Below are 57,671 nucleotides of genomic sequence, written 5' to 3' on the forward strand. Positions count from 1 at the left end.
TTAGTACCTGTTCTGCTGGCCGGAGTTCTCCCGGCACTGCCCGCCTCGGCCGCTCCCGGCACACCGTCCACACCGGGCTGGAGCGTCTCCGGCGACGTCATCCGGTGGACCACGCCCACGGCGATGCCGGTGCGCGAGGCCGGCGTGGAGTTCTGGGAGGGCGACCGGTTCCTCGGTCACGCCAGAGAGTCCGCGAACCTGCGCACCTACACGTTGCAGGCCGAGCTGAAGGACCCCGCCGCGCTCCAGGTGCGGTCCGCCGGCAAGAGACTCGACGTCTTCGAGCCGCCGGTGGCGAGCCTGTCCGCGCCGCAGTTGCCCGCGGTGCAGCCCGACGGCGGCGTCGATCCCGGCAAGCCCGGGCAGTACGCGACCACGACCGGTGAGTACGCGCTCGACTCGGTCAAGCTGCCCGGTTACGCGGCGCCGATCGAGATGGAGGGCGTCGTCGTCGCGCCGAAGGGTGCGCCGGGCAAGCGCCCGCTCGTGCTCTTCCTGCACGGCAGGCACTTCACGTGCTACAGCAAGACCAACCCGAACAACATCACGCTGAACTGGCCGTGCCCCAGCGGGATGACGGCCGTGCCGAGCCACAAGGGGTACCTGAAGGCGCAGGAGTTGCTGGCGTCGCAGGGATATCTGACGGTCTCGATCTCCGCCAACGGTGTCAACGCGCAGGACGCCGGGACCCCGGACGCGGGTGCGCAGGGCCGGTCGTCGCTGGTGCGGCACCACCTCGCGAAGTGGGCGGACTGGGCCGCCGGGCGTGGTTCGGTGCCCGCCGCGGTGAAGTCGGGACCCGCCGCCGACCTGTCGAAGGTCATGCTGATGGGGCACTCGCGCGGGGGTGAGGGCGTCAACCGCGCCGCCACCGACAGTCTCACGCCGCCCGCCGTCGACACGGGGTTCTCCGGTCCGGTGCGCTGGAACATCCGCGGCACCGTGCTCGTGGGACCGACGATCTTCGGCCACAACCCGGCGCCCGACGTGCCCTCGGTGACGTTCCTGCCCGGTTGCGACGGGGACGTGTCCGACCTGCAGGGGCAGATGTTCGTGGACCAGACCCGCGGCCTGAGCCGCGGTGAGGCGTTCCACAGCGCGCTCTACATGGTCGGCATGAACCACAACTACTTCAACAGCGAGTGGACTCCGGGCCAGGCCGAGGCGCCGGCGTTCGACGACTTCTGGCCGGGCGAGCAGCCCGACCCGCTGTGCACGCCCGGCACGCCCACCCGGTTGACCGCCGACCAGCAGCAGGCGGCGGGTGCCACCTATTACGCCGCGGCCGCGCGGTTGTTCCTCGGCCGGGACGAGTCCGTGCTGCCGTTGCTCGACGGTTCGGGCGTGCGTGCTCCGTCCGCCGACCCGGCCCGTGTGCTCGCGCACGGCGTCGGCGCCGACCGCAAGTCCTTCGTCGTGCCGGACGGTGCGACGGGTGCGTCCGGCAGTGCGCGCGTGTGCCAGGAGACGTCCCGTGACGCGGCCGTCGGTTGTGGTGGCGCGCGTTCGCCGCACTTCGTCGGCTTCCGCGGCGCGGTGTCCCAGCCCGAACGTCTTGCGGTGGCGTTGAAGTGGACCTCGGCTGGACAGGCCGGTGTGGTCACGCCCGCCGCGCCGGTGTCGCTGGCCGGATCGCGTGAGCTCGCGCTGCGCCTCGCGGTTCCGCCGAACGCGGCGGCGTCGAAGTTCGGCGTCGCGGTGACCGACCACAGTGGACGGAAGCACTCGCTCGGCTCGGTGTCGGTGGCCGGTCTGCCCGGCAGCGACCGCACGACCTCGTTGTGGGCGCAGGAAGTCCGCGTGCCGTTGCCGCACGGTCTCGGCAAGGTCGCCTCGCTCGAACTGGTGCCCGAGTCGGCGTCCGGTGAGGCGTGGCTGATCGACGCGCACGGGTGGGACAAGGGTCTCGTCCCGGTGGTGCCGACGCGGCTCGCCCGCGTCGACTCCGTGATCACGGAGGTGCCCGAGGGCGACTCCGGCACGCAGACCCGCAACGTCGTCATCACGGCCACCGGCAACGGCACCCGCGTGTTCCGGCTGTTCTACAACGAACCGGGCAACAAGCCCGTGACGAAGCTGGTGACGCTGAAGCCGGGTGAGCGCCAGGCCGAGGTGCCGGTGACGTGGACCGGCAACACCCGCTGGGGCGGCGACGTGCTGAACCCCGTGCAGGTGCAGGCGATCTCCAACGCGGTGGTCGGTTCCGCGACGGGCGGCCTGTTGGTGCGCAACGACGACCCGATGCCGAAGCTGACCGTGACGCCGGTCGCCGACAGCGTCGCGGAGGGCGGCACGCTGAGGTGGAAGCTGACGCTGTCCGAGCCCGCCGACGCGGCGTTCACGTTCTACGGCACCCCGGCCGCGCCCGCGTCCGGCGCCGAACTGTCCACAACGGACGTGGACCCGGCCTGGCTGCGGTCCAACTCGGGCGAGGAGCCGCTGCCGTCGAGGCCGTTGTCGACGACGGGACTCGGGCTCTACGTGTACATCGACGCCGGCGCGACCTCGTTCGAGTTCGGGGTGCCGACGGTGGCCGACGCGGAGACCGAGGGGGAGGAGCAGGTGCGGCTGAAGTTCGAGGGCTTCAACCCCACCGGCACCGACTTCGAGGTCGTCGGCAAGGTCACTGAGGCGGTGTGACGGTGCGCGGGTGGTCGCTTCGGCGGCCACCCGCGGTCCAACTGTTCAGGAGTCTCAGCTTCTCTTCCGACGGCGACCCGGTGTCGGCGCTGTATATGACCACGGTCTGACCCCCGGCGTCCGGCAGTGCGAGCGTCTGCCAGTTGAGCTTCATGTCCCCGACGGCCTCGTGGAAGAACCGCTTGACGCCGTGCTGGTGCTCGGACAGCCGGTAGTCCGCCCACATGGCCGCGAACTCCTCCGACCGCGTGCTCAGGTCCCCGACGATCTTGGACACCGCCTCGTTGGCGCGTCCGGGCACGATCGACGCGCGCAACGTGGCCACGATGTCGGCGGCGATCTCCGTCCAGTCCCGGTACACGACCCTCGCCCGCGGGTTCAGGAACATCCACGTGGCCAGGTTCCGCTCCTCCACCGGCATGGCCTCGAAGTCGTCCAGCAACGCCTTGCCTGCGTGGTTGATGCCGAGGATCTCCAGATGCGGCCCGTGGATGACGGCGGGCACGTCGATGGCGCGGATCATCGACTGCAACGCGGGCCTGGCCCTGGTCGTGGCCGCCCGCCTGGCCTCCGGCTGCAACAGCGAGGCGAAGTACCGGCTCTCCACGTCGTCGAGCCGCAGCGCCCGTGCGATCGCGTCGACGACCTGCTCGGACACGTTGCGCGCCCGCCCCTGCTCGAGCTTGACGTAGTAGTCGACGCTGACCCCGGCGAGGATCGCGACCTCCGCCCGCCGCAACCCCTTGACCTTGCGCGGGGTCGTGGCCGCGGGCAGTCCCACGTCCTCGGGGCTCAGTGCCGCGCGCCGCGAGGTGAGGAAGTCGCGCAGTTCGCTGGTCATGGGTTCGAGTATGGCTTTCTCGTTCGTGGTCCGGCACTTCGTGGGTGGTACTGCCAGAGCCACGCTGAGGGGTACCAGTTATCCCGTTCTCTTCGGCCTTGCGTTGAGACGTAATGGAAAGCGTCAACAACATCGGTTCTGAGGAGAACACCGTGTCTGTCTGGTTCGTCACCGGCGCTTCCCGCGGCCTGGGTCTGGAAATCGCGAAGGCCGCCCTCGCTTCCGGCGAGTCGGTGGTCGCGACCGCCCGCGACCCGCAGGAGATCGAGAAGGCTCTGCCGGGCCACGCCGAGAAGTTGCTCGCGCTGCCGTTGGACGTCACCTCGGAACGGCAGGCCGACGAGGCGGTGCAGGCCGCCGTGGCCCGTTTCGGCACCATCGACGTCCTCGTGAACAACGCGGGCCGCGGCCTCGTCGGTGCCGTCGAGGAAACGAGCGACGCCGAGGCCCGTGCGGTCTTCGACATCAACGTCTTCGGCCTGATGACCGTCCTGCGCGCCGTCACCCCGATCATGCGCGCCGCCGGCTCCGGCCGAATCCTCAACATCAGCTCGACCGGCGGCGTGGTCGCCTGGGCGGGCTGGGGCGTCTACAGCGCGACGAAGTTCGCGCTGGAGGGCATCACCGAGGCCCTGCGTCTCGAACTGGCCCCGTTGGGCATCCAGGTCACCTCGGTCCAGCCGGGCCCGCTCCGCACCGACTTCCTCGCCTCGACGTCGCTGAGCCACGTCTCGCGCGTGATCGACGACTACGCCGCCACGGGCGGTGCGTCGCGTGAGTGGGCGCAAGCGTCGCACGGGCAGCAGGAAGGCGACCCGGTGAAGGCCGCTCAGGCGATCCTGACCATCGCGGCCGCGGACGAGATGCCGGCCCGGCTGCCTCTGGGCACGTCGACGCTCAGCGACATCCGCACGAAGCTCGCGGCCGTCGGCGCGGACCTGGAGAAGTGGCAGGAGCTGTCCCGCTCAACGGACGTCTAGCTCGTCGACGAGCCCGCGCACGCGCCGTTCGATCTCGTCGCGGATGGGCCGGATCTGCTCGACGCCCTGGCCGGCGGGGTCGTCGAGCGTCCAGTCCAGATACCGCTTGCCGGGGAAGAACGGACAGGCGTCGCCACACCCCATCGTGATGACGACGTCCGACGCCTCGACGGCCGCGGTCGTCAGCACCTTCGGCTCGTTCGCCGAGATGTCGATGCCGATCTCCTTCATGGCCTGCACGACGTGGGGGTTGATCGAGTCGGCGGGCGCCGATCCCGCCGACCGCACCTCGACGCGTTCTCCGGCGAGGTGCGTGAGGAACGCGGCGGCCATCTGGGACCGGCCGGCGTTGTGCACGCAGACGAACAACACGGACGGACGGCTCACGACGTCGGCTCCTTGACCTTGGGCACGAGGGCGGCGACCACGAGACCGAGGCCGCCGCCGAGGACCTGCGCGATGACGAACGGAACCGCCTCCGCGGCCGCCCGGCGTCGCGGGCTCATGCCGTGACGGAGGTGCGCAGAAACCCGGCGAGCCGGTCGAGCGCGGCGGGCAAAGCCCAGTAGTAGACCCACGTCCCGCGCCGTTCGCAGTCGACGAGCCCGGCCTGCCGGAGCAGCTTGAGGTGGTGCGAGATCGTCGGCTGCGACAGCTCGAAGGCAGGCGTCAGCTCGCAGACGCACACCTCCCCGCCCTCGCGAGACGCGATCATCGAGAGCAACCGCAACCGCACCGGGTCCCCCAGCGCCTTGAACACGGCGGCCAGCTCGGCGGCCTGCTCGACGTCCAGCGGGGCAGCGCCGACACCGGCGCAGCACTCTTGATTCGACACTCTTCTATCTTGACGTTCTTCGAATCAAGGCGCAAGGTTGCATCGACATACATCGATACAACGATTTCGGAGGGGTCCTGCGATGAGCGACACCGACCTGCGCGAGACCGTGCGCCGGCGCTACGCCGCAACAGCCGTGCAGGTGACCGACGGCGGCACGGCGTGCTGCACGCCCGTGGAAACCGACGAGAACTTCGGCTCGGCCCTCTACGCCGCCGACGACCGCTCGGCCCTGCCGGCCGAGGCCGTCGCCGCCTCACTGGGCTGCGGCAACCCGACCGCCGTCGCCTCCTTGCGCGAGGGCGACCGCGTGCTCGACCTCGGCTCCGGCGGCGGCATCGACGTCCTGCTGTCCGCCCGCCGAGTGGGCCCCACCGGCAAGGCCTACGGCCTCGACATGACCGAGGAGATGCTGGCTCTGGCACTGGCCAACGCGGCGAAGGCGGGCGCGACCAACGTCGAGTTCCTCAAGGGCACCATCGAGGCGATCCCGTTGCCCGCCGGCACGATCGACGTGGTGATCTCCAACTGCGTGATCAACCTGTCCACCGACAAGCCCGCCGTGTTCGCCGAAACGTTCCGCGTCCTGAGGCCGGGCGGCCGAATCGGCGTCTCCGACGTGGTGTCCGACGACGCCCTCTCCGCTCCCCAGCGGGCCGAGCGCGGCAGTTACGTCGGCTGCATCGCCGGGGCGCTCTCGTTCACCGAGTACCGCGAAGGGCTGGAGGCGGCGGGCTTCACCGACGTCGAGATCACGCAGACCCACGAGGTGGCCGACGGCCTGCACTCCGCGATGGTCCGCGCGACCAAGCCGGCGTAGTCCGCAAGGGCCTTCACCTCGAATCGCGATGTGCGATGCTCCCGACGATCACTTGGGGCACGCGGACGAACCGGGGTGGCGATGGAGCGGCGGTGTGTCGTCCTGCTCGTGGTCACCGCTCTGCTGGTGTACCTCGTGATGCCCGACCCGCCCGCCCCCGCCGCCGGAGCACCGCACAGTCGCAGGCAGTCGCCGAACTCAGCCACGACAGCCCGGGACAGCCGTCGCTCACCTCGGACGGCGTCACCCTGCTCAGCCGCGACTCCGCCGCACCGCAGCCCGCGGTCCACGACCTCCCGCAGGCACCTCACCCCAGGCCGACCGCAACCGGTGCACGCCCGAACAGCCCAGGCGGGCACCGGTCCACGTCGAGCTTCCTCCAGGTCCTCCGGCGCTGATCGGCACACGAACCCGTCCCGCGACGGGTCGCGTCCCGACACCACCGACCTGAAGGAACATCAGTGGACCTCGGCACCATCGGCCAGGCGGTAGGCCTGTTCGCCGTCACCAACGTCGACGACATCGTGATCCTGGCGCTGTTCTTCGCCCAGGGCGCGGGCCACCGCCACACCACCCGCACCATCACCCTCGGCCAGTACCTCGGCTTCGCGGGCATCCTCGGCGCCGCAGTGGCCGCGGCCTTCGGCGCCACCTTCCTGCCGGACCAGGCGATCCCGTACCTGGGCCTGCTGCCCCTCGCGCTCGGCATCAAGGCCGCCATCAGCGCGTGGCGGCACCGCGACGACCCCGACGAGGAACGGACGGCGAGCCCGACGATCCTCGCGGTGGCCGCCGTCACGTTCGCCAACGGCGGAGACAACATCGGCGTCTACGTGCCCGTGTTCGCCACGTCAGGCGTGAGTGACACGGCGGTCTACGTGGTCGTGTTCCTGGTGCTGGTCGCCGTGTGGGTGGCGGCTGGACGGTTCTTCGCCACACGTCCGGCGGTCGCGCGGGTGCTGTCGAAGTGGGGGCACGTGGTGCTGCCGGTGGTGCTGATCGGCATCGGCGTGCTGATCCTGGTCGAGGGCGGCGCATTCGGCCTCTAGCCAGCCGATCGCCCTCCAGGCTCGCGGCGAAGCAGCGATGGGGGATAGGAAGGCCGCCGCCAAGAGCGTGCACCTGTCCGAGGTGACGTTCGAGAACGTCTCCGTGGAGGATGAACCAGAATGGGCGCGGTTCATCGATCCGGCGTACCTGAACGGCGAACACGCGCATACCTTCCGCGACCTCGAACGTGCGGACGAGGCATCCCGTTTTGCTCAGCTATCGATCGCCGAGGCCGAGCGTCAAAACCGCGCAAGACGCGGATCTATGGCTCAAGCGGCTCTTGCTCGTGCCTCTATCAACTCGCACGACCTTGAGGCTGCCGCATCTGCTGGTATGGCTGCCGCGAAACTCGCAGCTACGGTCAAATCCTCACGATCTGTTGAAGCGGTCGCGGATCTTCGTGTTCGCTTGCGCCATCATTCTGCGTCGCCCGCTGTGCGGGACTTCATGGATGTTTCCGGCGCACTTCTTCCTGTCATGGGGTCCCGGCTCTAGCGGCTGGCGATGCGCGTCTGGATTGGCTTGAAAATGCTGTTCCTGGAAATCTGTCAATGGTCTCGGATTTGCAAAATGTCGTCGACTAATCAGAAATATAGAGTGTTACGGAATCTCCCGAACGGATGTTCTTTCCGGCCTTTGGAATTTGCGACACAACCGTGCCAGATGACTCGTCGCCAGGGACGATGATTAAGTCTGACGCCTTGAGGTTAGCGTTGCTGAGTTCCCGGACTGAGTCCGCAGCACTTTTCCCGACAAGGTCGGGTACAGGCACGCCTCCAGGAGGGCCGAATAAAGTTACCGCCATATAGATGAGGCCAATTGCGGTCACCACAAGGACGGGTAATCTCGATGCTTGCCACATATCCAGGCGCGATGTGCTGTTCGTCCGTGATCTTGCCTTGCCGGAGGTCACCGAGAATCCCGCTACTCGGCAATCGAGCCTTACGGGTGTCGCACTGCCATCAATGAGCAAGTGGAACTCAAGCCAATCACCTTCATTCAGCAGTGAACGAGGCGCGACAACTCGTTGTTGATCGACTTGCTCCGGTTGTAGTTCGATTGTTCCGTGATGCGCACCGGAGCCGCCTGTTATCGCTGCGGCTACTATGCTGTCTCCCTCGCCGACATTAATCGAAATAGGTTCGACGAAGTCGTCGGCGCGGGCCTCGATTTTCCCTGAATTGGTTAGCCTGATGACTACGATGCGGGGGCTTCTTAAGGTTTTTTCGCCGAATTGGATGCGCAGGTCCCCCCAGCGATTATAGCGGCTGGTGGCTATAATCCTCTGGTCGACTTTCGTTTCATGTTGTAGCCTTTTCGGCGTCCTGTTCTTCCAGTAGCTGTACACGGCAAAAGCTAGCGCAACAAGACCAATAAAGGGCCCTGTCCAAAGTTGCCAACTCACCCATGCTCCTGTTCTGATAAATTCTTTGCTGATCTTGTGCGGCAAGAGTCGAGGCAGCCTACACGTGTGACCTAAAGGTCAAGGGTGAACCCTGCGAACCGCAGAATATTCCGCTTGGCGTGGACATGAATCAACCGTGTCTGATGGGGCAGGCGAGACTTCCCGATCAAACGTGTGTCGGATGCACCATTTAGTGGGAGGCTTATGGCAAGGCACGACACAGGCAAGGCACGACAGCCGTGTTCAGAGTTTCTCTTCTTCATCAAGGCGGCCCCCTGCGGGGGGCGCTGGTCGTTCGTGCCCTCAACCGTCGTGGAGTTCAGCCCCCGGACGGTGTTGTTCGGCGCCTCCAAGCGGGCCTAGCGGCCCGCGTCGGCGCCGACGAGGCAACTGGGGGCTGTCCACGACGGACGAGGCCACGACCAGCGGCCCCCGCAGGGATCCGCGATTTGAGAAGCGGAGTTGGGACGAGCGCCGGGTGGTCGACTTGGCCGAGCTGGTCTTGGCGCTCGGCTGCCGCGCCTGTGGACAGCCCAACGCCTTGACGGCGTCGACCAGCCCACAGGCTTGCCGACGCGCAGACACCCCAGTTGTCGGACGTGCTGGCTCGCATTTCGTGAGGTGTGAGGTCTACCTGGAGGCTCGAATCTGTTTGGCTCGTTCCAGCAGGGGTTTGGCGTCGGTGGGCTGGCCGAGGTCTTGCAGCACCAGGGCGAGGTTGCTCAGGCGGGTGGCGATGGTCGGGTGGTCGGGGCCGTGAGCGGCTTCGTCGATGGTCAGTGCCCGTTCCAGCAGGGGTTTGGCGTCGGCGGGCCGGCCGAGGTCTCGCAGCACTGCGGCGAGGTTGCTCAGGCGGGTGGCGACGCTCGGGTGGTCGGGGCCGTGAGCGGCTTCGCCGATGGTCAGTGCCCTTTCCAGCAACGGTTTCGCCTGGCTGGTCAGTCCGGTGGTCTGTAGGTAGGTGCCAGCTCGATCGAAGAGCCATGAAGCTGTGTATGGGATCAGATCGGGTGTTGCCGTGTGGTGGTTCAGGGCGGCAAGGACGTGTGGCAGGAGCTGTCGCCATCGAGGCCAGGCACTGGGCTCTCCGTACACCCTGGCCGGTAGGTCTGCTCGGAGCAGGGTGATCGTCCAGGCCAGCGGATGCTGCTCGCTGCCAGCCTCACGCGTGACCAGAGCTGTGTGGGCGCGTACGGAGAGTTGGACCAGACGGTGGACCGTGATGGTGTCCTGATCCCGTTTGACCAGCGAGTAGTCGGTCAGGATGCCTATCACGTGGCTCAGCGCGGCGGCGCTGGTCGCGTCGGTGCCCAGCGGAGCGGGCAGGACGGCGCTATTGGCGGTGAACAGTTCCAGGGGAATCGCTTCAGGGGCGAGGTAGGAACAGATGGCCAGCAGTTGCGCTGCCTGGCGATGGTGTTCGTCGAGTTGCCGGAGACTGAGAGTCCATAGTGTTTGTAACGACCGGTCTGGACTGTGCCGCTGGCTGGCCTGGCCCTTGTCGGCCACGCTGTCTGGACTGGCCCGCAATAACTGCAAGTACTCAGGTGGCGGCATATGGGACTGGGTCAGGTAGGCGGCGGCCTGTTCCAGCCCCAGTGGCAGGTCGCCGAGCAGTTCGGCCAGCTCGTCAGCCTGGATGGCGATCAGGCCTGGTGCCCGCTGCGCCAGCAGTCTGACGGACTCACGGCGGGCCATAGTGTCCAGGTCCAGCACCCCGCCCAGGGCGTCGAATCCCGCGCGCCGGGTCGTGACCAGCACTCGGCCCGTGCTCGACGGCAGGAACGGATGCAGATCAGCGGCTGACTCCGCGTTGTCGAAGACCAGCAACCAGCGCCGTAGACCTCGCAGGTGTGACACCACGATCTGCGTCGCGTCAGCCACGTCCGCAGGCAGGTCCAGCTCCAAGGCAGTGCCCAGGCGACGCAACTGGTCGGGGATCAGCGTGGGGTTCTCCGCGGCGATCCACCACACCACATCCAGGTGAGCGCCATACCGATGGCAGAACTCCAACACCAGCTGTGTCTTGCCGACCCCACCCATCCCCCGTACGGCGTGCACTGCCACCCGCGACCGCGTTTTCAACAGTCGACGCAACTCACGCCGGTCCTCGTCGCGACCGGTGAAGTACGGATTGCGACCCGGCACGTTCGACACCCTGGGTTGCCCCTTGCCACCGTCTCGTGCCGACGACCGCTCATACTTGTCCTGAGGAGCCATGAGCTGGACGATCACGCTGAGCAGCACGAGCAGACCAAAGATCAGCCAGACTCGTGACTGGTCCGTGAACCACGCAGGGATCGCATCAGTGGCGTAGTTGGTGACCAGGCCGATGGCGGCACCCACCAAGATGACCGCCACTATGTTGATCTTCACCTGACGCGACGCCATGCCATGCCATCACTATCGTGCCTACCGGATACTTCGTTCCAGCAGGGCGCCGAACAGGGTCGTGCCCCCCAGCGTTATCCCAGTTCAGATAAACCCGTGGGAAGCGGTTCCGATCAGTCCACAAGAAGTGGAATTCGCGCTCGCTCGCAGCCTTATGCACGACAACAGATCGAACGGCCGCCGAGGGTCGTTCCGCACGTACGGACAAAGACCGCGATCGGCCGGCCCGTCGATAGTTCGCATCGAGAAGGTCGGTCAGTTGTGGCGTCGGCGGAACATGCGCGGAACAGCGTGAGCGAAGCGCGGACTGAGGGTGACAAAGTGGCAGGTCAAGTCCGGTCTTGTGCCCGAGGTTGATGATCCTGCGCAAGGAGCCCTTCACCAAGGTCATGGCGCTGGGGATCGGCCTCATCATCGCCGGAGTCCTTCTCGTCGAACTCGGCAGAGCCCATTGAGTCCCAGCTTTCGTTGGTGGATCCGACTTGAGTCCGTGATGGTTCGGGGCGAGTCGGGACGAGCGCCAGGTGGCCAGCCTGATCGAGCTGGGCACGGCGCTCGGCTGCCGCGCCTGTGGACAGCTCAACGCCTTGGCGGCGTCGACCAGCCCACAGGCTTGCCGATGAGCCATCGTGGGCTCAGTGTGTCTCCGGCTGCTGGATGGGGTCTTGATCAAGCTTCAGTCGCTTCAGGAGTTCGACCACGTTCGATTCGGCCTTGGTCCCGCGGGCTGCTTCGAGGAGGCCCACCGGGGACAGAAGCGCGTAATGGTTGAGGTGGAACAGATGCCGCATCACGTCCTGGGCCGCCGGGCCGTCGACCCGCACGCATTCGCCGTTCGGTAAGCGGTCATCAACGAGTACAGGGCGGCCATCAACATTGCCGATGCCGAACCGAGTCGAGGTGTTGGCGAGCTTGCGGAGAAGGCTCACCTGGGCGTCGAAATGCGCTGCTTGCTGCCACGTCATCGGCACCCGGACACAATCGCACATGTGTTCGAATGAAGGTCAACCTTCGTTCATGCACGAATCGTTTCGGTGGTTCCGCGGAAGAGTGTCCAAAGTGGACTTACTTGGGCCTTCCTGGGGCCGTGAAACAACCCCAAAGGACGAGAAACGACGCTGACCGACGAACAAGGTTTTCGCTGGTCAGCGTCGTCTTCAGGGCTTTGGTCTCAGCCCTGCTTGGTCTCCCAGAAGATCTTGTCGATCTGGGCGATCAGGTCCAGCAGGGCCTGGCCGGAGGCCGGGTCCATGGAGCCCTTGGTGCCCGACGCGCCCGCCGCCTTGGTGGCGCGGTTGAACAGGTCGTGCAGCTCGGGGTACTTCTCGAAGTGCGGCGGCTTGAAGTAGTCCGTCCACAGCACCCACAGGTGGTGCTTGACGAGCTCGCTGCGCTGCTCCTTGATCAGGACGGCGCGCTCCCGGAACTCCGGGTCCTCGTTGGCCTGGTACTTCTCCTGGACCGCCTTGACCGACTCGGCCTCGATGCGGGCCTGCGCCGGGTCGTAGACGCCGCAGGGCAGGTCGCAGTGCGCGGTGGCTTCGACGCGCGGGCGGAGAATGCGCGACACGAGTCGCATCGTTCCTCCCAGAATGAGAAAAGACAGTGGATGCTCCGACAGGTAGGACCCTACTCCGGCTGATCGAAGGGTGATCGTTGAGACCGCGCCTCTCCACCGTGCTCGTCCGGGGGCCGTCGATGGCACCTGCGCTCCGCAACGACGACATCGTGCTGGTCAGGTGGGGTGTGATGCCCAAACCGGGGCAAATCGTGCTGGTGCGGTGGGCGGCCAGGCCCGGGCAGCTGTCGGTGAAGCGTGCCTCCCACGAAGTGGACGGTGGGTGGCACGTGGTGGGAGACAACCCGTTCGCGAGCACCGACTCCGAGCACCTCGGGCCTGCTGAGGTGCTCGGAGTGGTCAAAGCTCGACTATGGCCGAGACCCAGGCTCCGGCCGTGAATCTCACGCCTTGAGCGAGGCGTACAGGGCGAGGCAGTCCTCGTAGCGGGGCAGGACGCCGGACTCGTATGCCTCGGCCAGCGTCGGGGCGGCCGTGTCCTTCTCGGACAGCTGGAACTCCAGTTCGCGCGGCCACGGGAGGTCCAGCGCCGGGTCGAGCGGGGTGAGGCCGTGTTCGCCGGACGGGTTGTAGGGCGTGGAGCAGAGGTAGTTCATCGTCGTGTCGTCCTCCAGCGCGATCATCGCGTGGCCCAGGCCCTCGGCCAGGTACACGGCGTTGCACTTCGTGGAGTTGACCAGGACGGCGTCCCACTGGCCGAACGTGGGGGAGCCGACGCGGATGTCGATGATCACGTCGATGAACGAGCCGCGCGGGCAGAAGACGTACTTCGCCTGCGACGGCGGGACGTCCGCGTAGTGGATGCCGCGGATGGTGCCCGCGCGGGAGACGGAGTGGTTGGTCTGGGCGACCCTCAGGGGGTGCCCGACCGCCTCGACGAAGGCGGCCTCCTGGTACGGCGAGACGAACACGCCGCGGTCGTCGGGAAATGTCCGGGGAGTGAACTCGAACGCGCCGTCAATTTTCAGCGAACTCGCCTGCATGCCGTCACTCTAAGGCGTCAATCTTTCTTGACCGATCGGGTGCTTCCTGCCAGCGGAAACTGACCGGTCGGTTCAGAAAACCGGACGGACGTCTTGCTACATGCCCTCTGACCTGCGGAAAAAGTGTGATCCCCGCCGCAGACAGCGGCGCGGGACCCTGCCACACTTCCGTCACCCGCAGCACTCGGGCCGTTCTCCGACGCAACTCGTCGGAGGGCACGACCGAGTTTCCAGGCCCCGTGTACCCGGCGTGACAACGCTGGGCCGGTGCGCCGTTTGGTGATGAGCCCGACTTAAAAGGGCCACTACGCCGCCCGCACCGCAGGAGGGACGCCGTGACAGCAGTGAACGAAGCCCGTATCGAGAACTCCGATCCGACGCAGTTGACGGACGAGGAGATCTTCAACGCGCACCTGGGCGGGAAGCTCGAGGTCGGCGCGACCGCCTCGCTCGCTGACCCGAAGGCGCTGTCCATCGCGTACACCCCTGGTGTCGCACGAGTGAGCAACGCCATCGCGCGGGACGCCTCCCTGGCCGCGAAGTACACCTGGGCGCACCGCCTGGTCGTCGTCGTCAGCGACGGCACCGCGGTGCTCGGTCTCGGCGACATCGGCCCGAGCGCCTCGCTGCCCGTCATGGAGGGCAAGTCCGCGCTGTTCAAGACCTTCGGCGGCCTCGACTCCATCCCGCTCGTGCTCAACACGACGGACGTGGACGAGATCGTCGAGACGCTCGTGCGGCTGCGCCCGTCGTTCGGCGCGGTCAACCTCGAGGACGTCTCCGCGCCGCGCTGCTTCGAGCTGGAGCAGAAGCTGATCGAGGCGCTCGACTGCCCCGTCATGCACGACGACCAGCACGGCACCGCCGTCGTGTCGCTGGCGGCGCTGAACGGCGCGAACACCGTCCTGAGCAAGAGCATCGGCGACCAGCGGGTGGTCATCTCCGGTGCGGGCGCCGCGGGCATCGCGATCGCCAAGATCCTCATCGCGGCCGGCGCCGGTGACATCACGCTGCTCGACTCGCGCGGCATCGTCCGCACGGGCCGTGCCGGGCTGAACCCGGTCAAGGAAGAGATCGCGGCGGTCACGAACAAGAGCAACCTCGACGGTGGCATCGACGTGGCCCTGCGTGGCGCCGACGTGTTCATCGGCGTGTCGTCCTCCAAGGTCTCCGAGGACCTCATCGCGAGCATGGCGAACGACTCGATCGTGTTCGCGCTGTCGAACCCGGACCCCGAGGTGCACCCGGACGTCGCCGCCCGGCACGCCGCGATCGTGGCCACCGGCCGCAGCGACTTCCCGAACCAGATCAACAACGTGCTCGCGTTCCCCGGCATTTTCCGCGGGGCTCTCGACGCGGGTGCGCGACGGATCACCGAGGGCATGAAACTCGCGGCCGCCGACGCAATTCTGGCCGTCGCGAAAGATGATTTGGGCCCAGATCGAATTGTTCCCTCGGCGCTCGACCCGAGGGTCGGACCCGAGGTCGCAGCGGCTGTGGCCGTGGCGGCGAAGGCCGACGGCGTCGCCTGATCACACGCCTGTATTCGCCATCCATTTGCATCTTCAGGGGAAGCGGAACCACGAACGTGGCTTTTCGTTAACCCGTGCAGGGGTGGGCGATGACGCTCTGAAGCGCTACCGTCCCTCTCCTCGGGTGTTCACCCGAGGAGAGGGTTCGTGTTTGCCGCCGTTCGGGTGCCGTTGTCGTGCCCACCCGAATTGCCGCGGGCGGTGGATGCGGGAGAGGGTGGGTCGGTGCCCAAGTGGGTGGGACGCGCGACGGTGGTGAACGGCCGTGCACGGACGGCTGTCCCGGCGAACGGGAAACCTCCGATGACGCTGGACGGGCTGACCCTGCCCGACGCGCCGTCGTTGCTCGTCGACGCCAAGGGTGTCGTCATGCAGGCGAACCCGGCCGCCGTGGAGCTCGCGGGCGCGCAGGGAGCCGATGACCTCGTCGGGCACCCGCTCGGCGAACTGCTCCTCGGTAACACCTCTGACCTGCGGCTGCTGCGCGCGGACGGCTCCGAACTGCCGGTGCGCGTCGCCCGCCACGCCGTACCGGGAACGGGCCTGCAGGCCGTTCTGCTGATCGACGTCTCCGACCTCGCCACCGCCGCGGACGCGTTGCGCGACGAACAGCGCCGCCTGCGCAAGGTGCAGCGGGTCGCCGAGCTGGGCTCCTGGGAGTTCGATCCCGGCACCGGCCTGACCGTCTGGTCGGACACGCACTACGAACTGCTCGGCCTCGAACGCGGCACCGTCGTGCCCGGCGCGCAGGCCGTCCTCGACGTCGTGCACCCGGACGACTACCACATGGTCGAGACGTACTGGCACGGTCGCGAGATCACCGGCGACCCGATCGACATCGAGTACCGGATCGTCCGCCCCGACGGCCAGCTGCGGTGGATCCGCGGCGTCGCGGAGGCACGGCTGGACGACGCGGGCGCGTTGGACAAGATCACCGGCTACATCCGCGACATCACCGAGGCCAAGCGCGCCGCCACCGAGCTCGCCCAGGAACGGGCGCGGCTGCTGGAGGCGCAGCGCATCGCCCGCATCGGCAGCTGGGCGTACGAGGCGGGCACGCGTGCCGTGCACCGCAGCGAAGTGCTGATGGAGATGTTCGCCGAGCTGGGCATGACCCCGGAGGACGACCTCCTGAGCGGCGTGCACCCGGACGACCGCGAGGCCGTCAAGGAGCTGCGCACCCGGTTGCTGCACGCGAGCGACGGCGAACCGGTCGAGATCGAGGTCCGCAGCGAGGTCGGCGAACGCGTCTACATGTGCCGTGCCCGCGCGGAGTTCGCGTCGTCCGGCAGCATCGAGCGCTACCACGGCACGATCCAGGACGTCACCGAAGCGCGTGCCCTCGAACGCCAGATGCGCGAGGACCGCCGGAGGCTGGCGGACGCCCAGCAGGCCGCGCGCCTCGGCATGTGGGAGTGGAACCCCGGCAGCGGCCAGGTCGTCTGGTCCGACATGCTGCGCGACCTCTACGGCATCCCCGCCGAGGTGGACGGCAGCTACCAGTACTACCTCGACCTCGTGCACCCCGAGGACCGCGCGTGGGTCGACGACCTGTGGCGCCAGCTCTCCGTCGACGAGATCGCCGTCCAGTGCGAGCACCGCGTGGTCCGCCCGTCCGACGGCGCGACCCGCATCTTCCGGTGCCACGGCATGATCGTGCACGACCCGCGCGGCAAGCAGCTCGCCGTCGGCACGGCCCAGGACGTCACCGAGCAGCGCGCCGCCGAGGCGCGCATGAAGCGTTCCTCGCAGCGCTTCACCGACCTCGTGTCCGTGACGCCCGTGGGCATCGGCCTGTTCGACGAGGGCGAGCGCCTGGTCGACGCCAACGACGCGTTGTGCGACCTGCTCGGCATGGAGCTGGAACAGCTGCGCGGCATGACCGCCGAACAGCTCACCCACCCCGAGGACACCTCGCCGGGCCTGCAGTGGGCCGCCGAACGCACGCAGAAGATCCCGCAGCGCATCCTCGTCCGCCCGGACGGCGAGAAGGTCTACTGCGAGCTCCACATCGCCCTGTCCGTGCAGGACGACGGCCGCCGCTTCTGGCTGATCGTGTTCCTGGACATCACCGAACGCCGCCGCGCCGCCGAAGCGTTGCGCCACCAGGCCACGCACGACGAGCTGACCGGCCTCCCGAACCGCGCGCTGGTCAAGGAGATCCTCGGCAAGGCGCTCGACGGACCCGGTCGCTCCAAGGTCGCCGTGCTCTTCTGCGACATCGACAACTTCAAGCGCGTCAACGACTCCCTCGGCCACGACGCGGGCGACGAGCTGCTGGTCGCGCTGGCACGGCGGCTGGAGGGCGGCCTGCCCGACGGCTGCACCGCCGCCCGTCTGTCCGGCGACGAGTACGTGATCATCTCCGAGGACATCGAGACGGTGGGAGGCGTGGACGCGCTGGCCACCCGTGTCGCGTCGTTGCTGCGCACGGCCGTTCCGGTGCACGGGCAGCTGGTCCGCGTGTCGGCGTCGATCGGTGCCGCCGTGCCGAACGGCTCGCGCGCCAACGGTGCCGACCTGCTGCGCTTCGCCGACGCCGCGATGTTCGAGGCGAAGCGAGCAGGTGCCGGCCGGGTGTCGCTGGCCTCCGCCGCGTTGATCGCCTCCGCCGACCGCCAGGTGCACCTGGAAGGCCAGCTGCGCGACGCGTTGCAGCACGACGGTCTGGCGTTGCACTACCAGCCCGTGGTGGGTGTCGACGGCGCGGTGCTGACCGCCGAGGCCCTGGTGCGCTGGCCGCACCCCGACCGCGGGTTGCTGCCGCCGGACGTGTTCCTGCCCGTCGCCGAGCAGGGCGACCTGATGCGCGAGCTGGACCGCTGGGTGCTGCGCACGGCGTTGCGCGAGGCCGCGACCTGGCCCGCGCCCGACGGCCGTCCGGTGTCCGTGGCGGTGAACCTGGCCGGTCTCGTGCCGGGCGATCCGGAGTTCGTGGACATCGTCTCGACGGCGATCATGGAGTCCGGCGTCCCGTGGGAACGCGTGGTGCTGGAACTCGTCGAGAACGCGTTCGTCGACCTGCCCTCGCGCGTCCGCCAGTCGATGGACGAACTGGTGAAGCGCGGCGTGCAGTTCGCCGTCGACGACTTCGGCACCGGCTACTCGTCGCTGGCCCGCCTGAAGGACCTGCCGGCGCAGATCATCAAGGTGGACCGCCGCTTCGTCTCCGGCGTGGGCAACGACTCCTCGGACTTCGCCGTGGCCCGCGCCGTCGTGGACATGGCACGTGCGATGGGCCGCAAGTGCGTGGCGGAGGGCGTGGAGACCGCGACCCAGTTCCACGTGCTGCGGGGCGTGGGCGTGGACGCGTACCAGGGGTGGCTGTTCTCGCGTCCGGTGCCGCCCAAGGAGTTCCGCGCCGTCCTAGCCCTCGGGCCGCTCCACATACCGCGCGCTGGCTGAGATCTCCGGCAGCAACGCCGCGATCCGGTGCTTCGGCAGGTCGATCAACCGCAGTTCCAGGTCCTCCTGCAGCACCGCGGCGTTGTCGATGATCTCGGCTGCCTGCTTCTTCGTCAGCAACCCCTGCGACGCCGTGATCAACGCCTCGCGCCACACGTTGCGCAGCTTGCCGTGCGCCTTCATCAGCACCTCGCGCACGGCCCGCTCGCCCAGCGACAGCGTGCCGGTCAGCACCTGATCGGCGACGACGATCGTCGTCTTGGCATCTGGGTTGTTGCGCAGGAATTTCAACTTGAAGCGCGTGGCGACGAGTTCCTGCAGTTCCTTCTGCCCCGCCTCGGACGACACGGCGGGGTGGTTGTTCGGCACGAGGCACGCCAGCCGGGCGGGCGACGACGCGAGCAACGTGCGCAGCAGCCACGGGCCGGGGTCGGCGGACAGGTCGACCGCCAGTGAGGCCGCGCCCTTGCCGACGGGCTCGGCCCAGCCGGCGGCGCGGGGCTTCGGCGGCGGCGAGGACTCGGGACGCGGTGCCAGGTCGGACAAAGCGGCCAAAGCTTCGGAGGACGGGCCCGACGACTCCACGGACTGCGCGCCGTGCGTGTAGATGCGCGTGCCGCCGGACACCGCGCGGCGGCCGGTGGGGCGGCACACGTAGAGGTCCGCGGCCGAGCCGATGGCCTGGGCGCCGTCGAAGCGGTGGAAGGACGGGAGGATCGCCTCGAAGACGAGGCCGAGCTTCTGGAGTTCCTGCTGCACCTTCAGGCCCAGGGCCGGGGTGCGGTCGGAGAAGCCGTACGCCAGCAGCAGACGCCCGCCGGCGATGTCCTCCAGCGCCTCGATGCCGCGCCCGGCGAACAGGCCCATGCCCTCCGGCGTGTAGGGCGGGTCGCTGAAGACGAGGTCCACCGATTCGACAACGGCCTGGGGGAGCCCGAAACGCATGTCGCAGTGCAACGTCCGGATGTCCAGCCCCCGTGCGGCCGCGCGGGAGTCGATGAACTCCAGCAGGCGCTCGTCGAGGTCCACGACCGTGATGGACACGTGCGGGTTGACGGCCGCGACGGCCAGCGACGTGAGGTCGTGGTCGCCCAGGCACAGCAGGCGCTTGCCCGCCAGGTCGTAGACGTTGTCGAGCCACAGCGCGCGGTTGAGCGCGGTCTCCGCCGTGGCCTGCACGTGGTCCAACGAGGACAAAGGCGCGGGCACGTCCGCGATGTCCACCAGGATCTGGCGCAGCACGTCGGTGTGGTCGCGCACACCGGAAACACCGAACTCCGCGCGGTAGGCGCTGACCAGGCCGGGAGCGATGCGGTAACGATCGCCTGAAGATTCGGCGTCGTCGCCCAGGGCCTTCAGCAGGTCCTGCACGGTGCGGCGGGGCACGGCGGGCAGGCGCACGAGTTCGGCCAGCGGGTGCCAGTCCTCGCTGAGCAGGGACAACACCTCACGGAGTTTGCGGGCGTGCACGCCGCGTTCCGCCACCAACTGCCGAACCTGGTCGATCGTCACAAGCGCTAAACCATACGGCCTGTCACATGGTGGAACGCTGTGCCGGGGTACGCCGAACGAGTTAAGGTCTTTGGGATCTACATCCAGGGCGGTCCGAATCGGGGAGACCGTCACGACCGGAGGGATCCGAAGGGTGATCGAGTTCCGGGCCGTAACCAAGCGGTTCGAGGACGGGACCATCGCTGTCGACGAGCTCGACCTCGCGGTCGAGGCGGGCACCATCACGGTGTTCGTCGGTCCTTCCGGCTGTGGCAAGACGACGTCGCTGCGCATGGTCAACCGCATGATCGACCCCACGTCGGGCACGATCCTGGTGGACGGCAAGGACGTCCTCGGTGTCGATCCGCCCACGCTCCGGCGTGGCATCGGCTACGTGATCCAGCAGGCGGGGCTGTTCCCGCACCGGACCGTGCTGGACAACATCGCGACCGTCCCTCTTCTGTCCGGTTGGGACAAACGCAAGGCGCGCACGCGTGCGGCCGAGCTGCTGGAGATCGTCGGGCTCGACCCGAACTTCGGCAAGCGGTACCCGGCGCAGCTCTCCGGTGGTCAGCAGCAACGCGTCGGTGTCGCCCGCGCGCTCGCGGCCGACCCGCCCGTGCTGCTGATGGACGAACCGTTCAGCGCCGTGGACCCGGTGGTGCGCGAGGACCTGCAGAACGAACTCCTTCGCCTGCAGGCGGAACTCGACAAGACGATCGTGTTCGTCACGCACGACATCGACGAGGCGCTGAAACTCGGCGAACGCGTCGCGGTGTTCCAGAAGGGCGGGCACCTCGCGCAGTACGCGAAGCCGCAGGAGCTGCTCAGCGCGCCCGCCAACGACTTCGTGGCGTCCTTCGTCGGCAGGGACCGCGGCTACCGGACGCTCACCTTCCTCCACGCGGAAGTGCCCGTTCACCCCGTCACGACGGCGAAGATCGGCGACCGGATCACCGTCACGGACTGGACGCTCGTCGTCGACGAGCAGAACCGGCCGAAGGGCTGGCTGTCCGGTGTGGACGGTGAGGTCGAGGTGACCGAACGCGACCTCATCTCCGGCGGCTCGCTCTACGACGGCAGCAGCCTCAGGGGCGCGCTCGACGCGGCGCTCAGCTCGCCGTCCGCGCTCGGCGTGGTCGTCGACGACGCCGGTGCGGTCAGCGGCGTGGTCAAGGCCGACGACGTGATCCAGGCTCTCGCAAAGGCCCGCGCGGCGGGTGAGGTCCCGAAGTGACCTGGATTTTCGAGAACTGGGAAAGGTTCTGGGAAGTCACCGCGGTGCACCTCCGGCTCTCCGTCGTGCCGGTGCTGATCGGGTTCGTGCTCGCCATCCCGCTCGGGTGGTGGGCGAGCCGGTCGCAGACGGCGCGCACGGTGCTCTTCCCGTTCGCCAACATCCTCTTCACGATCCCGTCGATCGCGCTCATCGTGATCACGCCGGTGATCATCGGCGTGAAGATCCTCGACGAGATCAACGTCATCGTGCCGCTGACCGTCTACACGGTCGCGCTGATGATCAGGTCCATCGCGGACGCGCTGTCGGCGGTGCCCGGCAACGTGGTCGCCGCCGCGAACGCGATGGGCTACCGGCCGTTCCGGCGCTTCCTCACCGTCGACTTCCCGCTGGCGCTGCCGGTCACGATCGCGGGCCTGCGGGTCGCGACTGTGTCGAACATCAGCATGGTGAGCGTCGGCGCGCTCGTCGGGCTCGGCGGCTACGGCCAGCTCTTCACCGAGGGCTACCAGACCGACAACAGCCCGAAGGTCTTCGCGGGTCTCATCGGGACGGTCGTGCTGGCGGTCCTCGCGGACGGTCTGCTGTTGCTGGTCGGACGGCTGCTCACGCCGTGGGCACGGGTGGGGAGGTGAGCTGAGGATGGGTGGCTGGCTCTTCGATCCCGCGCACTGGTCCGGTACGACCGGGATTCCGTTGCGGTTGCTGGAACATCTCGGCTACACGCTGCTGACGTTGCTCATCGCGGCGGTCATCGCGATCCCGCTCGGGGCGTTCGTCGGGCACACCGGCAAGGGCGGGTTCGTGATCGTCGGACTCTCCAACGCGCTGCGGGCGCTGCCGACCACGGCGGTGCTGATCCTCGTCGTGCTGTGGGCGGGGCTCGGCGACTTCCCGGTGTACGTCGCGCTGGTGCTGCTGGCGATCCCGCCGATCATGGCCGGCACCTACGCCGGCGTCCGCGCGGTCGACCCGGCCGCCGTCGACGCCGCACGGGGTGTGGGCATGCGCGAGTCGGGCGTGCTGCTGCAGGTGGAGATCCCGAACGCGCTTCCGTTGATCTACGGCGGTTTCCGCGGTGCCGCGCTGCAGGTGGTCGCCACGGCCACCATCGCGGCGTACACCGGCGCCGGTGGACTGGGCAGGTTCGTCTTCGACGGCCTCGCCCTGCAGGATTTCGGTCAGATGCTCGCCGGCGCGGTGCTCGTGGCACTGCTCGCCGTTCTCGTCGACCTGGGGTTCGCCGGCCTGCAACGGCTGACGGTGTCGCCCGGGCTGCGTCCAGTGGGAACCGGAGGAACGAAATGAAGCGCATCGCGACAGCCGTCGCTGCGGTCATGCTGTTGTCGGCGTGCGGTGGAGATCCGCTGACCGGCGGGGCGAACAACGAGCCGGCCCCGACGGACACCATCGTCGTGGGCTCCGGCAACTTCCCGGAGTCCCGCCTGCTCGCGGAGATCTACGCGGAAGCGTTGTCGGGCAAGGGAGTCAAGGTCTCCAAGAAGCTGAACATCGGCAACCGGGAGCTGTACTACAAGGGTGTCCAGGACGGCTCGATCGACCTGATCCCCGAGTACACCGGCGTGCTGCTCAAGTACATCAACAAGGACGCGCAGGAAGTCGGCGCGGACGAGGTCTACGCGGCGCTGCAGAAGGCGTTGCCCAAGAACCTCATCGTGCTCGACAAGTCCTCCGCCGAGGACAAGGACGCGGTCGTCGTGACCAAGCAGATCGCGGCGCAGTACAGCCTCAAGTCGATCGACGACCTCGTGCCGTACTGCAAGGACCTCGTGTTCGGCGGCCCGCCCGAGTTCCAGAACCGCCCGGACGGCCTGCCCGGCCTGAAGGCCAAGTACAACTGCGAGTTCAAGGAGTTCAAGGCCCTCGACGTCGGCGGCCCGCTGACCGTCGCCGGTCTGAAGGACAACACGGTGCAGGCGGCCGACCTGTTCACGACGGACGCGGCCATCAAGGCCAACGAGTTCGTGGTGCTGGAAGACCCGAAGAACGTGTTCGCCGCGCAGAACGTGCTGCCGCTGATCAACGAGAAGAAGGCGACGCAGCAGGTCCGCGACGTCCTCAACTCCATCTCGAAGAAGCTCGACACGAAGCAGCTGCTGGAGCTCAACCAGAAGCTGTCGTCGCCGGACAAGCCGGAGCCGGAGAAGGTCGCCAAGGAGTGGCTGGCCTCCGCGGGCATCTGACCCGGAGATCCTGAGAACCGCCGATCCGCGGGCTTCACGCCCGCAGGTCGGCGGTTTTCGCTTGGACGGCCATGTACGTGTACCGGTCCTCGTAGCCCAATGCGTGGTTCACCCGCAGCATGTGCGCGTTCTCGCTGCTGGTGCGGGTGAAGACGGTCTCGACGCCGTCCAGCTCGTGCAGCATGCGCGACTTGATCAGCAGGCCCAGGCCCTTGCCTCGGTGGGCAGGCAACACGACGGTCTGCAGTTGCTCGGCGTACTCGGGCTTGGTGGGCATCCGTTCCACCACCGTGACTCCGGCGACCCCTCCGCCGTGCAGCAGGAGCACGACCCAGCGGTCCGCGGTCGCTTCGGCCTCTTCCACCCGGATGCTCTCGACCGTGTTGTGCGCGTGGTCGAGCGTCGTCTCCCCGAACGGCGCGTCGGCGATCGCGTTGAGTCCTTCGACGTACGCCTCGACGAACTCCTCGGGAGCCGCGCCCTTCCACGTCACCAGCTCGTACCCGGCCGGCAGTTCGGCGACCGCCGGCGGATCGGTGAGCCGCAGCCGTTGCCTCGTCATCGACGTCACGACCCGGAACCCGTGCGCGGCCGCGAAGTGCTCGCCCGGTTCGCCCGGGCCGGGGCTCCACGACTCGATGACCGTCCGCCCGTCCAGCAACGACAGGGACGCGCGCAGCAGCGCCGTGCCGATGCCGCGACGGCGGTGGCTCGGCAGCACCACGACCGTGACGAGTGCGAGATGCGCGTTGGCCTCGGCCTCGGAGATCTCGGCCTGCGCGTAGCCGACGATCCTCCCGTTCTCCCGTGCGACGACGAACCGCGCGGGCTCGAACCCGAGGTCGTTGCGGGACTCCCACATCGCGACGTACGCCTCGACGGGCGCCTTCTCGCGGTCCGGCGCGGCCTCCGCCGCCCAGGCCTCCGCCACCTCGTACAACCCGTACCGGTCTGCCTGGGCCGCGGACGCGAAGTCCAGCGGCTCGATCACAACCCCCATGAACCCGATCTAAGCAAGATCGTGCCGCCCTGCCCAGTCGGCGATCGCGGCCGCGATCTCCTTCGGCTTGTCCTCCGGCGCGTGATGCCCGGCCTCACCGAGCGCCACCACGTCCAGCGAGGCGATGTTCGCGCGGCACCACGCGGCCAGTTCGGGCGTGATGGCCAGCGTCGGCGAACCGGTGAAGGTCAGCAGCAGCTTCGGCACCGGTGAGGCGGCGAGCCACGCGCCGTACGCCTCCATCCGGGGCACCAGGGCGGGCGGATCGCCGTCGACGGGAAGCTGGCGCACCCACTCCAGCAACGGGCGGCGGCTCTCGCGGTCGGGGTACGGCGCCAGGTACGCGGCCAGGTCCTCGTCCGCAACGGGGTTCAACACGCCGCCGGTGAACGCCTGGCGCACCAGGGTGTCGTGGTCCAGCACCAGTTCCTCGCCCACGCCGGGGGTGCGGAGCCGGCGCGTGCGTTCCCGGGCGGCGGGGGCGAGGTCGGCGCTCGTCATGGGCTTCAGCATCGCCTCGAAGAACGCGAGGCCCGCGACGCGCGACGGGTGCCTGGCCGCCCAGTCGAACGCGAGCGTGGCGCCCCAGTCGTGGCCGACCAGCACGACGCGGTCCAGGTCCAGGGCGTCGAACCACGCGTCGAGGTAGCGGGAGTGGTCGTCGAACGAGTAGCCGATGGCCGGCTTGCCGGATCTGCCCATGCCGATGAGGTCGGGGGCGAGACCGCCCAGTTCGGGCAGGACGTTGCGCCAGATGTGCGACGACGCGGGATTGCCGTGCAGGAACACGAACGGCGCATCGCCGTGCGCTTCGTGGTGCATGGTCGAGCCGAGGACGGGGACTACGGGCATCGGGTGCTCCTCAGTCGAGGGGAACGGCGAGCAGCGCGCGGAGTTCGCCGGAGAAGGCGGAGGTGCGCTCGCCCAGAGGCTCCAGCAGGCGGTCCAGCAACGAGCGGACCACCTCCATGGCGGGCTCGACCGTCGTGAGGCCGTGCGGGGTCAGGGCGAGTCGCACGGTCCGGGTGTCGACGGTGTCGCGGGTGCGCGAGAGGAAGCCGGCGGCCTCCAGGGAACGCGCCAGCTTCGAGACGTACAGCGGTTCCAGGCCGGTGTGGTCGGCCAGTTCGCGTTGGGAGGGCCGGTCGAGGGCGACCAGCGACGACAGCACGACGTACTGCGCGTGCGTCAGCCCGAGGGGGGCCAACGCGCGGTCGACGGCCGTTCGCCACTTCATCGCCAGACGCCACACGAGGTGCCCAGGCGTCGGTCCCGCGCTGCTCATGGCAGATACGGTACATAGCTACTATGTACATGGCTACTAAATTCCGAGCGCTCTGAACCCCAAAGCGCGCCGTGCAACCAGGTCAGATCGCGACCACGTGTCCGCCGATGCGCACGGTCAGCTCCTCGGCCGCCTTGCGGACCTCCTTGGCCAGTTCCGGCCACACCTGCCCGCACGGCGTGTCGCACAGGTGCCGGAACGTCAGCGTGATCGCCGCGATCGGCCGCTCGCCGTGGTCGAACACCGGCGCCGCCACCGACGCGAACCCCGCCGTCACGAACCCGTCCTCCACCGACCAGCCCTGCCGCCGTTCCGCGGTCAGCAGCCGCCGCAACGCGGGCAGGTTGTGCGGCCCGCGCCCGGTCCGGTCGACGAACGACGCGACGGACGGCAGCAACGCCCTGACCTGTGCCGGAGGCAGGAAGGCGAGCATCGCGCGGCCCGAGGCCGTCAGGTGGGCCGGCAGCCGCACGCCCACGTCGGACACGATCGACTGCGGCTGGCGGGGCTGCTCGCGCACCAGGTACAGCGCCTCGGGGCCGTGCAGGACGCCCAGGTGCGCGACCTTCTCCATCCGGTCGGCGAGCTTGCGGAGCAACGGGCGGGCCAGGCGTTCCAGCGGGTCGTGGCGCAGGTAGGCCGAACCGAGCTCGAAGGCCGCGACGCCCAGGCCGTAGCGCTTCTCCTCGGGGAAGTGCGTCGCGAAACCGGCCTCCGTCAGCTCGGACAGCAGGTGGTAGGTCGTAGACCTGGGGAGATTCAGCTCGCGCGCCACTGACGCCGCGGAGACCGGGCCCGGCCGGCCAGCCAGCAGCCGGAGGACCGCGAGCCCTCTCCGCAGCGCGGGAACGTCGCTGCTGCTGCCCACAACAGTGATTTTCCCACGTGATGCAGCCCACGCCGTTACGACATCAGGGCACACTCAACAGAACAGGCCTGAACTGCGTCATAGGGGTGTGACGGTTTTGAAGGGGGTCGGGATTGACACCGAGTTTCGATGACTTCGTGGCAGAACAGGTGACCCCGTTGCTGCGCTATGCCACCGTGCTCACGTGCGACCCGCACCTGGCCCAGGACGTGGTCCAGGAAGTCCTGCTGCGCGCGCAGCAGAAGTGGGACCGCATCGGTTCAGTCGACCTCCCTCACGCCTACGTCAAGCGCATGGTGACCAACGAGTACCTCTCGTGGCGCCGCCGTAGAGCAGCCAAGGACGTCGCCCTCTGCATGACGACCCTGGAGTCCGTCACCCCGCCCGTCGCGGACAAGACGCACCACTACGACGAGCGGGAAGCCATGCTGCAGCGGATCGCGAAGTTACCCCGCAAACAGCGCGCGGCCGTCGTGCTCCGCTACTACGAGAACTACGAGGACTCGGAGATCGCACAGATGCTCGGTTGTGCCGAGGGAACCGTGCGCAGCCACATCTCACGTGCGCTGGCCACACTCCGCATGGACCACACGCCGGAGCCCGCTGGTGTCGGGTTGCGGCTCGGGGAGGGCCTGTCGTGAACGACACCGAACAGCGGATCAAGGAGGCACTCGGCCTGCTGGCCGAACGCACTCCTCACCCGGGACCGACGCTGAACGCCTTGCGGCGCAAGCGGAAGAAGCAGCGCAACGTCTTCATGATCGCCGTCGCGGGCGTCGCCGCGGTCGCCGTCCTGATCTTCGCCGGCGTCGTCGCCAGCGACAGGTACGTGCCGCCGAACCCGAACGACGCGGGCGCCGCGCTGGTGCCGGGCGCGCCCGGCGCGCTGAAGTACCAGCCGCACTGGTTGCCGGTCGGGTTCGTCGAGACCTACCGCAGTGCGCACGACGGTTCGACCGAGCGCGGCTGGGTGGCCGCGGACGCTCCCGCGGACGCCTACGGCGGCGGGCCGAGCGTCACCCTGTCGAGCGGTCAGGGCTTCTCCGGCCAGTTGTCCGAGTGGAAGGACGTCACGGTGCGCGGGCTCAAGGCCCGTGTCCAGGCGACCGACACCCTCGCGGTCGTGGAGTGGAAGGCGCAGGAAACGCTCGTGGTCCGGGTGGACCGGGTCGGCCATCCCGAGGCGACGGCGCTGCGCGTCGCCGACTCCGTGCGCGCCGACTCCGACGCGGTCTTCGCGGCGCCGTTCAAGGTGCAGGGCAAGTCGGCGACCACGTTCGGCGGAACGGGTCCCGATGACTGGAACGCCCAGTACTCACCTGGTCGTGGCCCGTTCGAGGTGACTTTGAGCAAACGCCGGCCGGACTTCGGCGGTGCGCCGAGCACCCCGGTGACGGTGCGCGGCAAGCAGGGCGTCGTCGTGGGCGGCGGCACCGTGATCGTGCAGGAGGGCGACCTCTGGATCACCGTGACCAGCAACCCCGCCGACAAGCCGGACGACGAGATCGTCGCGGTGGCCAACGACGTCGAAATCGCCCCGAACCTCGACACGAGCTGGATCCGCAAGGAGTAGCCCGTCTGGCATCCCAGACACCATCACCCGCTCCGGGGTCGCTGAGTCGGCCCCGGAGCGGTCTGATGTCTGCATGCGACAACCGGTGGAGCTGGGTCCGAAGCCTCTGACCCTCGAGGACGTTCATGCCGTCGCCCGCGACGGCGCCCCGGTGGAGATCACCGCGGCGGCCAGGGAGGCGGTCACCACCGCCCGCGGCCACATCGAACAGCTCGCCACGGCCGAACGCCCCACCTACGGCGTCTCGACCGGGTTCGGCGCGCTCGCCGTCCGGCACATCCCGCCGGACCGCCGTGCCCAGCTGCAGCGGTCGCTGATCCGCTCGCACGCCGCCGGTTCCGGTCCCGAGGTCGAACGCGAGGTCGTCCGGGCGCTGATGCTGCTGCGCCTGCGCACGCTCTCGACCGGTCACACCGGCGTTCGGCTGTCCACTGTGGACGCGATGGCCGGGATGCTGAACGCCGGCATCACGCCGATCGTCCACGAGTTCGGCTCGCTCGGCTGCTCGGGTGACCTCGCGCCGCTCAGCGCCAACGCGTTGGCGCTGATGGGCGAGGGCATGGTCCGCAACGCCGCAGGCGAGCTCGTCACCGCCGCGGAGGCCCTCGAAGCGGCCGGCATCGAACCGGTGCAGCTGGCCGAGAAGGAAGGCCTCGCGCTGATCAACGGCACCGACGGCATGCTCGGCATGCTGGCGCTGGCGATCGCCGACTTCACCAGGCTGCTGGACATCGCGGACCTCACCGCCGCGATGAGCGTCGAGGCCCTGCTGGGCACCGACCGCGTCTTCGAGCCGGAACTGCACGCGCTGCGCCCGCACCCCGGCCAGAACCTCTCCGCCGCCCGGATGCTCGCGTTCCTGCGGGACTCCGAGATCGTCGCCTCGCACCGCGGCCCCGACTGCACCCGCGTGCAGGACGCGTACTCGCTGCGCTGCTCACCGCAGGTGCACGGCGCCGCCCGCGACACCGTGGCGTACGCGGCGACGGTGGCCGACCGCGAGCTGTCGTCCGTGATCGACAACCCCGTCGTGCTCGCGGACGGCCGGGTCGAGTCCAACGGCAACTTCCACGGCGCGCCCGTGGCCTACGCGCTCGACTTCCTGGCCATCCCGCTCGCGGACGTGGCCTCGATCGCCGAGCGCCGCACCGACCGCATGCTCGACGTCTCGCGCTCGCACGGCCTGCCGCCGTTCCTCGCGGACGACCCCGGCGTCGACTCCGGCCACATGATCGCCCAGTACACGCAGGCGGCGATCGTGTCCGAGCTCAAGCGCCTCGCGGTGCCGGCGTCCGTCGACTCCATCCCGTCCTCCGCGATGCAGGAGGACCACGTGTCGATGGGCTGGTCCGCCGCCCGCAAGCTGCGCAAGGCCGTGGACGGGCTCACCACCGTGCTGGCCATCGAACTCCTCACCGCCGCGCGGGCCCTCGACCTGCGCGCGCCCCTCAAGCCCGCCCCCGCGACGGCCGCCGCCGTGGCGAAGCTGCGCGAGACCGTCCAGGGCCCCGGCCCGGACCGCCACCTCGCGCCCGAGATCGCCGCCGCCGAGGCCCTCATCCGAAGTGGAGCTCTGTGATGACCACCGTTCGCGCTGACCGCGGCACCGAACTGACCGCCAAGAACTGGTCCACCGAGGCCGCTCTCCGGATGTTCCACAACAACCTCGACCCGGACGTCGCCGAGCGCCCCGAGGACCTCGTCGTCTATGGCGGCACCGGCAAGGCCGCACGCGACTGGCCGTCGTTCGACGCCATCACCCGTGAGCTCAAGAACCTCGAGGCCGACGAGACGCTGCTCGTGCAGTCCGGCCGCCCGGTCGGCGTCATGCGCACCAACGAGTGGGCGCCCCGCGTGCTCATCGCCAACTCGAACCTCGTGCCGGACTGGGCGAACTGGCCCGAGTTCCGCCGCCTGGAGGCCGAGGGCCTCACGATGTACGGCCAGATGACCGCCGGGTCGTGGATCTACATCGGCACCCAGGGCATCCTGCAGGGCACCTTCGAGACGTTCGCCGCCGTTGCCACCAAGCGCTTCAACGGCACGCTCAGGGGCACCCTGACGGTCACCGCGGGCCTCGGCGGCATGGGTGGCGCGCAGCCGCTCGCCGTGACGATGAACGAGGGCGTCGCGCTGTGCATCGAGGTCGACCCGCACCGCGCCCAGCGTCGCCTGGAGACCCGCTACCTCGACGAGATCGCCGCTGACCTGGACTCCGCCATCGAGCGCGTGCTGGCCGCCAAGGCCGCTGGCGAGGCCGTGTCCGTCGGTGTCGTGGGCAACGCGGCGGAGATCCTGCCCGAGCTGCTGCGCCGCGAGGTCGCCGTCGACATCGTCACGGACCAGACCTCCGCGCACGACCCGCTGGCGTACCTGCCGGTCGGCGTCGAGCTGGACGAGTGGCAGGACTACGCGGCCGCGAAGCCGGACGAGTTCACCGACCGCGCCCGCAAGTCGATGGCGGACCACGTCGAGGCCATGGTCGGGTTCATGGACCGCGGCGCCGAGGTGTTCGACTACGGCAACTCGATCCGCGGCGAGGCGCAGCTCGGCGGCTACGACCGCGCGTTCGCGTTCCCCGGCTTCGTGCCCGCCTACATCCGCCCGCTGTTCTGCGAGGGCAAGGGCCCGTTCCGCTGGGCGGCCCTGTCCGGCGACCCGGCCGACATCGCGAAGACCGACGCCGCGATCCTGGAGCTCTTCCCGGACAACGAGCAGCTGCACCGCTGGATCAAGATGGCCGGTGAGCGCGTCGAGTTCCAGGGCCTGCCCGCCCGCATCTGCTGGCTCGGCTACGGCGAACGGCACCTCGCCGGCCTCAAGTTCAACGAGATGGTCGCTTCCGGCGAGTTGTCGGCGCCGATCGTGATCGGCCGCGACCACCTCGACTGCGGCTCGGTGGCCTCCCCGTACCGCGAGACCGAGGCGATGGCCGACGGGTCCGACGCGATCGCGGACTGGCCGTTGCTGAACGCCCTGGTCAACACGGCCTCGGGTGCGACGTGGGTGTCGATCCACCACGGTGGTGGCGTGGGCATCGGCCGCTCGATCCACGCCGGTCAGGTGACGGTCGCGGACGGCACGGAGCTGGCCGCGCGGAAGATCGAGCGCGTGCTCACGAACGACCCCGGCATGGGCGTCATCCGGCACGTGGACGCCGGGTACGACGAGGCCAAGACGGTGGCAGCGGACAAGGGCGTCCGCATTCCGATGGAGGGCTGATGCTCGACCAGATCGCGGACGTCGGCAAGGACCTGAAGCGTGGCGGTTACTCGCGCCACGGCTACAACAAGCCCGAGCTCGAACTGCGGCACTGGTTCGTGGAACAGGCGGTCCGGCGCGGTCTCAACGTGGAGACCGACCAGAACGGCAACCTCTGGGCGTGGTGGGGCGAGCGCGGCGACAACGCGCTCATCACCGGCAGCCACCTGGACTCGGTTCCCGGTGGCGGTGCGTTCGACGGCCCGCTCGGGGTGACGTCGGCCCTGGAGGCCGTAGATCTCCTGCAGGCCAAGGGGTTCAAGCCGGGGCGACCGTTCGCGATCACGGTCTTCGCCGAGGAGGAGGGCGGCCGGTTCGGCGTCGCCTGCCTCGGGTCCCGGTTGCTGACCGGCGCCATCTCGGCCGAGAAGGCGTTGGGGCTCAAGGATCCTGACGGGGTGACGCTGGCCGAGGCCATGAAGGCTGCGGGCTACAACCCCGATCTGGTCGGACGTGACGAGAAGGCGTTGAAGCGCATCGGGCAGTTCGTCGAACTGCACGTCGAACAGGGCCGTGGTTTGAGCGTGCCCGTCGGTGTCGCTTCGAGCATCCTCGCGCACGGCCGGTGGCGCTTCACGTTCTCCGGCGAGGGCAACCACGCCGGCGCGACGCTGATCGAGGACCGCCGCGACCCGATGCTCCCCGCGTCCCAGCTCGTCCTCGCCGCCAGGAAGGCGGCCAGGGGTGGCGGTCGTGCCACTGTGGGAAGGCTCGTCCCCAACCCCGGTGGCACCAACGTCATCGCGTCCACCGTGGACGTCTGGCTGGACGCGCGGGACAGCGACGACGCGCGCACCCGCGCGATCGTCGCGGAGATCTCCGAGGCGGCGCACCAGGCCGCCAAGGAGGAGGGCTGCGAGCTGCGGATCACCGAGGAGTCGTACGGCGACACGGTGTACTTCGACAGCGCGTTGCGCGACGACATCGCCGGGGCGCTCGGTGGCGTTCCGGCGCTGCCGACGGGTGCCGGGCACGACGCGGGCATCCTCGCCGAGCACGTGCCGACGGCGATGCTGTTCGTGCGCAACCCCACCGGCGTGAGCCACGCGCCGGAGGAGTTCGCCGAGCAGGCCGACGTCGACGAGGGCGTCAAGGCGCTGGCCGCGACGATCGAACACCTCGGCTCATGAACTTCTGGTGCGAGCGGGCCTGGTTGCCCACCGGGCTCGCCGAGCGCGTCCTGATCAGGGTCGAGAACGGCGTCATCTCGTCGGTGTCCACAGTGGACACGATTCCGCTGGGTGTGCGGCGGCTGCACGGCGTGGTCGTGCCGGGCTTCGCGAACGCCCACTCGCACGCTTTCCACCGGGCGTTGCGCGGCCGCACGCACGACGGCGGCGGCACGTTCTGGACGTGGCGCGAAGGCATGTACGCGCTGGCCTCGCGGTTGACCCCGCAGTCGTACTACCGGCTGGCCCGCGCGGTCTACGGCGAGATGGCGCTCGCGGGCGTCTCCGCCGTGGGCGAGTTCCACTACGTGCACGACAGGTCGAACGAGTTCGGCTACGCGCTGCGCGAGGCCGCGTCGGACGCGGGCATCCGGCTCACGTTGCTCGACACCTGCTACCTCGCGGGCGGCATCGACCAGCCCGTGAACGAGGTGCAGCAACGCTTCTCCGACGGCACCGCGGAGGCCTGGGCCGCGCGGGTCTCCGAGCTGAAGCCCGACGACGTGATGCGCGTCGGTGCCGCGATCCACTCGGTTCGGGCCGTGCCCCGGGCCGAACTCTCCGTGGTGGCACAGGCGTTCCCGGACGCGCCACTGCACGTGCACCTGTCCGAGCAGCCCGCCGAGAACGAGGCGTGCCTCGCCGCGTACGGCCTGACGCCGACCGCGTTGCTGCACGAGGCGGGCGCTCTCTCGCCGCGCACCACGGCCGTGCACGCCACGCACCTCACGTCCGAGGACATCGCGTTGCTGGGCGGTTCCGGCACCGGCGCGTGCTTCTGCCCGACGACCGAGGCGGACCTCGCGGACGGCATCGGTCCCGCCCGTGAGCTGGCCGACGCCGGCAGCCCGCTCTCGCTCGGCAGCGACCAGCACGCGGTGATCGACCCGTTGCTGGAGTCCAGGGCGCTGGAGCACAACGAGCGGTTGCGGACGGGTCAGCGCGGCCGCTTCTCCCCGGCCGAGTTGATGGAGGCCGCCACCCGGCACTCCGCGCTCGGCTGGAACGGCGGACGCATCGAGGTCGGCGCGCCGTGCGACCTCGTGGCCATCAGCTGCTCGACGCCGCGCACCGCGGGATCGTTGCCGCAGCAGGTCCTCCTGTCCGCGACGGCGTCCGATGTGGACACCGTGGTGGTCGGCGGCCGGGTGGTCGCTGCCGGTGGTGTGCACGAGACCCTGGGAGACGTCGGCAGGCTGCTGGCGGACGCGATCGAGGAGCTGTGGGCATGAGCGTGCTGATCACCGGCATCGGTGAGCTGACCACGAACACCGAGGTCAGCGGCGACGCGCTGGTCATCGACGGTGCCGAGATCGCCTGGGTCGGCGCTGCGGGAGACGCTCCGGCGGCAGACGAATGCGTCGACGTCGAGGGCCGCGCGGTGCTGCCCGGCTGGGTCGACAGCCACACCCACCTGGTGTTCGCGGGCGACCGCACCGCCGAGTTCGGTGCGCGCATGGCGGGCAAGCCGTACACCGCGGGCGGCATCGCCGTGACCGTGAACGCGACGCGGGCGGCATCCGACGAGGAACTGGCCGCCGTGGTCCGCAAGCACGTCGCGGAGGCGTTGCGGCAGGGGACGACGTTCGTCGAGACCAAGACCGGCTACGGCCTGAACGTCGCCGACGAGGTGCGGTCGGCCCGCATCGCCGCCGAGCACGCCGACGAGGTCACGTTCCTCGGCGCGCACCTGGTGCCTCCGGGTGCGGATGCCGACTCCTACGTCGACCTGGTGCGCGGCGAGATGCTCGACGCCGTCGCACCCCTCGTGAGCTGGGCAGACGTGTTCTGCGAGAAGGGCGCGTTCGACTACGACCAGTCGAAGGCGGTGCTGGAGGCCGCGGCGAAGAAGGGCCTCGGCCTGCGCGTGCACGGCAACCAGCTCGGCGAGGGCCCCGGCGTGCGGCTGGCCGTCGAGCTCGGCGCCGCGTCAGTGGACCACTGCACATACCTTTCCGGGTCTGACGTCGACGCGCTGGCGTCGTCCGGCACCGTCGCGACGCTGCTTCCGGCCTGCGATCTCTCCACCCGCCAGTCGCTGCCACCCGCCCGCGCGCTGCTCGACGCCGGTGCGACCGTCGCGCTCGCCAGCAACTGCAACCCCGGCTCCTCGTACACCTCGTCGATGGCGTTCTGCGTGACGACAGCCGTCCTGCAGATGCGGATGACCGTCGAGGAGGCGGTCTGGGCGGCCACGGCGGGCGGCGCGCGGGCGTTGCGACGGGACGACGTCGGCGTCATCAGGCCTGGTGCGCGGGCTGATCTTCACGTGCTGGACGCGCCCTCGATCACTCATCTGGCGTACCGCCCCGGGGTCCCTTTGACGCACTCCGTGTGGCAACGAGGCGTACGCGCCAATTGAGACTGCCGTCTCATTCACCTCCGTGTGGGCCTACTGGCGGAAGGTGCGGGGCCGTACGGTGTCCTCGTGGTGGATTTCGCGGAGGCCCTGACGAAAGCCGTCGACAACAGCGGCCTCAGCCTCGAACGCATCCAGCACCACCTGGCGGCGCGGGGCATGCAGGTCAGCATCTCGACGCTGAGCTACTGGCGTCGCGGCCGAAGCCGTCCGGAACGCCCGGAGTCGCTCAAGGTCGTCGCGGCGCTCGAGGAGCTGCTCGACCTCGGTGAGGGCTTCCTGACCGACCGGCTGGGCGACAAGCGGCCACGCGGGCGGTGGGTGGACCAATCGCTGTCCCTGGAGGACATGTGGGACTCGCGGGCCACCGACCTCGGTGAGGTCATGGCGCGCATCGACAGGCTGAACCCGACGGCCACGACGTACCTGAGCGTGCAGGACCGGCAGGTGATCGGGCCGGACCGCCGTGAGGTCTCGAACCGCTGCACGGGCGTCGTCCAGGCGTTGGAGGACGGGGTGGACAGGTTCCTCGCCATCCAGCTCGCCGACGCGACGGACTTCGGCGTGCCGTCGATCGAGGCGGGGGCGCCGTGCCGGCTCGGGCGGGTGCGCGGGGAGGACTCGACGGGGTTCCTCGTCGCGGAGATCCTCTTCGACCGGATGCTGCGGGCGGGCGAGACGGCGCTGGTGGACTACACGGTCCGGATGAGACCCGGCGCGGACAGCGAGGTCTGCGACCGGCGTTTCCTGAGGCCTGTCAACGACTACACGCTGCAGATCGACTTCCACCCGGACGCGGTGCCGGCGCGGTGCTTCCAGTTCGCCCGGCCGTCGTTGCACGAGCCGGAGACGGCGCTGAACGACCTGTGGATCGGGACGACGGCGTCGACGCACATCCACGTGCGGAACTCGAAGCCCGGAATCTACGGAGTGCGGTGGGAGTGGGAGTAGCCGCTACTCCCACTCCCACCGCAAGCGCCCCCAGTCGAAACGATGCTCTTGGCCGAGCCGCATTCGGCCGTGGCATCGAGGGCGCCCAGGATGGCCGTCGCCGCTGCAGGGTGGCGGCGACGGCAGGTTCCTAGACCTTCAAGAGCAGGTTCGGCGAACCCGTCTTGATGTCGGTCAGCTTGTTGGGCGTGGCCGCGCCGACCAGGGCGTTGCGCACCTGGGCGGGCGTCGCGGAGGGGTTCGCGCTCAGGTAGAGCGCGGCCGCGCCGGCGACGTGCGGGGAGGCCATCGACGTGCCGCCCATGGACCGCGTGCCCGTGTCGTTGCTGTGGGAGGCGGACACGATGTCGCTGCCCGGCGCCCAGATGTCGAGGCACTTGCCCCAGTTCGACGACCCGGCGGACCAGATCGACCGCTTGTCGGCGCGGTCGGACGCACCCACGGTGATCGCCTCCGGCGTGCGGGCCGGGGTGAAGTTGCAGGAGTCCTGGCCGCTGTTGCCGCCCGCGAGCACGTAGGTGAAGCCCGCGCTGATCGACCGCTTGACGGCGTTCTCCAGCGAGGCGTTCGTGCCGCTGCCGCCGAGGCTCATGTTGACGACGGCGGGCTTCTTGCCGTTGGCCGTCACCCAGTCGATGCCGCGGATGATGGTGTCCCAGGGGCCGCTGCCGTTGCAGTCGAGCACCCGGACGCCGACCAGCTTGGCCTTCTTCGCGACACCGTACGTCTTGCCGCCGACCGTGCCGGCGACGTGCGTGCCGTGGCCCTGGCAGTCCTGCGCCGTGGCGTCGTTGTCGATGAAGTCGTAACCGTCGGTCGCCCGGCCCTCGAATTCGGAATGCGTTTTCCTGATTCCGGTGTCGAGAACGTACGCGTTCACGTTCGACGCGGTGTTCGGGTAGGTGTACGAGTTGCTCAGCGGCAGGTTCGCCTGGTCGATCCGGTCAAGGCCCCACACGGGGTTCGACTGAGTGGCCTGGATGGTGGCGACCGTGTTGCGCTCGACGAATTGCACGTCGGGGTCGGCCGCAAGGCGCCGAGCCTGACGATCCGACATTCCGGTGACCGAGAACCCGTTCAGCGCGGCGCTGTAGGTGTACTTGAGATTGCCCTGGTAGCGGGACGCCAACGCGCTGGCAGGGGTGCGCGCTCCGTCCTTCAGCACCACGATGTAGCTGCCCTCGACCGCCTGCGTGCCCGAACCGGGCAGAACTGCTTGCTCAGCGATCGCGGTGGGCGTCCACATCGCCGTGGAAGCGATGCCCAATGCCGCCGCGATGGCGACATGACGCCGAAGAGCCATGGGGTTCCTCCTGGCAGGGAATGAACTGGGGAACACCAAGAAACTAACGCGAGCTGTGCGCCGGATAACAGGTTCGAAACTTCAGTTTTCAATACTGTCAAAACTGTGTCGAAACCGATTTCGGGCACGCGCTGTACTTGCTCCGCCCGGATTCGATCACCGCCAGTAGCTCTTGCCCAGTGCAAGAATTCGCGGCCGCGGCCGGCGTAGCTGGAGCAACTCCACGTGGCATGCGGCGTTCGATGGGGGCAGGGTGAGTGGCATGGAGTACACGAACCTCGGCCGCAGCGGCCTGTCCGTCTCCCGCCTGTGCCTCGGCACGATGAACTTCGGTCCCGAGACGACCGAGGACGACAGCCACGCGATCATGGACCGCGCCCACGAGCACGGCCTGAACTTCTTCGACACGGCCAACGTCTACGGCTGGAAGCAGGGCGAGGGCGTCACCGAGAACATCATCGGCCGCTGGTTCGCGAAGGGCGGCACCCGCCGCGAGCGGACCGTCATCGCCACCAAGCTCTACGGCAGCATGGGCACCTGGCCCAACGAGACCAAGCTCTCGGCCCTGAACATCCGCCGAGCCGCCGACGCCTCGTTGAAGCGCATGCAGACCGACTACATCGACCTCTACCAGATGCACCACGTCGACCGCGCCACGCCGTGGGACGAGATCTGGGAGGCCTTCTCCGTCCTGCGCCAGCAGGGCAAGGTCATCTACTTCGGCTCCTCCAACTTCGCCGGCTGGCACATCGCCCAGGCCGCGGAGGCAGCCAAGACCCGTGGCTTCCTCGGCCTGGTGTCGGAGCAGTCCATCTACAACCTGATGACCCGCTGGGCCGAGCTGGAGGTCCTGCCGGCCGCCCGCCACTACGGCCTCGGCGTGATCCCGTGGTCGCCGCTGCACGGCGGGCTGCTGGGCGGCGTGTTGCGCAAGCAGCGCGAGGGTGGCGTTTCGCGCTCCGCGTCCGGGCGTTCCGCGGATGCGTTGGAGAAGAGCCGCGACCAGATCGAGGCCTACGAGAAGCTCTGCGCCGAGATCGGCGAGGACCCGGCGAACGTCGGGTTGGCGTGGCTGCTGCACCAAGAGGGCGTGACGGCGCCGATCATCGGGCCGCGCACGATCGAGCAGCTCGACAACTCGTTGCGTGCCGCCGAGTTGAAGCTCGACGCGGAGGTGCTGACGAAACTCGACGAGCTGTTCCCGGCTCCGGGGCCAAACGGCTCGAAGCCGGCGCCGGAGGCCTACGCCTGGTGACCCGTTAGTCGGTCGCCAGGATGATCGTCTCGTTCGCGGGGAGTCGGCCGTCAGCCCGTCGTTGCATCACCGACAGGCTGGCGGCCAAGTCCAGGAATGGGGCCCAGTTGAACTGGGTCGCCTCCCCCTCCAAGCACAGGGCGAGGATGCGCAACTCGGCGGCGAGTTCCGGGGTGAGCGGGACCCTTCTGTGGAAGACCGCTGAGACCGCTTCGATGAAGGACTTGATGCGTGCTGTTCCCCAGTCGGTCAACGCGGCTTTCCGCGCCAGCCTCAGCGTGTGAGAGGGGCTCCGGAGAACCGCCGCGTAGAAGGCGTCGTCGGCCGGGAAGACGAGCTCGGCGGAGAGGGCCTGAACGCACTTGCCGATGAACTTCGACCGCGACGAGGGCGGCGGGAGCATGCCCTGGGCAAGCAGTTGGCCCAGGACGACCTCGGCGTCTTCGTTCGTGGCGGACACGTTGAGCTTGAGCAGCTTCAGCGACGACACGTGCACGGGCGGACGAAACCGGTTGAAGCTGGTTCCGAGGCTCACGAATGTGACCGCGGCGCTCGACAACTGTTCGAACAGCAGGTCGACGTCGTTCTCCAAGTCGCTCATCAACTCACCGCGCGTGATGCTGAAGTGGCCCGCGTGGTTGTCGTCCGGTGTGTAGGGCGACAACGAGTTGATCTTTGCCGCGAGAGGGGACGACATCAGCTCGGCTGTTCGTCCCAGACCGAAGGTCTGTCCGACACCCACGGTGTGGTTGACCCACCAGACGAAGTCGGCCGCGTCGTCGGGCCACATCCCCCTGGCCGGGTCGTCCGGCGCGCCCAGCGGAACGTCCGGTGTTCGATCCGGGGAGTGGAGCAGGAACAACCGGTAGATGCGCACAGGCACGGGTTCTGAGCAGATGTGAGTGCCCTCGCCGGTGCGCACGCGGTTCCGCAGGTACCGCGCCAGCTCGACACGCGTCATGAGATGGCGCAGGTCGTCGGCCGCGTTCGGGTCGTGCGCCACGTCCAGCAACTGGTCGAGCTCCGAGCGAAGAGCTCGCGCCAACTCGCTGCCCTGCTCCTGGCAGTCGAAAGCCAGTGACAAGGCCTCGGCCGAGCCGGCGCTGAGGCACGCCTCGACGATCGGGTCGGCGTTGGCGCGAGCCACGTGCAGCAGTGTGGTTTCGCGCCACCACACGTCGTCGACACTCTCGACCAGCACACTGATCGCCTGCTTCTCACGGATGTAGTGCGCCGCAAGGTATTCCTGGAACGTCAGGTGGGCGAAGGCGAAGATGTCCCGCTCCCGTTCCATCAGCAGGCCGCAGGACGTCATCTGCTCCAGGAACCTGGTCTCGTCCAGCTCGTTCGTCATGCGCTGCAACGAGTTGCGGACCTCGACGGCGATCTGGTCGCGGCTGAGGTCGCGCAGCCGGCGGGCCATCATCGAGTAGGCGAGTGCGCTCAGCAGCGCCATCTTCTGGTCGCCGGTCAGTTCTGACTCGAGCTTCTTGGCCTCCTGCCGCCGCCACAACAGGACCTGGCAGATCTCGCCGTACAGGTCTACCCGGCTGCCAGGCAGCGCGCCGCGGAACTTGTGCACGTTGGCGATCATGGTGAGCAGCAACGGGTTCACGGTCAGCTCGTAGAGCGCCGTGTTCTGGCGCAGGCGTTCGAGGAGGTCGGTGGACTCCTGCGCGGCCAGTTCGGCGATGACCGCTGACTTCTCCTGTGTGCTGCGCTGCTCGAACGCCAGGTACCAGCTGCGGACGAACCTGGTCACCTGCTCGTCGGTGAAGCCGCGCACCTGCACGATCTCCGCGCCGGACACGGGTGCCGTGTAGTAGCCGTGCGGGCGGGAGGTGATGACGAAGTCGTTGTCGGGGTAGGCGGCCACCTGGCGTTCGACCCACTCGGAGACCTGGAGGCGGTTCTCCAGGTCGGCGACCTCGTCCAGGCCGTCGAGCAGCACCACGCATCGACCCGCCTGGAGCTTGCGTTCGAACCAGCCGGACGGGGCGTTGCGGTCGGTCAGCGTCGTGAGCGGGCGGTCGTTCGCGATGGCGTGGACGTGGTCTCGCAGGTACAGCAGCACCGGGACGGGTCGGCGGCGGCGATTGCGGCAGACGAGCATCGCGGTGTGCCGCAGGAGGGTTGTCTTGCCGCAGCCCGGTGCACCGATCACGGCCAGGACGACCGGGGTCGGCTGGTCGATCAGGTCGCCGAGGAAGCGGCGGTCCGAGTCGGAGGCCCTGCCGCCGATGACGTGTGAGGCCACTTTCTGTGGATCGCTGTGCACGAGGCTGACGTCGACGAACACCTCGTCCAGTCTCGGGGTGTAAAAGCCCATCGTCGCGAGGCCCTTGAGGTCCACGAACCTCAGGTTGCTCAGCATCGCCTTGCGATAGCGGCCTCGGTAGCCCGAGAAGAGTCGGCTGACCACGCCGTCGATGGCGTTGGCCAGGCGGACTTTCCACTTCTGGTTCAGCTCGTCGGCGGTGCCGCCCACGAGCTTGGTGACGAGGGTGGCGCCCCAGACCAGGGCCTGCCAGGCCAGGAGTATCGCCATCGCCTGCACCGGATGCGCCGCCGCCCACGTCTGGAGCCAGGCGAAGGCGGCGGCGGGCGGGACGAGAGCCATGAGGAGCGGCGCCAGGTGCTTGCCCATGCACCTCTGTCGAACGGGAGGCGCCGATCGTCACGTTATTCGTGGTGAGTGGTGCTCAGTCTTCGAAGTCGTCGTCATCGCGCGCGAGGAACGTTGCGAAGCGTTCGATCGGCGTCTCGAACTCCGGGTTGGCGTCGACGAACTCGCGCAGCTTGTCGGCTAGCCACGCGAAGGAGACCTCCTCCTCGCCGCGCCGCTTCTCGAGCTCTTCGATGCCGCGATCGGTGTGGTACATGGACACTCCTGTGGGGGCTTGAGAAAACGAACCGCCGGACCCCTGGGGAATCCGGCGGCTCGTCCGTTCAGTGCGTGCTTACTCGAACGCGCGCGTGATGATCTCGCGCTGTTCGACCTCGTGCACCTTGCTCGAACCGGCCGACGGGGCGGCCATCGGGCGGCGCGACACGCGGCGGACGGTGCCCAGGTGCTCGGGGAGCAGCTCCGGCAGGGCCAGGCCGTAGAACGGCCACGCACCCTGGTTCGCCGGCTCCTCCTGCACCCAGCGGACGTCCTTCGCGTTCGGGTAGCGCTCCAGCGTCTCGGTCAGCTTGCGGGCCGGGACGGGGTAGAGCTGCTCGACGCGCACGATCGCCACGTCGCCGCCGCCGCGCTTCTCGCGCTCGGCGTGCAGCTCGTAGGAGATCTTGCCGCTGCACAGCAGGACCTTCGTGACCGCGTTCGGGTCCTTGATGGTCGGGTCGTCCATCACCGAGTGGAACCGGTCGTTGATGAACTCGTCCGTGGTGCTGACGGCGGCCTTGAGGCGCAGCATCGACTTCGGCGTGAACACGATCAGCGGCCGGTCGACGCCGTCGAGGGCGTGGCGACGCAGCAGGTGGAAGTAGTTCGCCGGGGTCGACGGCACCGCGACGGTCATGGAGCCCTCGGCGCACAGCTGCAGCCAGCGCTCGATGCGGCCCGACGTGTGGTCGGGGCCCTGGCCCTCGTGGCCGTGCGGCAGCAGGATCACGACGTCGGAACGCTGACCCCACTTGGCCTCACCGGACGAGATGAACTCGTCGATGATCGGCTGCGCGCCGTTGACGAAGTCACCGAACTGCGCCTCCCACAGGACCAGTGCCTGCGGGTTCGCCACCGAGTAGCCGTACTCGAAGCCGACCGCCGCGAACTCCGACAGCACCGAGTCGTAGACCATGAACTTGCCCTGGTCGTCCGACAGGTGCTGCAGCGGCGTGTACTCGTCGCCCGTCTTGCGGTCGATCAGGGTCGCGTGGCGCTGCACGAACGTGCCGCGGCGCGAGTCCTGACCGGCCAGGCGGATGTTGCGGCCCTCGATCGCGAGCGAGCCGAACGCGAGCAGCTCGGCGAACGCCCAGTCGATGCCACCCTCGCGCGCCATCTTGGCGCGGCGGTCGAGCACCGGCTTGACGCGCGCGTGCGGCGTGAAGCCCTCGGGCAGGTTCACGTGCGAGTCCGCGATGTGCTCCAGCACCTCACGGCTGATGTGCGTGGGCAGCTTCGCCGGGATCTGCTGCTCGGCCTCCACCGACGGGCTGACCGTCACCGGGTGCTTCTCGAGCTCGCGGACCTCGTTGAAGACGTGCTCCAGCTGGCTGGAGAAGTCCTGCAGCGCCTTCTCAGCCTCTTCGACCGTGATGTCGCCGCGGCCGATCAGGGACTCGGTGTAGGTCTTGCGCACCGAGCGCTTCTGGTCGATCACGTCGTACATCGCCGGCTGCGTCATCGAGGGGTCGTCGCCCTCGTTGTGGCCTCGGCGGCGGTAGCAGACCATGTCGATCACGACGTCCTTGGCGAACGCCTGGCGGTACTCGACGGCCAGCTTCGCGACCCAGTAGCAGGCCTCGGGGTCGTCGCCGTTCACGTGGAAGACCGGCGAACCGATCATCTTCGCGACGTCGGTCGAGTACTTCGAGGACCGCGAGTTCTCCGGCGCGGTCGTGAAGCCGACCTGGTTGTTCACGACGATGTGCACGGTGCCACCGGTGCGGTAGCCGCGCACGAGCGCCAGGTTCAGGGTCTCGGCGACGACGCCCTGGCCCGCGAACGCCGCGTCACCGTGCAGGGCGACCGGCAGGACGGGGAAGAAGTCGCCGCCCTTGTCCAGCAGGTCCTGCTTGGCGCGGACGATGCCCTCGAGGACCGGGTCGACCGCTTCGAGGTGCGACGGGTTCGCCGTCAGCGACACCTTGGTCTCGCCGTCGCCGAACATGCGGAAGTACTTGCCCTCGGCACCGAGGTGGTACTTCACGTCGCCGGAGCCGTGCGCCTGGCCGGGGTCGAGGTTGCCCTCGAACTCGCGGAAGATCTGCGAGATCGGCTTGCCGACGATGTTCGCGAGCACGTTCAGGCGGCCGCGGTGCGGCATGCCGATGACGACCTCGTCGAGCTCGTGCTCGGCGGCCTTGTCGAGCACCGCGTCGAGCAGCGGGATGACGGTCTCGCCGCCCTCCAGCGAGAAGCGCTTCTGGCCGACGTACTTCGTCTGCAGGAACGTCTCGAAGGCCTCAGCGGCGTTCAGCTTGCTGAGGATGTACTTCTGCACGGTGGCCGGCGGCTTCTCGTGCGGAACCTCGACGCGTTCCTGGATCCACTGGCGCTCTTCCGGCTCCAGGATGTGCATGTACTCGACGCCGACGGTGCGGCAGTACGAGTTGCGCAGCACGCCCAGGATGTCGCGGAGCTTCATCCGCTCCTTGCCGGCGAAGCCGCCGACCGGGAACTCGCGGTCGAGGTCCCACAGCGTCAGGCCGTGGCTGAGCACGTCCAGGTCGGCGTGGGAGCGCTGGCGGTAGTTCAGCGGGTCCGTGTCGGCCATCAGGTGGCCGCGGGTGCGGAACGCGTCGATCAGCTCGATGACGCGGGCCGTCTTGTCGACAGCGCCCTCGGGGATGTCGGCGACCCAGCGGATCGGCTCGTACGGCAGCCGCAGCGACGCGAAGATGTCGTCGTAGAAGCCGTCCTCGCCCAGCAGCAGCTGGTGGATGCGCTTGAGGAACTCGCCCGACTCCGCGCCCTGGATGATGCGGTGGTCGTACGTGGAGGTCAGCGTGATGATCTTGCTGACGCCCATGTCCGTGAGGGCCTGCTCGCTGGTGCCCTGGAAGTGCGCGGGGTACTCCATCGCGCCGACGCCGATGATCGCGCCCTGACCGGCCTGCAGCCGCGGCACCGAGTGGTTGGTGCCGATCGTGCCGGGGTTGGTCAGCGAGATCGTGGTGCCCGAGAAGTCGTCCGCCGTCAGCGAGCCGGAGCGCGCCTTGCGGATCAGGTCCTCGTAGGCCTGCCAGAACTGCGTGAACGTCATGTTCTCGCAGCCCTTGACCGACGCGACGACCAGCGTGCGGCTGCCGTCCTTGCCGGGCAGGTCGATCGCCAGACCGAAGTTCACGTGCTCCGGCGTGACGACGAACGGCTTGCCGTCCACCTCGGCGTAGTGGCGGTTCAGGTTCGGGAACGCCTGCAGCGCCCGGACGACCGCGTAGCCGATGACGTGGGTGAAGGAGACCTTCCCGCCACGCGTCCGCTTCAGGTGGTTGTTGATGACGATGCGGTTGTCGGCCAGCAGCTTCGCGGGCACGGCGCGCACGCTGGTCGCGGTCGGAACGGTGAGCGACAGCTCCATGTTCTTCGCGATCGCGGCGGAGGCACCGCGCAGCTGCTTCTGCTCGGGCTGCGCGCTCGGCTTCACCGGGGCTGCCTTCGCGGCCTGCTGCGGCGCGGGCTTGCCGGTCGACGGCAACGTGGCCGCCGGCTTCGGCTGCGACTGCGCGGCAGGCTTGGGTGCGGCGGGCGCGGGCTTGGCGGTGTCCGCCGCCGGCGGCGTCACGGTCGCGGTCGTGGTGGCCGTGGAGCCACCCGCGCTGACCGTGGCGGCACTGCCGTTGCCGCCCGCACGCTTGTAGTCGGCAAAGAAGTCATGCCATGCCGGGTCTACGGATGACGGGTCCGCGAGGAACTGCTCGTACATCTCCTCGACGAGCCACTCGTTCGGCCCGAATTGTGACGCAGGACTGCTGCTGGACACGGCTGGCGCTCGCCTCTATCCATCTCGCTCTTGGTGATGACTCATGCGGTAGTCAGGTTAGTCCCCCTGACACAGGCCTTCACACGCTGGAGGCACCTGGCAAGGAGTGCTCTGTCACAGGATCGATCAGGACGGGCCTGCCGTCACCCGGTGTTGAGCAATTCTTGATGTGTGTCTCACTACGTCGCCTCCCTTTCGGGTAATGCTCGTTGAGCTGTTGGACGGGCATACGCACTGAGCGCACTGATCAGTTCACGATAGGTACAACACCGTCGCCCTGCGGATTGATCTTGAGCGTTCGGGTTCGTTCGTGGTGGGTGTGCGGGTTCGTTCATGTGGGCGGGTGCTGGTTCAGTGCGCTGAACCGTTGGTGGGCTGGTGAGTTGGCTGCCGGGGCAGTTGTTGAGTTGGCTGCCGGGCCAGTTGTCGAGATGGCTGCTGTTGAGATGACGGCCGGGGCAGTTGTGGGGTGGCTGCCGGGTCAGTTGTTCGGTCGGCTGCTCGGTCAGCTGTCGAGGGAGTTGCGCAGTGAGGTGGTCATCGCCTCGGCGAAGCGGGTGCGGATGTCGTCTGTGGTGCGGTCCAGCGACAGGTACGGGTTGAGGTCCTCCAGTTCGACCAGCAGCAGGTCATCGGTCTGGGTTCGGCAGGCGTCGACGCGCTGGATGCCGTGGGGGAGGTCGTTCCAGGCTATGAACTTCTGGGCGAATTCCAGGTCCTCGTCGGACGGGGTGTAGAGGGTCAGTTCCCATCGCTGGGCGGGGTCGGGTGCGTGCAGGGCGTACTGGAAGTCCTGGTCCACGAAGTAGAACGACACCTCGTAGCGGAAATCGATCTTGGGCTGGATGAGGGTGTCGCCGGGGATTCGTTCGGTGGCGTCCGGGTTTTGGAGGGGGCTGCCCGGGATTCGTTCGGTGGTTTCTCTGGTGGCTTCCGCGGCGGATTCGCTGGGTTCGTTGGTGCGGTCGTTGGTGGGGTCGTCAGTGGGTTTGTCGGCGGGGTTGCGGGTGGCGTCCTGGGGGTGGGTGGCTTCTCGGGTTCTGCGAAAGGCTTCGCGGTTTTCCAGGGTTTCTCTGGTGTGGAACTCCAGGCCGTGGGAGTCGGCGCCTGCCTTCGGCTTGGTGACGTAGGTCGTGGGGGTGGGGAGGTTGTGTCGATCTGCCAGGTCGGTCAGGAGGTGGAGGTTCGTCAGGTCGTCGATCGTGGGGATGACCGGGTAGCCCTCGGTGGTCAGGTCGAGCATGTACTGCTTGCCGGCCATGTCGGCCTTGCCCGTCAGGGGGTTGTAGACGCGGTGGCCGGTGGTGGTGGCTTTGGTTCGGAAGGTTTCGTAGGCGGTCGGGTAGTCGATTACCGGGCCGCTGTTTCTCACCACGACTGTGTCGAAGTTGTCCATCAGGGTGGCGGCGTCTTCTGGGTGGGTTATGGCTATGTCGAAGTGTTGTCTCAGGGTTGAGGTCAGGTAGATGTCTTCGTCGCAGTAGCGGCGGCCTTTTGCTGGGTAGGCGAGGTTGGAGACGTAGAGGATTGAGGGGCGGGTCGGCATTTCGGCTCCCCTGGGGGTGGGGTGGGGTGGGGTGGTGGAGGTGTGTGGTGGCGGGGGTGGGTGCGGGTCGGCTTGCGTTGGTTGGTTCCTGTTCCAGCGGGGTGGCCGGGTTTTGTGGTCTGGTCACCTTTGCTGGTGGGTTGCGTGGGCAGTGACGAGCGTGGTCGAGTCATCGCCGCTGCGCGACGATAGAGATTGGGGCTTGACTTCGGGGCCCTTGCGAGGCGCTGGTCGGCCGGAAAAGGCCGGGCTGAAAAGCGCCCGGCCGATCCGCGAGGGGTAGCACCTCGCACCCAAAGTCAAGCCCCAATCTCCTCGGGTGCGTGGCTGAGTTGGCACCGCACGTCACCACACCGCTTTGACCGAGCCAAGAAGTAAGGACGCCTCGCCTTCGGCATTGCGTTTGGGTCTTGGGTGGGCTCGGCTGCGCCATCGCTGTTTGCTTGCTCGGTCGGGCTCGCCTTCGGCTTCGCGTTCTCCTCAAGCCATTGGTCGACCGCATCGGCCATGCGGTTGGGCTGCCTTGCGTTTGGTGACCTTCCGGCTCGCCTCACGCGGCTCACCTCGCATGGTTGCCTGGCTGGTGGGGGGCTGGCTGGTGGGGCTCGTAGGCGGAGGCTTGCTGGTGCTGGTGGTGGTCAGGGTGTTTGGGGTGGGGCATCTGGTGTGTCGCCGTGGTGCCATAGGCGGGCGTAGGTGCCGTTTGCTGTTAATAGGTCGGCGTGGGTGCCTTGTTCGGTTATTTCGCCGTTGGTCAGGACCAGGATTCGGTCTGCCTTTGCTGCTGTGGCCAGGCGGTGGGCCACTACGAAGGTGGTTCTTGGGCCTGTCAGGTGGTCGCTGGCTGCCAGTACTGCTGATTCGGTGGCTGGGTCCAGGGCTGCTGTTGCTTCGTCCAGGAGGAGTAGGTCTGGGTTCACCAGTTCTGCTCGTGCGAGGGCCACTAGTTGGCGTTGGCCTGCTGAGAGGTGGTTGCCTCGTTCGCCTGCTTCGTGGTGGAAGCCGTTTTGGAGGGTGGCCACCATGTTCAGGGCGCCTACGGATTCGGTTGCTTTTTGGATTTCTTCTTTTGTTGCTGTTGGGCGGCCGTAGGCTATGTTGGTGGCTATGTCGCCGCCGAAGAGGTGCGCCTCTTGGGGGACTACGCCCAGCCTTTGGCGGTAGGTGTAGAGGTCGTAGGTTTTGATGTCCTCGCCGTCTACTTTTACTGTGCCTTCTGTGGCGTCGTAGAAGCGGGCGATCAGTTTTACCAGGGTGGATTTGCCTGCGCCTGTTTCGCCTACCAGGGCCACTGTTTCGCCTGGGGGGACGTGCAGGTTGATGTTTTTCAGGGCTGGGGTTTCTGCTCCTGTGTAGGTGAAGCTCACGTTGTGGAGCTCTACCTCGCCCTTGAGGTGGGTGGGGACCGGGATCGGGTTTTCTGGTGGTTCCACTGTGCTCGGGGTGCGGAGCAGGTCGCCGATTCTGCGCAGGCCCACCCTTGCCTGTTGGTAGCCGTCGAAGACGCCTGAGAGTTGTTGGATCGGGCTGAAGAACAGGCCCAGGTAGAGGAGGAAGGCCAGCAGTACGCCTGGGGTGAGGCTGCCTGTTGCCACTCGGTGGGCGCCTACGGCCAGCACTACGGCTTGGGCCACGCCGCTGAGCATGGCCACGAACGGGAAGTAGGTGGCGATGTAGCGCTGGGCCTGCAGGCGGGAGCGGCGGTAGGCGTCGCTGCGTTCGGCGAAGGCTTCCGCTGAGCGGCGTTCTCTGGTGTAGGCCTGGGAGGTGCGCAGGCCTGAGACGTTTTCCTGGAGGTCGGCGTTGACCGCGCTCACGCGCTCTCTTGCTTCCGCGTAGGCGGTGGAGGAGAGGCGTTGGAAGACGATCGTGGCGACTGTCAGGATCGGGAGCACTGCCAGGGCTATCAGGGCCAGTGACGGGTCGGTGACCACCAGGGCCGCGGTGATGCCGACCACGGTGATCAGGCTGATCACTGCTGTCACGAGGCCTGTTTGCAGGAACGTGGAGAGGGCGTCCACGTCCGTGGTCATCCTCGTCATGATCCGGCCGGCCATCTCGCGCTCGTAGTAGTCGAGGCCCAGGCGTTGGAGGTGGGCGTAGCTGCGGACGCGGAGCAGGTAGAGGAGGCGTTCGCCCAGGCGGGCCGCGTAGATCGTGCTGCCTGCCGTGGTCAGCCAGCCGATCGCCACCAGGCCGATGCCGAGGACCACTGCCAGCCACACGACGGACTCGGTGTTGCTCACGACGCCGCCGTCGATGCCCAGGCGGACCAGGGACGGCATGCCCATGCCCACCAGGGCGTCCAGGACGACCAGGACCGCTACTCCTGCCAGGGCCCAGCGGACGGGTTTCAGCAGGCGGGCCAGGCGGAACGTCGGGTCTGGTGCTCTGGGGTCCTCGCCGTGCAGGACCGGCGTTTCGGTGGCCGGGGGGAGCTTGCGGACCTGGGCCAGGAGTTCCGGGGTGGGCGGGCCGCCGGCCAGGGCTGCCATGCCGGCGCCGGGGCCGCCGCCGCCTCCTCCGGCGCGGCGGGAGGAGGAGGCCGGGGTCGAGGTCCTGGCTTCGGCGATCAGACGTTCGTCGCGGTCTGCCTGGGTGATCGTCGGCCACAGGGTGCCGGTTCTGGCGGGGGTGGTGGACTCGATCGCCTCGTCCGGGCCCGCCAGCAGGTCGCGGTAGAGGGCGCAGCGGGCGGTCAGTTCGGCGTGGGTGCCGATGTCGACCACTCTGCCCGCGTCCAGGACCGCGATCCGGTCGGCCAGGGACAGGGTCGATCGGCGGTGGGCCACCAGGAGGGTGGTGCGGTTCGCCGTCACCGAGGCCAGGGTCGCGTGGATCGCTGCCTCGGTGGCGTTGTCGACGGCGGAGGTGGCGTCGTCCAGCACGAGGATTCTCGGGTCGGACAGCAGGGCTCTGGCCAGGGCCACCCGCTGGCGCTGGCCGCCGGACAGGGTGAGGCCTCGTTCGCCCACGACCGTGTCGTAGCCGAGGGGGAGGGCCTCGATGAAGTCGTGGGCCTCGGCTGCCTTGGCAGCTCGTTCGACCTCGGCCCGGGAGGCGTCCGGGCTGCCGTACGCGATGTTGGAGAACACCGTGTCGGAGAAGAGGAACGCCTCTTCGAAGACGACGCCGATCGCGCCGCGCAACGACTCCAGGGTCAGGGTGCGCACGTCCGCGTCGCCGACGGCGACCGCGCCCGCGTGCACGTCGTAGAAGCGGGGCAGGAGCAGCGAGACCGTCGACTTGCCGGAGCCCGCCGTGCCCACCAGGGCCAGGGTTTCGCCGGGGGCCACCGAGATCGAGAAGTCCTGCAGGACCGGTTCGCTCCGCGCGTAGCCGAAGGTCACGTCGGAGAAGGTGACGCCCAGCGGGCCCGGTGGCACCTCGTCCGGGCCGTCCTGCACGTCCGGCTGTGAGTCGATCAGTTCGTAGACGCGTTCCACGCCCGCCCTGGCGAGCTGCGCGGACACCATCAGGCTCGACAGCAGGCGGGTCGGGCCCACCAGGTTGGCCACGTAGGTGGTGAAGGCGAGGAACGTGCCCAGCGTGACCTGGCCGTGCAGGGCCAGCCAGCCGCCCAGGCCCAGCACCGCCACCTGGCCGAGGAGCGGGAGCGCCGTCACCGTCGCCAGCGGCTTGGAGGACAGGCGGGCGGCGCGCATGCGTTCCGCGAACAGGGACTTCGCGTGCTTCTCCAGCCGCGCGACCTCTCGCGCCTCCTGGCCGAAGCCCTTCACGACGCGGACGCCGGTGACGGTCTCCTCCACGTGCTGCGCCAGGTCGGCGGCCCGCTGCTGCGCCGACCAGGTGGCCGGGAACAACGTCAGGCGGGTGCGGCCCGCGAGCCACGCCACCAGCGGCAGCACGATCACCGCGATGATCGTCAGCGGGATCGACAGGTAGATCATCGCCGCCAGCGCGGCCACCGCGAACACCACCGTGCCCACGGCCAGCGGCGCCATCATCAGCAACGACTGCACCAGCTGCAGGTCCGTGATCGAGCGCGACACGATCTGGCCGGTGCGCATCTCGTCCTGCTTCGCGCCGTCCAGCCGCTGCACCGCCGAGAACACGCCCAGGCGAAGGTCGTGCTGCACGCCCAACGCCAGCCGGCCGCCCAGATAACGACGTAAGAACGCCGACCCGAACGTCAGCAGCTCCAGCACGATCAACGCCACCATCAACGGCCACAGCCGATCGGTGCGGCCGCCCGTCGAGTCGTCGATCGCCGTCTTGAGCAGCAACGGACCTGCCGCCTGAAGACCCACGCCGACGACCGCGGCGAGCACCGACAGCACCACCAGGCGGGGGTGCTGCCAGCACGCGGCGGCAAGTCGGCGGATCCAGCCCTTCGTCACGGAACCCACAGTACGGTCGGGGTCCGACATAAAATCGTGACGTCAGAAACCGCAGGTCAGGTGATGTCCTTCTGGGTCATGACGGCCCAGCCGCCGCCGAACGCGGCCGCCACCCAGCCGAGGAAGATGATCCCCGACAGCCACCACGCCTGCGCGCCACCGGCACCCGCGATGATCCGCAGGAAGTCGATGCCCTCCTCCGGCACGACCCCGGCCTTGGCCATGAACAGGTCGACCACGACCGAGCCGGTGAGCCCGTTCACCGAGCCGTTCGGCAGGAACCCGACGACCGTCTCCGGCGTGCTCGAGAGCCGCAGCCCGAACTGCAGGGCGTTCTCGACCACCAGGAAGTACATGATCAGCAGCACGACCACGCCCGCCGCGCTCGGGATCAGCGCGCCCAGGCCGACGCCGAACATCGTCATCAGGATCGACGCCAGCACGCACGCCAGCGCGAGCATCGCCCAGTCGCCCGCTCCCGGCAGCTGGCTGGACCCGCTCGTGATCACCACGCCGAGCGCCACCGCCGCGATGGTCGCGATGCCGTAGATCGCGCCCCAGAGCGCGTAGACCAGCAGCTTCGCCAGCATCGCCTGCACGCGGTTCTGCGCCGTCAGGAACGTCGTGGTGATCGTCCGCGTGCCGATCTCGTTCGCGAACGCCATCGCCCCGAACACCAGCGGGAACAACGTGACGATGTTGATCGTCCTGCCGATGCCCAGCAACGAGAACTTCCACTGGTCCGGCGTCACCCCGAGCACGTCGGAGAGCTGCTCGGCCTCCGCGGACGTGGTGAACTCGATCATCAGCTGGCCGAAGCCGCCGGACAGCAGCCCGCCGCCCAGCGCGACCAGCACCGTCGGGATCAGCAGGCCCCACCACAGGCCCACCGTCGTGATCTTGCGGAGCTCCGCCTGCACGAGGTTGTTCATCGACCCCACCCACCCTGCTGGTACGGCGCCTGCACGTGCCCGGCGAACTGGCCACTGGTGAGCCGGAAGAAGAGCTGTTCCAGGTCGACCTGCTCCTCCTGGATGCCGTAGATCGACACGCCCGCGCGCAACGCGCTGTCCGCCACGTGCTTCGAGTCCACACCGGACACGGCGAGCCGCCCGTCCGGGAGCTGTTCGATCGACGTCACGCCGTCCGCCTGCAACGCGGCCGCGAGCGCGGCGACGTCCGACGGCTGCACCAGCACGCGGCGTTGTTGTTGCGCGCGAAGGTGGTCCAACGGCCCGTAGTAGACGGTCTGCCCGCGCGAGACGATCACGACCTGGTCGACGGTCTGCTCGACCTCGGCCAGCAGGTGGCTGGAGATCAGCACCGTGCGGCCCATCCGCGCGAACGACTGCAGGAAGTTGCGCAGCCACGCGATGCCCTCGGGGTCGAGGCCGTTCGCCGGCTCGTCGAGCACCAGCACCTGCGGGTCGCCGAGCAACGCCGTGGCGACCGCCAGGCGTTGCTTCATGCCGAGCGAGAACCCGCCGACGGCGCGGTCGGCGGCCGTGCCGAGACCGACCAGGTTGAGCACCTGGTCGGCCTGCGCGTCCGGCACGCCGATCGCCGCCGTGTAGACCCGGAGGTGGTTGCGCGCGGTGCGGCGCGGGTGGAACCCCTGCGCCTCCAGCACCGCGCCCACCACGCGACCGGGCTGGCCGAGCTGGTGGAACGGTCGTCCGTTGATCGTCGCCGTGCCGGAGGAGGGCTTCACGAGACCCAGCAACATCCGCAGGGTCGTCGTCTTGCCCGCGCCGTTCGGCCCGAGGAAGCCCGTCACGCTGCCGGGTGACACGGTGAAACTCAGGTTCTGCACCGCGGCCACGGAACCGAAGTGCTTGGTCAGGTTCTGGACCGCGATGAGGCCGCTGCCGTCATGCATGCGGCCCATCCTGCCCGAATCGTCACTCCGGCAAGGCGTGCTTGGGCCGGGACACGACGGGCGCGCGGTGCACGACCGACGGTTCCACCGCCACGACGGGCAGTTCGGTGGTCATCTCCGCCGGGGTCTCCTCCGGCAGTTCGATAACACCTGATCGTGTGAAGGGGTTGCGCAACGGCCGGCGCCGTTCGCGGTGCGGCAGGCCCTCACCGATGAGGTGCTGGTGCGCCATGTTCCAGACCTGGCAAGGCCATCGCCGCCGCCGCAACCAGCCGGGACAGGCCCTGCACCGGCCGTCCTCGTCGGGCTGGTGCACGGTCAGCAGCAGGCGCCAGCCGTCCGCGAGGCGGTGGATCTCCGCGCGGGCCAACGGGACCAGCGCCTCGGCTTCTCCGTGCTCGGCGACCTTGTCCAGCAGTGCCAGGCGTTGCAGCACCGCGTCGCGCAGGGTCTCGTCCATCACATCTTCGCCGTGGCCTGGTCGAGCAAAGAGCCCAGCCGACGCGTCTGAGTGGCGGACATCACAGCGGTCTCGCCAGGAGGCGTGACCAGCAGGACCCGGTCGTTCTCCACCAGAACGGTCATCGATCTGTCGCGACCGAACGGGTCGTGGCAGTGGATCCATCCCTGTGGTTCAGCCATGGAATCTCCCTTCGAGGGACACCCGACTCCGTCTTCATCGGCCGAAGCCCCTGCTCGCCGCACCGCGCGGCACGGAATTCACTCGTTTGCTGGACGGGCCGGACACGGGCGGTGGTCCACTCGGGGAAACTTTTGGGTCGCGTTTCGGTGGGGGTGCTGGGCGCGGCGCGGAGAAGCCCGCTATATTTGGTGACGGCGGCCCCGCTCCCAGTGACCCCCAGGCTGGTTGAGCGCGGCCGCCCTTTATTTTCCCCAAAACTTTCCGAAACTCGCTCGCGTCTGCGCGCTTGAGTCACCTCGTTCCGTCCTGAGCGAAAACGGCTTGCGCCCTGCGGTCTCGTACGCTGTAAGTTCCTCGTACACCGTAAGGGGGAGGAAAGATGACTTCGACGACCGAGAAGGCCGTGGTGCACCCGCACCCGCAACGCTGGGCCGTGCTCGGCGTGCTGTGCCTGTCCGTGATGGTCGTGGTGCTGGACAACACCGTGCTCAACGTGGCGATCCCGTCCATCTCCACGGGCTTGGACGCGAGCACCGCCGACATCCAGTGGATGATCAACGCCTACTCGCTCGCGCTGGCGGGCCTGCTGCTCACGACCGGGTCGTTGAGCGACAGGTTCGGCCGCAAGCGCGCCCTGCTGGCCGGTCTGGTGCTGTTCGGCACCGGCAGCGCGGTGGCGGCCTACGCGGGCTCGTCCGAGGCGTTGATCGCGGCCCGCGGCTTCATGGGGATCGGCGCCGCCGTGCTGATGCCGGGCACGCTGGCCGTGCTCATGCAGTTGTTCGACGACAAGGAACGCCCGAAGGCCATTGGCATCTGGGCCGCCGTCACGAGCCTCGGCTTCGCGGCCGGGCCGGTGATCGGTGGCGCGCTGATCAAGCACTTCTGGTGGGGCTCGGTGTTCCTGATCAACGTGCCGGTGGCGCTCCTCGCGATCGCGGCTGTCGCGTTCCTGGTGCCGGAGTCGAAGGACCCGACCGTGCGCAAGCCCGACGTGCTCGGCTCGATCCTGTCGATCATCGGCATGGTGTCGATCGTCTACGCCGTGATCGAGGTGCCGGAGCACGGGTTCGGCTCGGCCGAGTTCGGGGTGCCGGTGGCGATCGGGCTGGTGACGATGACCGGGTTCGCGTTGTGGGAACGGCACACCGCCGAGCCGATGCTCGACCTCGGGTTCTTCAAGAACCGCCGCTTCACCGGCGCGGTGGCGTCGGGCGTGCTGGCCGCGTTCGGCATGGCGGGCTCGCTCTTCCTGCTGACGCAACACCTCCAGGGCGTGCTGGGGTACAGCCCGCTGGAGGCGGGCGTGCGGGTGGCGCCGATGGCGATCGCGTTGCTCGTCACCAGCAACACGTTGGGACAGCTCGTGATGAAGCTCGGCGCCGGCCGGGCGATGCTGCTCGGCATGACGATCGTCGCGGGCGGCGTGCTGCTGCTGTCGATCGGCGACACCTACCCGCCGACGCTCGCCGGGCTGGTGCTCATCGGCGTCGGAGTCGGTGTGTCGCAACCGGTCGCGGTCAACGCCCTGATGGGGTCGATCCCGCCGGAACGCGCCGGCATCGCGTCCGGGCTGTCCGGCACGCTGACGGAGCTGGGTTCCTCGTTCGGCATCGCCGTGCTGGGCGCGCTGCTGTCGGCGCGGTTCGTGGCGTCACTGCCGGACGGCGTGTCGGGGCGTTCGCTGAGCGAGGCGCTGCACAGCGGTGCGGACATCACGGCCGTGCGCGAGGCGTTCTCGAACGGCATGAGCGTGAGCCTCGTGATCGGCGCGATCGCCGTGTTCCTGGGAGGTGTTGTGGCCAGCGTGCTGCTGCGACGTGCATAGGATCGCGACGTGGACAGCGTGTGGTTCGGCAAGCCCAGGCCCGGCAGCGGCCAGCCCCTCGGCCTGAGCCGGGACGCCATCGTGCGCAAGGCGATGGAGATGCTGGACGCCGACGGCATGCAGAAGCTGTCCATGCGCAAGCTCGCGGCGGCGCTCGGCGCGGCACCCATGTCGTTGTACTGGCACGTGCCGACGAAGGACGCGCTGATCGAGCTCTGCCTCGACGAGATCTACGGAGAGTTCCCGCTGCCGGGTCCTGACGACGACTGGGAGCTCGCTGTGCGCGAGATGATGCACTCGATGCGTCGTCTCGCGCACAAGCACCCGTGGTGGATCCGCGGCATCGGCGAGTTCAACAGCATCGGCCCGAAGGCCGTGGCGATGAGCGACGCGATGTTGCAACCCATGCTGCGGGCGGGTCTGTCGCTGGGAGGGGCGGCGCGGTCTGTCTCGACGATCTCCAGCTTCGCGGTCGGGTACGCGATCGCCGAGGTCAACTTCACCGCCCGGGGCGGCATGGACTCGCCGCCGCCGGACCTCGCGAAGATCGCCGACCTGTACCGGGAGAAGCACCCGACCTACGTCACGATGCTGGACCAGCCGGAGATCTGGTCGCTGGAGGGGCAGTTCGAGTTCGGCCTGGACTGCGTGATCGACGGCATCAAGGCGCGCATCTCGGCCCTCAGATAGGCGAAACCCCCGCAGCGTTGCTCGCGTGCGGGGGCCTCATTCATTCAGTTGGCTTTCATCTGGCCGGCTTTCAGATCACGGACTCCAGCGGCGTGTGCGCGAGGCCGGTCGCCTCGGCCACCGGGCCGTTGGTCAGCTTGCCCGCGTGGACGTTGAGGCCCAGGGCGAGCGAACGGTCGTCCTTCAGCGCCTTCTCCCAGCCCTTGTCGGCCAGCGCGACGGCGTACGGCAGCGTCACGTTGGTCAGCGCGTAGGTCGAGGTGCGCGGAACGGCGCCCGGCATGTTCGCCACGCAGTAGAAGACCGAGTTGTGGACCTCGTAGGTCGGCTCGGCGTGCGTGGTCGGGCGCGAGTCCTCGAAGCAACCGCCCTGGTCGATGGCGATGTCGACGAGCACCGAGCCCGGCTTCATGTCGGCGACCAGCGTGTTCGACACGAGCTTCGGCGCGGCGGCACCGGGGACGAGCACGGCGCCGATGACCAGGTCGGCCTCGCGGACGGCCTGCTCGATGGCGAACGAGTTGGACGCGAGCGTGCGCAGCCGGCCCTGGAACTGGGCGTCGATCTGGCGCAGGCGGTCGACGTTGGTGTCGAGGATCTGCACGTCGGCGCCCATGCCGACGGCGATGGTGGCCGCGTTGACGCCCGCCACGCCGCCGCCGATCACGACCACGCGGGCCGGGGCGACACCGGGGACGCCACCGGGCAGCACACCGCGGCCGCCGGAGGGCTTCATCAGGCTGAACGCGCCGACCTGCGGGGCGAGGCGGCCCGCGACCTCCGACATCGGGGCGAGCAGCGGCAGCGCGCGGTTCGGCAGCTGCACGGTCTCGTAGGCGATGGCCGTGGTGCCGGACGCCAGCAGCGCCTCGGTCAGCGGCTTGTCGGCGGCGAGGTGCAGGTACGTGAAGAGGGTCTGGCCGGCGCGGAGACGCGGGTACTCCTCGGCGATCGGCTCCTTGACCTTGAGGACCAGGTCGCCCTCGGCCCACACGTCGTCGGCGGTCGCGAGGATCTTGGCACCCGCGGCGAGGTACTCCTCGTCCGTGATCGCGGAACCGAGACCGGCACCCTGCTCGACGTAGACGTCGTGGCCGCGGCTGGTCAGCTCGTGCGCACCGGCAGGGGTGAGAGCGACGCGGTACTCGTGGTTCTTGATCTCGCGGGGAACAGCGATCCGCACGATGACTCCTCCGTTCGGTGGCCGACATCTCATAATGTGGGCCAGTCGCAAGGTCATGTCACTGTGCTGATCGCACTATCCGGTAACCCTCCGGTTGTTCAGTTAGGACAGAGCGACCTGAGTGTTGTTCGCGTTCCACTTGACCTTCCCGCGTTGACACTCGGCGGGGGCCGCACATAGCGTTCGCGCCGAGAACTGAACACCGGCCGCGGCGCGTCAGCGTCAGAACCCGCGTGGGAGAGACCTCGACGAACGCAGTCGGGGCGCCGAAGGGGCAAGCTCCCGCACACTCTCAGGCAGCAAGACCACTCGGGGTAGGCAACTCTGCACGGCGGAGGGGGCGAAGTGTCCTGACCCGTCACAGCCAGAGGAGTCGCCGTGGAGTTCCCCGAGAACCTGCTCTACACCGTCGAACACGAGTGGGTCGACTGGACGCCGGGCACCCAGGACCCGCTGACCTGCGGAATCACC

At 68.5% G+C, this 57,671-nt stretch carries 49 protein-coding genes and 1 riboswitch (2 of these 50 running past the window's edge); of the genes, 24 read left to right on the forward strand and 25 right to left on the reverse strand.

Features of this window, described 5'->3' with window-relative positions; all coding sequences use genetic code 11:
* Nucleotides 1-2,640, forward strand: the 3' portion of a protein-coding gene (locus ACFWNN_RS34485) for an alpha/beta hydrolase family protein (protein ID WP_382444135.1). Its footprint begins 21 nt before the window's first position; only the last 2,640 of its 2,661 coding nucleotides appear in the window; its start codon lies beyond the left edge, outside the window; the stop codon is at nt 2,638-2,640.
* On the opposite strand, the gene ACFWNN_RS34490 is transcribed toward ACFWNN_RS34485, so the two are convergent.
* Entirely contained in the window at nt 2,624-3,481 is an 858-nt protein-coding gene (locus ACFWNN_RS34490) for a helix-turn-helix transcriptional regulator (RefSeq protein WP_382444136.1), read from the reverse strand. The two genes, ACFWNN_RS34485 and ACFWNN_RS34490, sit on opposite strands and share 17 nt — an antisense overlap.
* Before the next feature lie 152 nt (nt 3,482-3,633).
* On the opposite strand from ACFWNN_RS34490, the gene ACFWNN_RS34495 reads away from it, so the two are divergent.
* The gene (locus ACFWNN_RS34495; protein ID WP_382444137.1) at nt 3,634-4,461 is read left to right on the forward strand and encodes an oxidoreductase; all 828 of its coding nucleotides are present in this window, start codon (nt 3,634-3,636) and stop codon (nt 4,459-4,461) included.
* On the opposite strand, the gene ACFWNN_RS34500 is transcribed toward ACFWNN_RS34495, so the two are convergent.
* From ACFWNN_RS34500 to ACFWNN_RS34510, 3 genes are read right to left on the reverse strand one after another with little or no spacing between them, the layout of a single operon-like run.
* The gene (locus tag ACFWNN_RS34500; RefSeq protein WP_382444138.1) at nt 4,447-4,848 is read right to left on the reverse strand and encodes an arsenate reductase ArsC; all 402 of its coding nucleotides are present in this window, start codon (nt 4,846-4,848) and stop codon (nt 4,447-4,449) included. The genes ACFWNN_RS34495 and ACFWNN_RS34500 overlap by 15 nt on opposite strands.
* Entirely contained in the window at nt 4,845-4,967 is a 123-nt protein-coding gene (locus ACFWNN_RS34505) for a hypothetical protein (protein ID WP_382444139.1), read from the reverse strand. Before ACFWNN_RS34505 ends, ACFWNN_RS34500 begins: the two co-directional genes overlap by 4 nt.
* Nucleotides 4,964-5,296, reverse strand: a complete 333-nt coding sequence (locus ACFWNN_RS34510) for an ArsR/SmtB family transcription factor (RefSeq protein WP_382444140.1) — start codon at nt 5,294-5,296, stop codon at nt 4,964-4,966. The genes ACFWNN_RS34505 and ACFWNN_RS34510 overlap by 4 nt, the downstream gene beginning before the upstream one ends.
* Before the next feature lie 82 nt (nt 5,297-5,378).
* Between ACFWNN_RS34510 and arsM the strand changes: the two genes are divergently transcribed.
* From arsM to ACFWNN_RS34525, 3 genes are all read left to right on the forward strand, one after another.
* Nucleotides 5,379-6,116, forward strand: a complete 738-nt coding sequence (gene arsM, locus ACFWNN_RS34515) for an arsenite methyltransferase (protein ID WP_382444141.1) — start codon at nt 5,379-5,381, stop codon at nt 6,114-6,116.
* A 461-nt stretch (nt 6,117-6,577) separates the two neighbouring features.
* Nucleotides 6,578-7,165 carry a cadmium resistance transporter gene (locus tag ACFWNN_RS34520; protein ID WP_382444142.1) on the forward strand — a complete coding sequence of 196 codons (588 nt, stop codon included), beginning with the start codon at nt 6,578-6,580 and terminating at the stop codon, nt 7,163-7,165.
* A 37-nt stretch (nt 7,166-7,202) separates the two neighbouring features.
* On the forward strand, nt 7,203-7,661 hold the full coding sequence (locus tag ACFWNN_RS34525) for a hypothetical protein (protein ID WP_382444143.1): 459 nt from the start codon (nt 7,203-7,205) through the stop codon (nt 7,659-7,661).
* Between the two features lie 85 nt (nt 7,662-7,746).
* Here the strand turns inward: ACFWNN_RS34525 and ACFWNN_RS34530 are convergent, their stop codons facing one another.
* The 4 genes from ACFWNN_RS34530 to sodN all read right to left on the reverse strand — a co-directional run bounded on the left by ACFWNN_RS34530 (nt 7,747) and on the right by sodN (nt 12,541).
* Nucleotides 7,747-8,616 carry a PASTA domain-containing protein gene (locus ACFWNN_RS34530; RefSeq protein WP_382444144.1) on the reverse strand — a complete coding sequence of 290 codons (870 nt, stop codon included), beginning with the start codon at nt 8,614-8,616 and terminating at the stop codon, nt 7,747-7,749.
* A gap of 585 nt (nt 8,617-9,201) precedes the next feature.
* Nucleotides 9,202-10,962: an FxSxx-COOH system tetratricopeptide repeat protein gene (fxsT, locus tag ACFWNN_RS34535; RefSeq protein ID WP_382444145.1), complete on the reverse strand. Its 1,761-nt coding sequence runs from the start codon at nt 10,960-10,962 to the stop codon at nt 9,202-9,204.
* A 635-nt stretch (nt 10,963-11,597) separates the two neighbouring features.
* Nucleotides 11,598-11,933 carry a hypothetical protein gene (locus ACFWNN_RS34540; RefSeq protein WP_382444146.1) on the reverse strand — a complete coding sequence of 112 codons (336 nt, stop codon included), beginning with the start codon at nt 11,931-11,933 and terminating at the stop codon, nt 11,598-11,600.
* 200 nt (nt 11,934-12,133) lie between these two features.
* A complete protein-coding gene (gene sodN, locus ACFWNN_RS34545) occupies nt 12,134-12,541 on the reverse strand; it encodes a superoxide dismutase, Ni (RefSeq protein ID WP_030476597.1) in 408 nt (135 codons plus the stop codon).
* Between the two features lie 98 nt (nt 12,542-12,639).
* Between sodN and ACFWNN_RS34550 the strand changes: the two genes are divergently transcribed.
* A complete protein-coding gene (locus ACFWNN_RS34550; RefSeq protein ID WP_382444191.1) occupies nt 12,640-12,921 on the forward strand; it encodes a S24 family peptidase in 282 nt (93 codons plus the stop codon).
* Nucleotides 12,922-12,924: 3 nt separating this feature from the next.
* Here ACFWNN_RS34550 and ACFWNN_RS34555 read toward each other — a convergent pair whose 3' ends face one another.
* Nucleotides 12,925-13,524: a dTDP-4-dehydrorhamnose 3,5-epimerase family protein gene (locus ACFWNN_RS34555; RefSeq protein WP_382444147.1), complete on the reverse strand. Its 600-nt coding sequence runs from the start codon at nt 13,522-13,524 to the stop codon at nt 12,925-12,927.
* A gap of 335 nt (nt 13,525-13,859) precedes the next feature.
* On the opposite strand from ACFWNN_RS34555, the gene ACFWNN_RS34560 reads away from it, so the two are divergent.
* Complete coding sequence (locus ACFWNN_RS34560) at nt 13,860-15,056, forward strand: NADP-dependent malic enzyme (protein ID WP_382444148.1); 1,197 nt, start codon at nt 13,860-13,862, stop codon at nt 15,054-15,056.
* Between the two features lie 225 nt (nt 15,057-15,281).
* The gene (locus ACFWNN_RS34565; RefSeq protein WP_382444149.1) at nt 15,282-18,461 is read left to right on the forward strand and encodes an EAL domain-containing protein; all 3,180 of its coding nucleotides are present in this window, start codon (nt 15,282-15,284) and stop codon (nt 18,459-18,461) included.
* Here the strand turns inward: ACFWNN_RS34565 and ACFWNN_RS34570 are convergent.
* Nucleotides 18,423-19,973: a bis-aminopropyl spermidine synthase family protein gene (locus tag ACFWNN_RS34570; protein WP_382444150.1), complete on the reverse strand. Its 1,551-nt coding sequence runs from the start codon at nt 19,971-19,973 to the stop codon at nt 18,423-18,425. The two genes, ACFWNN_RS34565 and ACFWNN_RS34570, sit on opposite strands and share 39 nt — an antisense overlap.
* Nucleotides 19,974-20,106: 133 nt before the next feature.
* On the opposite strand from ACFWNN_RS34570, the gene ACFWNN_RS34575 reads away from it, so the two are divergent.
* The 4 genes from ACFWNN_RS34575 to ACFWNN_RS34590 are packed head-to-tail and all read left to right on the forward strand — an operon-like array spanning nt 20,107 to nt 23,393.
* Nucleotides 20,107-21,189: an ABC transporter ATP-binding protein gene (locus ACFWNN_RS34575; RefSeq protein ID WP_382444151.1), complete on the forward strand. Its 1,083-nt coding sequence runs from the start codon at nt 20,107-20,109 to the stop codon at nt 21,187-21,189.
* Nucleotides 21,186-21,824 carry an ABC transporter permease gene (locus ACFWNN_RS34580; RefSeq protein ID WP_382444152.1) on the forward strand — a complete coding sequence of 213 codons (639 nt, stop codon included), beginning with the start codon at nt 21,186-21,188 and terminating at the stop codon, nt 21,822-21,824. Before ACFWNN_RS34575 ends, ACFWNN_RS34580 begins: the two co-directional genes overlap by 4 nt.
* Nucleotides 21,825-21,831: 7 nt before the next feature.
* Nucleotides 21,832-22,497 (forward strand): ABC transporter permease, encoded by a 666-nt coding sequence (locus ACFWNN_RS34585; RefSeq protein WP_382444153.1) that lies wholly within the window; start codon nt 21,832-21,834, stop codon nt 22,495-22,497.
* Nucleotides 22,494-23,393, forward strand: a complete 900-nt coding sequence (locus tag ACFWNN_RS34590) for a glycine betaine ABC transporter substrate-binding protein (RefSeq protein WP_382444154.1) — start codon at nt 22,494-22,496, stop codon at nt 23,391-23,393. Before ACFWNN_RS34585 ends, ACFWNN_RS34590 begins: the two co-directional genes overlap by 4 nt.
* 34 nt (nt 23,394-23,427) lie before the next feature.
* Here ACFWNN_RS34590 and ACFWNN_RS34595 read toward each other — a convergent pair whose 3' ends face one another.
* From ACFWNN_RS34595 to ACFWNN_RS34610, 4 genes are all read right to left on the reverse strand, one after another.
* Nucleotides 23,428-24,393 carry a GNAT family N-acetyltransferase gene (locus tag ACFWNN_RS34595; RefSeq protein ID WP_382444155.1) on the reverse strand — a complete coding sequence of 322 codons (966 nt, stop codon included), beginning with the start codon at nt 24,391-24,393 and terminating at the stop codon, nt 23,428-23,430.
* 9 nt (nt 24,394-24,402) lie between these two features.
* Nucleotides 24,403-25,245, reverse strand: coding sequence for a haloalkane dehalogenase (locus ACFWNN_RS34600; protein WP_382444156.1), 843 nt, complete (start codon nt 25,243-25,245; stop codon nt 24,403-24,405).
* A gap of 10 nt (nt 25,246-25,255) precedes the next feature.
* The gene (locus tag ACFWNN_RS34605) at nt 25,256-25,678 is read right to left on the reverse strand and encodes a MarR family winged helix-turn-helix transcriptional regulator (protein WP_382444157.1); all 423 of its coding nucleotides are present in this window, start codon (nt 25,676-25,678) and stop codon (nt 25,256-25,258) included.
* Nucleotides 25,679-25,760: 82 nt separating this feature from the next.
* Nucleotides 25,761-26,546: an IclR family transcriptional regulator gene (locus ACFWNN_RS34610; protein WP_382444158.1), complete on the reverse strand. Its 786-nt coding sequence runs from the start codon at nt 26,544-26,546 to the stop codon at nt 25,761-25,763.
* Nucleotides 26,547-26,659: 113 nt separating this feature from the next.
* Between ACFWNN_RS34610 and ACFWNN_RS34615 the strand changes: the two genes are divergently transcribed.
* The 8 genes from ACFWNN_RS34615 to ACFWNN_RS34650 all read left to right on the forward strand — a co-directional run bounded on the left by ACFWNN_RS34615 (nt 26,660) and on the right by ACFWNN_RS34650 (nt 35,859).
* Complete coding sequence (locus tag ACFWNN_RS34615) at nt 26,660-27,187, forward strand: SigE family RNA polymerase sigma factor (protein ID WP_285643839.1); 528 nt, start codon at nt 26,660-26,662, stop codon at nt 27,185-27,187.
* The gene (locus ACFWNN_RS34620) at nt 27,184-28,119 is read left to right on the forward strand and encodes a hypothetical protein (RefSeq protein WP_382444159.1); all 936 of its coding nucleotides are present in this window, start codon (nt 27,184-27,186) and stop codon (nt 28,117-28,119) included. The genes ACFWNN_RS34615 and ACFWNN_RS34620 overlap by 4 nt, the downstream gene beginning before the upstream one ends.
* 73 nt (nt 28,120-28,192) lie before the next feature.
* Nucleotides 28,193-29,698, forward strand: a complete 1,506-nt coding sequence (hutH, locus tag ACFWNN_RS34625; RefSeq protein WP_382444160.1) for a histidine ammonia-lyase — start codon at nt 28,193-28,195, stop codon at nt 29,696-29,698.
* A complete protein-coding gene (gene hutU / locus ACFWNN_RS34630) occupies nt 29,695-31,341 on the forward strand; it encodes a urocanate hydratase (protein WP_382444161.1) in 1,647 nt (548 codons plus the stop codon). The genes hutH and hutU overlap by 4 nt, the downstream gene beginning before the upstream one ends.
* Nucleotides 31,341-32,510: an allantoate amidohydrolase gene (locus ACFWNN_RS34635; protein WP_382444162.1), complete on the forward strand. Its 1,170-nt coding sequence runs from the start codon at nt 31,341-31,343 to the stop codon at nt 32,508-32,510. Before hutU ends, ACFWNN_RS34635 begins: the two co-directional genes overlap by 1 nt.
* Nucleotides 32,507-33,781 (forward strand): formimidoylglutamate deiminase, encoded by a 1,275-nt coding sequence (locus tag ACFWNN_RS34640; RefSeq protein WP_382444163.1) that lies wholly within the window; start codon nt 32,507-32,509, stop codon nt 33,779-33,781. Before ACFWNN_RS34635 ends, ACFWNN_RS34640 begins: the two co-directional genes overlap by 4 nt.
* Nucleotides 33,778-34,911, forward strand: a complete 1,134-nt coding sequence (gene hutI, locus ACFWNN_RS34645; protein WP_382444164.1) for an imidazolonepropionase — start codon at nt 33,778-33,780, stop codon at nt 34,909-34,911. Before ACFWNN_RS34640 ends, hutI begins: the two co-directional genes overlap by 4 nt.
* 66 nt (nt 34,912-34,977) lie before the next feature.
* Nucleotides 34,978-35,859, forward strand: a complete 882-nt coding sequence (locus ACFWNN_RS34650; RefSeq protein WP_382444165.1) for a hypothetical protein — start codon at nt 34,978-34,980, stop codon at nt 35,857-35,859.
* A 130-nt stretch (nt 35,860-35,989) separates the two neighbouring features.
* On the opposite strand, the gene ACFWNN_RS34655 is transcribed toward ACFWNN_RS34650, so the two are convergent.
* Nucleotides 35,990-37,162, reverse strand: a complete 1,173-nt coding sequence (locus ACFWNN_RS34655; RefSeq protein WP_382444166.1) for a S8 family peptidase — start codon at nt 37,160-37,162, stop codon at nt 35,990-35,992.
* Nucleotides 37,163-37,424: 262 nt separating this feature from the next.
* Here ACFWNN_RS34655 and ACFWNN_RS34660 point away from each other — a divergent pair, with 262 nt between their 5' ends.
* Nucleotides 37,425-38,417, forward strand: a complete 993-nt coding sequence (locus tag ACFWNN_RS34660; protein WP_382444167.1) for an aldo/keto reductase — start codon at nt 37,425-37,427, stop codon at nt 38,415-38,417.
* Nucleotides 38,418-38,421: 4 nt separating this feature from the next.
* Here ACFWNN_RS34660 and ACFWNN_RS34665 read toward each other — a convergent pair whose 3' ends face one another.
* The 9 genes from ACFWNN_RS34665 to ACFWNN_RS34705 all read right to left on the reverse strand — a co-directional run bounded on the left by ACFWNN_RS34665 (nt 38,422) and on the right by ACFWNN_RS34705 (nt 53,498).
* Complete coding sequence (locus ACFWNN_RS34665; RefSeq protein WP_382444168.1) at nt 38,422-41,064, reverse strand: NACHT domain-containing protein; 2,643 nt, start codon at nt 41,062-41,064, stop codon at nt 38,422-38,424.
* Nucleotides 41,065-41,119: 55 nt separating this feature from the next.
* Entirely contained in the window at nt 41,120-41,299 is a 180-nt protein-coding gene (locus ACFWNN_RS34670) for a DUF6104 family protein (RefSeq protein ID WP_285643817.1), read from the reverse strand.
* Between the two features lie 78 nt (nt 41,300-41,377).
* Entirely contained in the window at nt 41,378-45,070 is a 3,693-nt protein-coding gene (locus ACFWNN_RS34675; RefSeq protein WP_382444169.1) for a multifunctional oxoglutarate decarboxylase/oxoglutarate dehydrogenase thiamine pyrophosphate-binding subunit/dihydrolipoyllysine-residue succinyltransferase subunit, read from the reverse strand.
* Nucleotides 45,071-45,575: 505 nt separating this feature from the next.
* Nucleotides 45,576-46,616 (reverse strand): hypothetical protein, encoded by a 1,041-nt coding sequence (locus ACFWNN_RS34680; RefSeq protein ID WP_382444170.1) that lies wholly within the window; start codon nt 46,614-46,616, stop codon nt 45,576-45,578.
* Nucleotides 46,617-47,254: 638 nt separating this feature from the next.
* Nucleotides 47,255-51,007: an ABC transporter ATP-binding protein gene (locus ACFWNN_RS34685; RefSeq protein WP_382444171.1), complete on the reverse strand. Its 3,753-nt coding sequence runs from the start codon at nt 51,005-51,007 to the stop codon at nt 47,255-47,257.
* A gap of 26 nt (nt 51,008-51,033) precedes the next feature.
* Entirely contained in the window at nt 51,034-51,909 is an 876-nt protein-coding gene (locus tag ACFWNN_RS34690) for a hypothetical protein (protein ID WP_382444172.1), read from the reverse strand.
* On the reverse strand, nt 51,906-52,856 hold the full coding sequence (locus ACFWNN_RS34695) for an ABC transporter ATP-binding protein (protein WP_382444173.1): 951 nt from the start codon (nt 52,854-52,856) through the stop codon (nt 51,906-51,908). The genes ACFWNN_RS34690 and ACFWNN_RS34695 overlap by 4 nt, the downstream gene beginning before the upstream one ends.
* Nucleotides 52,857-52,878: 22 nt before the next feature.
* Nucleotides 52,879-53,316: a hypothetical protein gene (locus ACFWNN_RS34700; RefSeq protein ID WP_382444174.1), complete on the reverse strand. Its 438-nt coding sequence runs from the start codon at nt 53,314-53,316 to the stop codon at nt 52,879-52,881.
* Nucleotides 53,316-53,498, reverse strand: coding sequence for a hypothetical protein (locus ACFWNN_RS34705; protein ID WP_045312139.1), 183 nt, complete (start codon nt 53,496-53,498; stop codon nt 53,316-53,318). The genes ACFWNN_RS34700 and ACFWNN_RS34705 overlap by 1 nt, the downstream gene beginning before the upstream one ends.
* A 380-nt stretch (nt 53,499-53,878) precedes the next feature.
* Between ACFWNN_RS34705 and ACFWNN_RS34710 the strand changes: the two genes are divergently transcribed.
* Together ACFWNN_RS34710 and ACFWNN_RS34715 are read left to right on the forward strand one after the other, a co-directional pair.
* Complete coding sequence (locus tag ACFWNN_RS34710; protein WP_382444175.1) at nt 53,879-55,327, forward strand: MFS transporter; 1,449 nt, start codon at nt 53,879-53,881, stop codon at nt 55,325-55,327.
* A 9-nt stretch (nt 55,328-55,336) separates the two neighbouring features.
* Nucleotides 55,337-56,017: a TetR/AcrR family transcriptional regulator gene (locus ACFWNN_RS34715; protein WP_382444176.1), complete on the forward strand. Its 681-nt coding sequence runs from the start codon at nt 55,337-55,339 to the stop codon at nt 56,015-56,017.
* A 70-nt stretch (nt 56,018-56,087) separates the two neighbouring features.
* On the opposite strand, the gene ald is transcribed toward ACFWNN_RS34715, so the two are convergent.
* Nucleotides 56,088-57,200 carry an alanine dehydrogenase gene (gene ald / locus ACFWNN_RS34720; RefSeq protein WP_382444177.1) on the reverse strand — a complete coding sequence of 371 codons (1,113 nt, stop codon included), beginning with the start codon at nt 57,198-57,200 and terminating at the stop codon, nt 56,088-56,090.
* Nucleotides 57,201-57,424: 224 nt separating this feature from the next.
* Nucleotides 57,425-57,518, forward strand: a riboswitch (glycine riboswitch).
* Between the two features lie 60 nt (nt 57,519-57,578).
* Here ald and gcvH point away from each other — a divergent pair.
* Nucleotides 57,579-57,671, forward strand: the 5' portion of a protein-coding gene (gcvH, locus tag ACFWNN_RS34725) for a glycine cleavage system protein GcvH (protein WP_382444178.1). It continues 291 nt past the right edge of the window; 93 of the gene's 384 nt are visible here — the first part of the coding sequence; it begins with the start codon at nt 57,579-57,581; the stop codon falls past the right edge of the window.

The sequence above is a fragment of the Lentzea sp. NPDC058450 genome, assembly GCF_042721395.1.
In the GTDB taxonomy this organism is placed as follows: domain Bacteria; phylum Actinomycetota; class Actinomycetes; order Mycobacteriales; family Pseudonocardiaceae; genus Lentzea.

Coding starts and splice junctions, on each gene's coding strand:
- arsM (WP_382444141.1), top strand. CDS start 5,379: ATGAGCGACACCGACCTGCGCGAGACCGTGCGCCGGCGCTACGCCGCA.
- ACFWNN_RS34660 (WP_382444167.1), top strand. CDS start 37,425: ATGGAGTACACGAACCTCGGCCGCAGCGGCCTGTCCGTCTCCCGCCTG.
- ACFWNN_RS34605 (WP_382444157.1), bottom strand. CDS start 25,678: ATGAGCAGCGCGGGACCGACGCCTGGGCACCTCGTGTGGCGTCTGGCG.
- ACFWNN_RS34655 (WP_382444166.1), bottom strand. CDS start 37,162: ATGGCTCTTCGGCGTCATGTCGCCATCGCGGCGGCATTGGGCATCGCT.
- ACFWNN_RS34705 (WP_045312139.1), bottom strand. CDS start 53,498: ATGGCTGAACCACAGGGATGGATCCACTGCCACGACCCGTTCGGTCGC.
- ACFWNN_RS34640 (WP_382444163.1), top strand. CDS start 32,507: ATGAACTTCTGGTGCGAGCGGGCCTGGTTGCCCACCGGGCTCGCCGAG.
- ACFWNN_RS34595 (WP_382444155.1), bottom strand. CDS start 24,393: ATGGGGGTTGTGATCGAGCCGCTGGACTTCGCGTCCGCGGCCCAGGCA.
- hutI (WP_382444164.1), top strand. CDS start 33,778: ATGAGCGTGCTGATCACCGGCATCGGTGAGCTGACCACGAACACCGAG.
- ACFWNN_RS34590 (WP_382444154.1), top strand. CDS start 22,494: ATGAAGCGCATCGCGACAGCCGTCGCTGCGGTCATGCTGTTGTCGGCG.
- ACFWNN_RS34700 (WP_382444174.1), bottom strand. CDS start 53,316: ATGGACGAGACCCTGCGCGACGCGGTGCTGCAACGCCTGGCACTGCTG.
- ACFWNN_RS34555 (WP_382444147.1), bottom strand. CDS start 13,524: ATGCAGGCGAGTTCGCTGAAAATTGACGGCGCGTTCGAGTTCACTCCC.
- ACFWNN_RS34680 (WP_382444170.1), bottom strand. CDS start 46,616: ATGCCGACCCGCCCCTCAATCCTCTACGTCTCCAACCTCGCCTACCCA.
- ACFWNN_RS34710 (WP_382444175.1), top strand. CDS start 53,879: ATGACTTCGACGACCGAGAAGGCCGTGGTGCACCCGCACCCGCAACGC.
- ACFWNN_RS34490 (WP_382444136.1), bottom strand. CDS start 3,481: ATGACCAGCGAACTGCGCGACTTCCTCACCTCGCGGCGCGCGGCACTG.
- ACFWNN_RS34525 (WP_382444143.1), top strand. CDS start 7,203: ATGGGGGATAGGAAGGCCGCCGCCAAGAGCGTGCACCTGTCCGAGGTG.
- ACFWNN_RS34665 (WP_382444168.1), bottom strand. CDS start 41,064: ATGGGCAAGCACCTGGCGCCGCTCCTCATGGCTCTCGTCCCGCCCGCC.
- fxsT (WP_382444145.1), bottom strand. CDS start 10,962: ATGGCGTCGCGTCAGGTGAAGATCAACATAGTGGCGGTCATCTTGGTG.
- ACFWNN_RS34600 (WP_382444156.1), bottom strand. CDS start 25,245: ATGCCCGTAGTCCCCGTCCTCGGCTCGACCATGCACCACGAAGCGCAC.
- ACFWNN_RS34585 (WP_382444153.1), top strand. CDS start 21,832: ATGGGTGGCTGGCTCTTCGATCCCGCGCACTGGTCCGGTACGACCGGG.
- ACFWNN_RS34695 (WP_382444173.1), bottom strand. CDS start 52,856: ATGCATGACGGCAGCGGCCTCATCGCGGTCCAGAACCTGACCAAGCAC.
- ACFWNN_RS34635 (WP_382444162.1), top strand. CDS start 31,341: ATGCTCGACCAGATCGCGGACGTCGGCAAGGACCTGAAGCGTGGCGGT.
- ACFWNN_RS34690 (WP_382444172.1), bottom strand. CDS start 51,909: ATGAACAACCTCGTGCAGGCGGAGCTCCGCAAGATCACGACGGTGGGC.
- ACFWNN_RS34670 (WP_285643817.1), bottom strand. CDS start 41,299: ATGTACCACACCGATCGCGGCATCGAAGAGCTCGAGAAGCGGCGCGGC.
- ACFWNN_RS34685 (WP_382444171.1), bottom strand. CDS start 51,007: ATGTCGGACCCCGACCGTACTGTGGGTTCCGTGACGAAGGGCTGGATC.
- sodN (WP_030476597.1), bottom strand. CDS start 12,541: ATGCGACTCGTGTCGCGCATTCTCCGCCCGCGCGTCGAAGCCACCGCG.
- ACFWNN_RS34505 (WP_382444139.1), bottom strand. CDS start 4,967: ATGAGCCCGCGACGCCGGGCGGCCGCGGAGGCGGTTCCGTTCGTCATC.
- hutH (WP_382444160.1), top strand. CDS start 28,193: ATGCGACAACCGGTGGAGCTGGGTCCGAAGCCTCTGACCCTCGAGGAC.